Annotated in this window: 53 protein-coding genes and 1 rRNA gene (1 of these 54 only partly in view); 22 read left to right on the top strand and 32 right to left on the bottom strand. The window is 69.9% G+C overall.

Annotated features, from left to right (window positions below):
• Positions 1 to 509, bottom strand: the 5' end (the start) of a protein-coding gene (locus tag ACFOSH_RS37035; protein ID WP_378245154.1) for a PEP/pyruvate-binding domain-containing protein. 2,062 nt of this gene lie to the left of the window's left edge; 509 of the gene's 2,571 nt are visible here — the first part of the coding sequence; it begins with the start codon at positions 507 to 509; its stop codon lies off the left edge, out of view.
• 74 nt (positions 510 to 583) lie between these two features.
• Here ACFOSH_RS37035 and ACFOSH_RS37030 point away from each other — a divergent pair, with 74 nt between their 5' ends.
• The 3 genes from ACFOSH_RS37030 to ACFOSH_RS37020 all read left to right on the top strand — a co-directional run bounded on the left by ACFOSH_RS37030 (position 584) and on the right by ACFOSH_RS37020 (position 2,615).
• Positions 584 to 973: a MerR family transcriptional regulator gene (locus tag ACFOSH_RS37030; RefSeq protein ID WP_378245152.1), complete on the top strand. Its 390-nt coding sequence runs from the start codon at positions 584 to 586 to the stop codon at positions 971 to 973.
• A 35-nt stretch (positions 974 to 1,008) separates the two neighbouring features.
• Entirely contained in the window at positions 1,009 to 1,749 is a 741-nt protein-coding gene (locus ACFOSH_RS37025; RefSeq protein WP_378245150.1) for a metal-dependent transcriptional regulator, read from the top strand.
• Positions 1,750 to 1,883: 134 nt separating this feature from the next.
• Complete coding sequence (locus tag ACFOSH_RS37020; protein WP_378245148.1) at positions 1,884 to 2,615, top strand: FadR/GntR family transcriptional regulator; 732 nt, start codon at positions 1,884 to 1,886, stop codon at positions 2,613 to 2,615.
• A 13-nt stretch (positions 2,616 to 2,628) separates the two neighbouring features.
• Here ACFOSH_RS37020 and asnB read toward each other — a convergent pair whose 3' ends face one another.
• From asnB to ACFOSH_RS36995, 5 genes are read right to left on the bottom strand one after another with little or no spacing between them, the layout of a single operon-like run.
• Entirely contained in the window at positions 2,629 to 4,470 is a 1,842-nt protein-coding gene (gene asnB / locus ACFOSH_RS37015; protein ID WP_378245146.1) for an asparagine synthase (glutamine-hydrolyzing), read from the bottom strand.
• 23 nt (positions 4,471 to 4,493) lie between these two features.
• A complete protein-coding gene (locus tag ACFOSH_RS37010) occupies positions 4,494 to 5,105 on the bottom strand; it encodes a mycothiol-dependent nitroreductase Rv2466c family protein (RefSeq protein ID WP_378245144.1) in 612 nt (203 codons plus the stop codon).
• A 26-nt stretch (positions 5,106 to 5,131) separates the two neighbouring features.
• Positions 5,132 to 5,710: a hypothetical protein gene (locus ACFOSH_RS37005; RefSeq protein ID WP_378245142.1), complete on the bottom strand. Its 579-nt coding sequence runs from the start codon at positions 5,708 to 5,710 to the stop codon at positions 5,132 to 5,134.
• Entirely contained in the window at positions 5,667 to 6,260 is a 594-nt protein-coding gene (gene epsC / locus ACFOSH_RS37000) for a serine O-acetyltransferase EpsC (protein ID WP_378245140.1), read from the bottom strand. The genes ACFOSH_RS37005 and epsC overlap by 44 nt, the downstream gene beginning before the upstream one ends.
• 1 nt (position 6,261) lies before the next feature.
• Complete coding sequence (locus ACFOSH_RS36995) at positions 6,262 to 7,287, bottom strand: pyridoxal-phosphate dependent enzyme (protein ID WP_378245138.1); 1,026 nt, start codon at positions 7,285 to 7,287, stop codon at positions 6,262 to 6,264.
• Between the two features lie 282 nt (positions 7,288 to 7,569).
• Between ACFOSH_RS36995 and ACFOSH_RS36990 the strand changes: the two genes are divergently transcribed.
• The 3 genes from ACFOSH_RS36990 to ACFOSH_RS36980 are packed head-to-tail and all read left to right on the top strand — an operon-like array spanning position 7,570 to position 10,912.
• Positions 7,570 to 9,030 carry an amidase gene (locus ACFOSH_RS36990; RefSeq protein ID WP_378245136.1) on the top strand — a complete coding sequence of 487 codons (1,461 nt, stop codon included), beginning with the start codon at positions 7,570 to 7,572 and terminating at the stop codon, positions 9,028 to 9,030.
• Positions 9,027 to 9,233: a hypothetical protein gene (locus ACFOSH_RS36985; protein ID WP_378245135.1), complete on the top strand. Its 207-nt coding sequence runs from the start codon at positions 9,027 to 9,029 to the stop codon at positions 9,231 to 9,233. The genes ACFOSH_RS36990 and ACFOSH_RS36985 overlap by 4 nt, the downstream gene beginning before the upstream one ends.
• Positions 9,230 to 10,912, top strand: a complete 1,683-nt coding sequence (locus tag ACFOSH_RS36980) for an MFS transporter (protein WP_378245133.1) — start codon at positions 9,230 to 9,232, stop codon at positions 10,910 to 10,912. The genes ACFOSH_RS36985 and ACFOSH_RS36980 overlap by 4 nt, the downstream gene beginning before the upstream one ends.
• Positions 10,913 to 10,920: 8 nt before the next feature.
• Here the strand turns inward: ACFOSH_RS36980 and ACFOSH_RS36975 are convergent, their stop codons facing one another.
• Positions 10,921 to 11,916: an iron-siderophore ABC transporter substrate-binding protein gene (locus ACFOSH_RS36975; protein WP_378245131.1), complete on the bottom strand. Its 996-nt coding sequence runs from the start codon at positions 11,914 to 11,916 to the stop codon at positions 10,921 to 10,923.
• Positions 11,917 to 12,188: 272 nt separating this feature from the next.
• On the opposite strand from ACFOSH_RS36975, the gene ACFOSH_RS36970 reads away from it, so the two are divergent.
• Genes ACFOSH_RS36970 through ACFOSH_RS36930 form a run of 9 tightly spaced genes read left to right on the top strand, consistent with a single transcriptional unit; the run spans position 12,189 to position 21,127 of the window.
• Positions 12,189 to 13,460 carry a DegT/DnrJ/EryC1/StrS family aminotransferase gene (locus ACFOSH_RS36970; protein WP_378245129.1) on the top strand — a complete coding sequence of 424 codons (1,272 nt, stop codon included), beginning with the start codon at positions 12,189 to 12,191 and terminating at the stop codon, positions 13,458 to 13,460.
• 36 nt (positions 13,461 to 13,496) lie between these two features.
• Entirely contained in the window at positions 13,497 to 13,694 is a 198-nt protein-coding gene (locus ACFOSH_RS36965) for a tautomerase family protein (protein ID WP_378245127.1), read from the top strand.
• Between the two features lie 31 nt (positions 13,695 to 13,725).
• Positions 13,726 to 14,787 carry an LLM class flavin-dependent oxidoreductase gene (locus tag ACFOSH_RS36960; protein WP_378245125.1) on the top strand — a complete coding sequence of 354 codons (1,062 nt, stop codon included), beginning with the start codon at positions 13,726 to 13,728 and terminating at the stop codon, positions 14,785 to 14,787.
• On the top strand, positions 14,780 to 15,922 hold the full coding sequence (gene solA, locus ACFOSH_RS36955; protein ID WP_378245123.1) for an N-methyl-L-tryptophan oxidase: 1,143 nt from the start codon (positions 14,780 to 14,782) through the stop codon (positions 15,920 to 15,922). The genes ACFOSH_RS36960 and solA overlap by 8 nt, the downstream gene beginning before the upstream one ends.
• A gap of 25 nt (positions 15,923 to 15,947) precedes the next feature.
• Entirely contained in the window at positions 15,948 to 17,075 is a 1,128-nt protein-coding gene (locus ACFOSH_RS36950; RefSeq protein ID WP_378245121.1) for a beta-ketoacyl synthase N-terminal-like domain-containing protein, read from the top strand.
• Positions 17,072 to 18,034, top strand: coding sequence for a beta-ketoacyl synthase N-terminal-like domain-containing protein (locus tag ACFOSH_RS36945; RefSeq protein ID WP_378245119.1), 963 nt, complete (start codon positions 17,072 to 17,074; stop codon positions 18,032 to 18,034). Before ACFOSH_RS36950 ends, ACFOSH_RS36945 begins: the two co-directional genes overlap by 4 nt.
• Positions 18,031 to 18,288, top strand: a complete 258-nt coding sequence (locus ACFOSH_RS36940) for an acyl carrier protein (RefSeq protein ID WP_378245117.1) — start codon at positions 18,031 to 18,033, stop codon at positions 18,286 to 18,288. Before ACFOSH_RS36945 ends, ACFOSH_RS36940 begins: the two co-directional genes overlap by 4 nt.
• A 6-nt stretch (positions 18,289 to 18,294) precedes the next feature.
• Complete coding sequence (locus ACFOSH_RS36935) at positions 18,295 to 19,908, top strand: (2,3-dihydroxybenzoyl)adenylate synthase (protein WP_378245115.1); 1,614 nt, start codon at positions 18,295 to 18,297, stop codon at positions 19,906 to 19,908.
• A gap of 16 nt (positions 19,909 to 19,924) precedes the next feature.
• Positions 19,925 to 21,127: an acyltransferase domain-containing protein gene (locus ACFOSH_RS36930; RefSeq protein ID WP_378245113.1), complete on the top strand. Its 1,203-nt coding sequence runs from the start codon at positions 19,925 to 19,927 to the stop codon at positions 21,125 to 21,127.
• Here ACFOSH_RS36930 and ACFOSH_RS36925 read toward each other — a convergent pair.
• The 6 genes from ACFOSH_RS36925 to cmk all read right to left on the bottom strand — a co-directional run bounded on the left by ACFOSH_RS36925 (position 21,082) and on the right by cmk (position 30,610).
• On the bottom strand, positions 21,082 to 21,978 hold the full coding sequence (locus ACFOSH_RS36925) for a hypothetical protein (RefSeq protein WP_378245111.1): 897 nt from the start codon (positions 21,976 to 21,978) through the stop codon (positions 21,082 to 21,084). The genes ACFOSH_RS36930 and ACFOSH_RS36925 overlap by 46 nt on opposite strands.
• 164 nt (positions 21,979 to 22,142) lie before the next feature.
• Positions 22,143 to 23,555, bottom strand: coding sequence for a M1 family metallopeptidase (locus ACFOSH_RS36920; protein WP_378245109.1), 1,413 nt, complete (start codon positions 23,553 to 23,555; stop codon positions 22,143 to 22,145).
• A 20-nt stretch (positions 23,556 to 23,575) separates the two neighbouring features.
• Positions 23,576 to 27,478, bottom strand: a complete 3,903-nt coding sequence (locus ACFOSH_RS36915) for a Pls/PosA family non-ribosomal peptide synthetase (RefSeq protein WP_378245107.1) — start codon at positions 27,476 to 27,478, stop codon at positions 23,576 to 23,578.
• A 259-nt stretch (positions 27,479 to 27,737) separates the two neighbouring features.
• Complete coding sequence (der, locus tag ACFOSH_RS36910; protein WP_378245105.1) at positions 27,738 to 29,231, bottom strand: ribosome biogenesis GTPase Der; 1,494 nt, start codon at positions 29,229 to 29,231, stop codon at positions 27,738 to 27,740.
• A 3-nt stretch (positions 29,232 to 29,234) separates the two neighbouring features.
• Positions 29,235 to 29,909: a lysophospholipid acyltransferase family protein gene (locus ACFOSH_RS36905; RefSeq protein ID WP_378245103.1), complete on the bottom strand. Its 675-nt coding sequence runs from the start codon at positions 29,907 to 29,909 to the stop codon at positions 29,235 to 29,237.
• A complete protein-coding gene (cmk, locus tag ACFOSH_RS36900; RefSeq protein ID WP_378245341.1) occupies positions 29,906 to 30,610 on the bottom strand; it encodes a (d)CMP kinase in 705 nt (234 codons plus the stop codon). The genes ACFOSH_RS36905 and cmk overlap by 4 nt, the downstream gene beginning before the upstream one ends.
• Positions 30,611 to 30,818: 208 nt before the next feature.
• Here cmk and ACFOSH_RS36895 point away from each other — a divergent pair, with 208 nt between their 5' ends.
• From ACFOSH_RS36895 to ACFOSH_RS36885, 3 genes are read left to right on the top strand one after another with little or no spacing between them, the layout of a single operon-like run.
• Positions 30,819 to 31,211 (top strand): DUF4267 domain-containing protein, encoded by a 393-nt coding sequence (locus tag ACFOSH_RS36895; RefSeq protein WP_378245101.1) that lies wholly within the window; start codon positions 30,819 to 30,821, stop codon positions 31,209 to 31,211.
• Positions 31,212 to 31,226: 15 nt separating this feature from the next.
• On the top strand, positions 31,227 to 31,709 hold the full coding sequence (locus ACFOSH_RS36890) for a cation:proton antiporter regulatory subunit (protein ID WP_378245099.1): 483 nt from the start codon (positions 31,227 to 31,229) through the stop codon (positions 31,707 to 31,709).
• Positions 31,710 to 31,715: 6 nt separating this feature from the next.
• A complete protein-coding gene (locus ACFOSH_RS36885) occupies positions 31,716 to 32,912 on the top strand; it encodes a cation:proton antiporter (protein WP_378245097.1) in 1,197 nt (398 codons plus the stop codon).
• Between the two features lie 73 nt (positions 32,913 to 32,985).
• On the opposite strand, the gene ACFOSH_RS36880 is transcribed toward ACFOSH_RS36885, so the two are convergent.
• From ACFOSH_RS36880 to xerD, 7 genes are all read right to left on the bottom strand, one after another.
• Positions 32,986 to 34,854, bottom strand: coding sequence for a Xaa-Pro dipeptidyl-peptidase (locus ACFOSH_RS36880; RefSeq protein WP_378245339.1), 1,869 nt, complete (start codon positions 34,852 to 34,854; stop codon positions 32,986 to 32,988).
• Positions 34,855 to 34,948: 94 nt separating this feature from the next.
• The gene (locus ACFOSH_RS36875; RefSeq protein ID WP_378245095.1) at positions 34,949 to 35,701 is read right to left on the bottom strand and encodes a pseudouridine synthase; all 753 of its coding nucleotides are present in this window, start codon (positions 35,699 to 35,701) and stop codon (positions 34,949 to 34,951) included.
• On the bottom strand, positions 35,691 to 36,377 hold the full coding sequence (scpB, locus tag ACFOSH_RS36870) for an SMC-Scp complex subunit ScpB (protein WP_378245093.1): 687 nt from the start codon (positions 36,375 to 36,377) through the stop codon (positions 35,691 to 35,693). The genes ACFOSH_RS36875 and scpB overlap by 11 nt, the downstream gene beginning before the upstream one ends.
• Entirely contained in the window at positions 36,374 to 37,309 is a 936-nt protein-coding gene (locus tag ACFOSH_RS36865; protein WP_378245091.1) for a segregation and condensation protein A, read from the bottom strand. Before ACFOSH_RS36865 ends, scpB begins: the two co-directional genes overlap by 4 nt.
• Positions 37,309 to 37,728: a cobyrinic acid a,c-diamide synthase gene (locus ACFOSH_RS36860; RefSeq protein ID WP_378245089.1), complete on the bottom strand. Its 420-nt coding sequence runs from the start codon at positions 37,726 to 37,728 to the stop codon at positions 37,309 to 37,311. Before ACFOSH_RS36860 ends, ACFOSH_RS36865 begins: the two co-directional genes overlap by 1 nt.
• A complete protein-coding gene (locus ACFOSH_RS36855) occupies positions 37,725 to 38,741 on the bottom strand; it encodes a ParA family protein (protein ID WP_378245087.1) in 1,017 nt (338 codons plus the stop codon). The genes ACFOSH_RS36860 and ACFOSH_RS36855 overlap by 4 nt, the downstream gene beginning before the upstream one ends.
• Positions 38,742 to 38,833: 92 nt before the next feature.
• Positions 38,834 to 39,736 (bottom strand): site-specific tyrosine recombinase XerD, encoded by a 903-nt coding sequence (gene xerD, locus ACFOSH_RS36850; RefSeq protein WP_378245337.1) that lies wholly within the window; start codon positions 39,734 to 39,736, stop codon positions 38,834 to 38,836.
• Between the two features lie 118 nt (positions 39,737 to 39,854).
• Here xerD and ACFOSH_RS36845 point away from each other — a divergent pair, with 118 nt between their 5' ends.
• Entirely contained in the window at positions 39,855 to 40,340 is a 486-nt protein-coding gene (locus ACFOSH_RS36845; RefSeq protein ID WP_378245085.1) for a DUF1707 domain-containing protein, read from the top strand.
• Between the two features lie 274 nt (positions 40,341 to 40,614).
• Here the strand turns inward: ACFOSH_RS36845 and ACFOSH_RS36840 are convergent, their stop codons facing one another.
• Both ACFOSH_RS36840 and ACFOSH_RS36835 read right to left on the bottom strand, forming a co-directional pair.
• On the bottom strand, positions 40,615 to 41,241 hold the full coding sequence (locus ACFOSH_RS36840; RefSeq protein WP_378245083.1) for an NUDIX domain-containing protein: 627 nt from the start codon (positions 41,239 to 41,241) through the stop codon (positions 40,615 to 40,617).
• Positions 41,238 to 42,938, bottom strand: a complete 1,701-nt coding sequence (locus tag ACFOSH_RS36835; RefSeq protein ID WP_378245081.1) for a CTP synthase — start codon at positions 42,936 to 42,938, stop codon at positions 41,238 to 41,240. Before ACFOSH_RS36835 ends, ACFOSH_RS36840 begins: the two co-directional genes overlap by 4 nt.
• Positions 42,939 to 43,026: 88 nt before the next feature.
• On the opposite strand from ACFOSH_RS36835, the gene aroA reads away from it, so the two are divergent.
• Positions 43,027 to 44,313, top strand: a complete 1,287-nt coding sequence (gene aroA / locus ACFOSH_RS36830; protein ID WP_378245079.1) for a 3-phosphoshikimate 1-carboxyvinyltransferase — start codon at positions 43,027 to 43,029, stop codon at positions 44,311 to 44,313.
• 187 nt (positions 44,314 to 44,500) lie between these two features.
• Here the strand turns inward: aroA and ACFOSH_RS36825 are convergent, their stop codons facing one another.
• Positions 44,501 to 45,178 (bottom strand): GntR family transcriptional regulator, encoded by a 678-nt coding sequence (locus tag ACFOSH_RS36825; RefSeq protein ID WP_378245077.1) that lies wholly within the window; start codon positions 45,176 to 45,178, stop codon positions 44,501 to 44,503.
• A gap of 148 nt (positions 45,179 to 45,326) precedes the next feature.
• Here ACFOSH_RS36825 and ACFOSH_RS36820 point away from each other — a divergent pair, with 148 nt between their 5' ends.
• Positions 45,327 to 46,643 carry an NCS1 family nucleobase:cation symporter-1 gene (locus tag ACFOSH_RS36820; RefSeq protein WP_378245075.1) on the top strand — a complete coding sequence of 439 codons (1,317 nt, stop codon included), beginning with the start codon at positions 45,327 to 45,329 and terminating at the stop codon, positions 46,641 to 46,643.
• Positions 46,643 to 47,362 carry an aspartate/glutamate racemase family protein gene (locus tag ACFOSH_RS36815; protein WP_378245073.1) on the top strand — a complete coding sequence of 240 codons (720 nt, stop codon included), beginning with the start codon at positions 46,643 to 46,645 and terminating at the stop codon, positions 47,360 to 47,362. The genes ACFOSH_RS36820 and ACFOSH_RS36815 overlap by 1 nt, the downstream gene beginning before the upstream one ends.
• 52 nt (positions 47,363 to 47,414) lie before the next feature.
• Here ACFOSH_RS36815 and ACFOSH_RS36810 read toward each other — a convergent pair whose 3' ends face one another.
• The 9 genes from ACFOSH_RS36810 to rrf form a co-directional block, all read right to left on the bottom strand.
• Complete coding sequence (locus ACFOSH_RS36810; RefSeq protein WP_378245071.1) at positions 47,415 to 48,362, bottom strand: copper transporter; 948 nt, start codon at positions 48,360 to 48,362, stop codon at positions 47,415 to 47,417.
• Positions 48,359 to 49,543: a putative cytokinetic ring protein SteA gene (gene steA, locus ACFOSH_RS36805; RefSeq protein ID WP_378245069.1), complete on the bottom strand. Its 1,185-nt coding sequence runs from the start codon at positions 49,541 to 49,543 to the stop codon at positions 48,359 to 48,361. The genes ACFOSH_RS36810 and steA overlap by 4 nt, the downstream gene beginning before the upstream one ends.
• 83 nt (positions 49,544 to 49,626) lie before the next feature.
• On the bottom strand, positions 49,627 to 51,474 hold the full coding sequence (gene recN / locus ACFOSH_RS36800; protein ID WP_378245067.1) for a DNA repair protein RecN: 1,848 nt from the start codon (positions 51,472 to 51,474) through the stop codon (positions 49,627 to 49,629).
• A 53-nt stretch (positions 51,475 to 51,527) separates the two neighbouring features.
• On the bottom strand, positions 51,528 to 52,439 hold the full coding sequence (locus ACFOSH_RS36795; RefSeq protein ID WP_378245065.1) for an NAD kinase: 912 nt from the start codon (positions 52,437 to 52,439) through the stop codon (positions 51,528 to 51,530).
• On the bottom strand, positions 52,436 to 53,251 hold the full coding sequence (locus tag ACFOSH_RS36790) for a TlyA family RNA methyltransferase (RefSeq protein WP_378245063.1): 816 nt from the start codon (positions 53,249 to 53,251) through the stop codon (positions 52,436 to 52,438). The genes ACFOSH_RS36795 and ACFOSH_RS36790 overlap by 4 nt, the downstream gene beginning before the upstream one ends.
• 4 nt (positions 53,252 to 53,255) lie before the next feature.
• A complete protein-coding gene (locus tag ACFOSH_RS36785; RefSeq protein ID WP_378245335.1) occupies positions 53,256 to 53,444 on the bottom strand; it encodes a hypothetical protein in 189 nt (62 codons plus the stop codon).
• A gap of 76 nt (positions 53,445 to 53,520) precedes the next feature.
• Entirely contained in the window at positions 53,521 to 54,510 is a 990-nt protein-coding gene (locus ACFOSH_RS36780; protein WP_378245061.1) for an HAD-IIA family hydrolase, read from the bottom strand.
• On the bottom strand, positions 54,503 to 56,488 hold the full coding sequence (locus ACFOSH_RS36775; RefSeq protein ID WP_378245059.1) for a hypothetical protein: 1,986 nt from the start codon (positions 56,486 to 56,488) through the stop codon (positions 54,503 to 54,505). Before ACFOSH_RS36775 ends, ACFOSH_RS36780 begins: the two co-directional genes overlap by 8 nt.
• A 166-nt stretch (positions 56,489 to 56,654) precedes the next feature.
• Positions 56,655 to 56,754: ribosomal RNA gene (rrf, locus tag ACFOSH_RS36770) — 5S ribosomal RNA — on the bottom strand; the annotation flags it as partial.

Genomic DNA, 56,754 nt, shown 5'->3' with positions numbered 1-56,754 from the left:
CCATGGGCCGCCCGGTACCTGGTCGCCCGGTCCGACCACAGCGAAGCCCAGCATCGGCGCACCGCCGCGAGTACCTCCTCGGCGTCCCGGATGTCGAGGAAGGTGTCGTACTGCCCGGCGAAACTGGCGTCCGGCAGATCCTCGGCCGTCGACGACGACCGCACCGCGACAGCCACCGGCTCGCCCTGCGAAAGCCGTTCGTACGCCTCGACGATCCCGGTTTCGAGCCAGGCCGGGATCGGCACGCTCAGTGCGTGCGCCCACAATCGGCCCGCCTGCTTCACCAGCGATTCCGGGTCGCCGTCCGGGACCCTGATCAGCTCTTCGAGCAGCCCCGGTCCGTCTCCCTCGGACAGCACCTGCCGGTAGGCGGCGGTCGTCACGCAGAAACCTCCGGGGACGGGGAAGCCCGCCGAAGTCATCTCCGCGAGGTTCGCCGCCTTGCCACCGACGAGGTCGCGCGGGCAACCGCCCGCTTCGGCGAGCCCGAGAATGGCGTCGACTGTCACTTTCGTTACCTCCCAGAGAGTGTTTGCTTAGCCTAAGCTTGCATCCTCAACCTGGGTTGAGTTCAAATGATGTCATGGACTCCGCTTCGATCAGAGAGGTCGCCGACCGGTTCGACCTGCCGGTCTCGACCCTGCACTACTGGGAACGCCGCGGACTGATCAAGCCGCACCGGCGCTCCGGCCGGCGCTACTACGACACCGATCAGCTCTACCGGATCGCGCTGATCCGGCTGTGGCGGGACACCGGCCAGCTCAGCCTCGACGAGATCGCGACCGTGCTCGCCGGGCGCACCGCCACGCACGACTGGCGGGACACCGTTTCGACGCGGATCGAAGCACTGGAGTCCCAGCTCGAAAAGCTCGCCACCGCGCGGACCTATCTGCATCATCTGCTCAGCTGCCCCGAAAACTCGCTGGAACGCTGCCCGGAGTTCCGGTCCACAGTGGAGTTGCCGGGCGCTTGACCTCAAGCCGGGTTGAGCGGGCAAGGTTTCGTGGTATGACCGCGCAAGGCCTGATCGACACCACCGAGATGTACCTCAAAGCAGCCTACGAGCTGGAAGAGGACGGTGTCGTCCCGCTGCGCGCCCGGATCGCGGACCGGCTCGAGCAGAGCCCGCCGACGGTCAGCCAGACCGTGGCCCGCCTCCAGCGTGACGGTCTCCTGCTGGTCGGCGAAGACCGGCGGCTGGAGCTTTCGCCGGAGGGAAGGCGGATCGCGGTGCGGGTCATGGGCAAGCACCGGCTCGCGGAAACGCTGCTGTACCGGGTGATCGGGCTGGACTGGGCCCGGCTGCACGCCGAGGCCTGCCGCTGGGAGCACGTGATGTCCGACGAGGCCGCGCGCCGGATCTTCGACCTCTGCGGCGGGCCGAGGTTCAGCCCGTACGGCGGCCCGATCCCCGGCCTGGACTTCCTCGGCGTACCCGGCCTTTCCCCGGTGTCCGCGCCACCCGGCAGGCGACCGGCCACGCACCCCGGGCGGCGGGAGGTCCGGCTCCACCGGATCAGTGAGCGGATCCAGGACGACGCCGCCTTTCTCGGGACGTTGCTGGCCGCCGGCCTCACCCCCGGCGCACGGGTCACGCTCACGCCGGTGGAGGGGTGCCGGGTCGAAATGCGCACCCCGACGGCCGCGGTGGTCCTCGACCGGCGCCAGGCGTCGATGCTGATCGTGTGCGATCCCGTCGCCCCGGATTCCGCCGCGACGGCCCGTGCGCGATGCGTTGCCGCACCGTGACAGTTCGCCTTTAGACACCAAACAACTCTTTTCGTGCAAGCTCGCTCGTACCCTCCGAGCCAGGCAGTAAGATGTCATACAATCTGCCCATCTGATGTCCAGTCGTTCCTGGGGCCGAAGGAGGGAGAACCGCCATGCCACTCAGAGCGGCCAGCACCGCACGGCTCTCGTCCACTGTGGTCGAACAGTTCGAGGAACTCATCGAAACCGGCGAATGGCCGGTCGGCTCCCGTATCCCGCCGGAACAGGAGCTGGTCGAGCAGCTCGGCGTCGGGCGCAGCACGGTCCGCGAGGCCGTCCGCGCCCTCGAGCACGCCGGGCTGCTGGAGCCGCGCCGCGGCGACGGCACCTATGTCCGGGCGCGGCACGGTCTGTCCGCGGCGCTGCTGCGGCGAACCCGGGCCGCGAACGTTCTCGAAGTACTCGAAGTACGCAACAGCATCGAACGCCAGGCCGCCAGGACGGCGGCGGAACGGCGAAGCGACGAGGACGTCACCCGGATCACCGAGGCCCTCGCCGCCCAGCACAAGGCACGCGACGCCGGGGACGAGGAGGCTTTCCTCGCCGCGGACAACGAATTCCACGCCGCGATCATCGCCGCCACCCACAACGCGGTGCTGATCGAGCTGTGGGAAGGACTCAGCTACGCGCTGAGCTCCGGGGTGGCGACGGTGATGGCCGAGCTGCGCCGCGAGCACATCGACTTCCCGGATCACGACACCCTCGCCGAGGCCATCACCGACGGCGACGCCGTACGGGCCGAACGGGCCGTCGCGGTGATCATCGACGCCGCCGTCGCGGTGCTGACCAAGGCACAGAACAAATCCGGCTCCCGCAAAAGGAAAAGCACGCCGAAACGCCGGTGAGCCGCCGGGCCGGTCAGCCGAGGTGGATGGCCGGCCGGTAGAGGTCGAACCAGTGGTGGAGGTCCAGCACCCGGTCCAGACCGTGCCGGGTCTGGCCCGACAGCGTCGTCGCGTCGGACTGGACGGCGTCGTACACCCAATCCCGGTTCACCAGCTCGAAAACCGGCGAATCGATGTCCGCCAGCACCTGTTTCGCCTGTGACTGAAGCGCGACGGCGTACCCGATGTCCTGTGTGGACGGATAAGGGCTCTTCAGCCGCTCGGCGACAGAGGTGGGCAGAAGATGCTTCGTCGCCTGCCTCAGCAGGCTCTTCTCCCGGCCGTCGAAGTTCTTGAACGCCCACGGGGTGTTGTAGACGTACTCGACGAGCCGGTGATCACAGAACGGGACCCGGACCTCCAGCCCGACCGCCATCGACATCCGGTCCTTGCGGTCGAGCAGCACCCGGACCCAGCGGGTCAGGTTCTGGTGACAGATCACGCGCATGCGGCGTTCGAGGGCGTCGTCCCCCGGCAGCTGCTCGACCTCCGCGACAGCGGAGGCGTACTCGTCGGCGGCGTAGGCGGGCACGTCCAGCACCTCGCGGACGTCGCGGCGGAGCAGGTTCTCCCGGTCACTGGTGACGGCGTTGCGGAACACCAGCCAGGGGAACATGTCGGTGGTGCGGGACTCCTCTTCGAAGAACCAGCGATAGCCGCCGAACACCTCGTCCGCCGCCTCGCCCGACAGGGCCACTGTGGACTGACGGCGGATCGCCTTGAACAACAGATACAGCGAGAGGTCGACGTCGCCGAGCCCGGACGGCATGTCCCGCGCGGCGACGCAGGCCCGGCGCACGTCGGGATCGGTGAGCTCGGCCGGATCCAGCACGACGTTCTCGTGCACCGAACCGACGAGATCGACGACATCGCGGATGAACGGCGAATCCGGGGCGTCGCGCATCTCGTCCGGGCGGAAGTTCTCCTCCTGCCCGGCGTAGTCGACCGAAAACGTGCGCAGCGGCTCACCCGACGCCGCGAGACGCGACGCCGCGATCCCGGTGACCGCGCTCGAATCCAGCCCGCCCGAGAGCAGTACGCACCTGGGCACGTCGGAGACCAGCTGACGGTGCACGATGTCGGTCATCAGCTCGCCGACCCTGGCCACCGTCGTGTCACGATCGTCGGTGTGCGGAGTGGTCCGCAGCCGCCAGTAGGTGCGCGAGCGGATCCCGCGGTCGTCGACGGTGACGATCGTCCCCGGCTCGACCTCGTGCATGTCCTTCCACAGCGACCAGCCGGGTTTCTTGGTGAACGCGATCAGTTCGCGCAGGCCGTCCGCGTCGACGGCACGCGGCGCCCGCGGGTTCGCCAGGATCGCCTTCGGCTCGGAGCCGAACAGCACCCCGCCGGGAGTCGCTTGGTAGTAGAGAGGTTTCACGCCCATGCGATCCCGGATCAGCACCAGTTTCGCGGTGCGGGAGTCCCAGACGGCGAAGGCGTACATGCCGTTCAGCCGTTCCGCGACTCCCGCTTCCCATTCCAGGTAACCGCGCAGAACCACCTCGGTGTCGCTGTCGGTGAGGAACCGATGCCCCTTGTCCCGCAACTCTTTCCGGAGCTCGGTGTAGTTGTAGACCTCACCGCTGTAGACCAGCGCCACCTCGCCGGCCGGGGTGGCCGCCGACATCGGCTGCACACCGCCGGGCAGGTCGATCACCGCGAGCCTGCGGTGCCCGAGCGCGGCGTGGCGGTCCAGCCAGACACCTCCGGCGTCCGGACCGCGGCAGGACATCGTGGCCGTCATCGCGTCGAGGACCGGTCGCTGGTTCCGCAGGTCTTCCTCGAACGAGACCCAGCCGGTGATTCCGCACATTTCGCCTCCCAGTACCTGTGGTGTCAGCCGAAAACGGGTTCCGCGGTCCGGGTCCGCTTCAGCTCGAAGAAATACTCGAATCCGGTGAGCGCCCGGACGCCGTCGAAGATCCTGCCCGCGGCCTCACCGCGCGGGACCCTGGCGAGCACCGGGCCGAAACAGGCGCTGCCGTCGATCCGCACGACCGGCGTGCCGAGGTCCGGCCCGATCGCGGTCATCGCCTCGTCGTGGCTCGCGCGGATCGTCTCGTCGAGCGTCGTGTCCGTTCCGGCACCGGCCAGTTCGGACGGCAGCCCGGCCGCTTCGAGCGCTTGTCCCGTGACCTGGCGGTAGTCCTCGTTCCCGCCGGGATGGATGCGCAGGCCCATCTCGGTGTACAGGGGTTCGACGGTCTTCTCGCCGTGGTCACGGGCGGCGGCCGCGATGACCCGCGAGAGGTACCAGCCCTCGCGCATCATCACTTCGTGCTTCTCGGGCAGCTGATGGCCTTCGTTCAGCACGGCGAGGCTCATCAGATGGAAGCGCAGGTCGATCTCGCGTACTTCGGCCGCTTCGAGCAGCCAACGCGAGGTCTGCCACGCCCACGGGCAGATCGGGTCGAACCACAGGTCGGCGCGGACGGGGGTCTCGGTCATCGCTGTCCTCCTCGGACGGTCGCCGCTCAAGCGAAGGAAGCCGGGGTGTACGCGCCTTCGGCACGCGCGGCCTGGAGCACTTCCGGGTAGATGACCGATTTCGGGCGGTCCCCCGCCACGATGACGATCATCAGGCTCTCTTCCGTACCGGGATCGGCCGCCAGGTTGGTGAACCGGCGCTGCAGCCCGGCGGGCAGGGAGATCACGTCGAACGGGCCGAGGTCGACGTACAGGTCGTCCTCGTCGTTGCAGCGGAAACGCCAGGTGCCGCTCAACGGGATGAAGGTCTCGTTCGTGTCGTGGTTGTGCAGGATCGTGCCGTTTCCGGGCGTGGCCTTGACGTAGGCGAGGTTGAAGCCCTCGGCGATGTCGATCGGCGCGTTCCCGGAACTCTTCGCGCCGATCGGGGAGATCACCTGCTCGTCGTCGGCGCCGCCGCGCTCCGGCGGACGGAAGCCGATGACGTTGAACATCACCCGCGCGCAGCCCGCGAGCACCGTGTCCGGGGCGCCGCCGTCCGTGCCCGCCAGGTCGGTGAACTTGGCGACCCTGGTGCGGAGGTCATTCTCGCTGAACCGGATACTGGCCATGAGGTCGTTGGGCATTCCCGTCTCCGATCTTCGAACGTCGGTCGATCACTGGGGTTTTCCCGTTGCTTCCGGATTCGATGGTGGTGAGCACGAGGCTGTGTGCGGGAACCACGACGCCGTCCCCGATGGTCACGGGGCCGAGCACCGTCGCCTTGGCGCCGACGACCACACGGTCGCCGATACGCGGATGCCGGGCTTCACCTTCGGGTCTGGCGTTGTCCCGCCAGAACCCGACGGCGCCCAGCGTCACCTGCTGATAGAGGGTCACGTCGTCGCCGATGACGGCGGTCTCGCCGATCACGACGCCGTTGCCGTGGTCGATGAAGAATCGTCTGCCGATCCGGGCGCCGGGATGGATTTCCACCCCGGTCAGGGTTTTCGCCACGTTCGACAGCAGCCGGGCGAGGATCCGGTGGCCGCGACGGTGCAGCCGGTGCGCGATCCGGTGGATCCAGACCGCGGGCAGCGCGGGATGACAGAGCGCCTCCAGGAGGGAGGTCACCGACGGGTCTTTGTCCATTGTGGTCGCGAGGTCCTCACGCAACCGGAAGAGGGACCGCCGCACGTCATTCGGCCGTCTGCTCGGCCTTGGCCCAATCCTCGTCGGGGCCGGCGTCGGCGAACAGGGTCACGACGACCTGGTCGGGGCCGAAGCGTTCGGCGACCTTCTTCGCGCTGAGCCACGAAGCCGCGGCGGAGGCGCCGATCGAGGTGCCGGTGAGTTTCCGGTACGCCACCATTCCCCGCAGCGATTCGGCGTAGGCGACGTGCAGCTGCTCCGCGCCGGGAACCTGGGTGTCGACGAACGGCTGGCGCAGCCCGTTGCCGAAACCGCCGGCCCCGGCGAACCGGGGTTCGGAATGCGGTGCCCGCTCGGTGCCGTACGGCATCTCCGACGGCGTGACCCCGGCGACGGCGATGTCCGGCCAGCGCGTGCGCAGCGCTCGGTGGACTCCTGCCAGCGTGCCACCGGTACCGATCGCGCTGACCCAGGCGGCGGGCCGGTGCTCCCCGAGCTGGTCGAGGATCTCTTTGCCGGTACCGAATTCGTGGGCGGCGACGTTGGCCATGTTCCGGTGCTGCAGGAGCGGGGTGAGCCCGGGTTCGGCGGCGGCGATCTTCTCGCACACCTTGATCATCCCGAGCAGACCGCCCGCCGCGTCGGCGAGCTCGATCTCCGCGCCCGTCTTCTCCATGGCGTTCAGCAGGCTCGGCGGGATGACGGACGGGACCACGAGCCGGGTCGGGATCCCCGCCAGCTCGCCGAGCCCGGCCAGCGCGCGGGCCATGTTCCCGGCCGAGCAGTCGAGCAGCCGCAGCGGTTCCGGCCCGGTGTGGGCGGCGATCGCCCGGCAGAACAGCGCGAACGCGGTGCGGTCCTTGACCGAACCGAACGGATTGGCGAATTCGTACTTCGCCAGCACTTTCGCCCCGCCCGGCGGGCCGGGGACTTCGACGAGCGGGGTGTCGCCGAGCCTTCCGGCGAATTCCCGCAACCCGGGATGCCGGGCCAGCGCGACCGCCTGATCCGGTGCCTCGGCGAGCGGTTCCTCCACAGAGAGAGCGATCTCTGGCTGAGCGGTGTCGGTCATGTGAGTCCTTCCCCAGGCGCCACTCGAGCAGCGCGGTGATCAGCGCGGCGTGGTGTTCGGGTGTGGATCCCCCTCGGCGGATCCGGATTCTCCGGTGGCGGAAAACGCTCGTACCGGCGGTCCGCGGGACAGGGCCGCCGGTTTGACGGCCGCGCGCGGATCCGGATTCAGGCTAGCAAGTAAACACCTGCTCTGTCGAACATCTGATGTTCAGTCATCCGCTTGCCCGACACACACGGACGAGTGGTCCGGTTCGCCCGAGTTGACCTCAACCCGGGTTGAGTGTGCAAGGTTAGGCTAACCACACCTGATCGATCGGAGACGGACATCAGCACCACGTCCCTGCGCCCGCTCACCCTCACCGCCACCGCGGCGGCCCTGCGGGACGGCACGGTCACGAGCGTCGGCCTGACCGAGGCGGCGATGGCCGCCGCGGATCGCGGCGACGCGGTCTACGGCGCCTATCTGACCCGCCTCGACGAGACCGCTTTCGCCGCGGCGAGACGGGCGGACGTCGAACTCGCCGCCGGGCTGGACCGCGGACCGCTGCACGGGATCCCGATCGGCGTCAAGGACATCATCGCCACCGCCGAAGCCGCGACGACGGCGCAAAGCCTCGTGCACGACCGCGGCTGGCTGGCCGGAACGGACGCGACGGTCGCCACCCGGCTCAAGGCGGCGGGCGCGGTGCTCACCGGCAAGACGACCACCATGGAGTTCGCCTGCGGGATGCCGGAACAGGAGCATCCCTTCCCGATCCCCCGCAATCCGTGGCGGACCGGACGCTGGGCGGGCGGTTCGAGTTCGGGCGCCGGGATCGGCGTCGCGACCGGGATGTTCCTCGCCGGGATCGGCTCGGACACCGCCGGCAGCATCCGGGTCCCCGCGGCGTTCTGCGGGGTCACCGGCCTGATGCCCGGCTACGGCCGCGTGCCGCGGACCGGCTGCGTGCCGCTGGGCTACAGCCTCGACCGGATCGGCCCGCTGGCCCGCACGGTGCGGGATTGCGCGGCCGTATTGGCAGTACTCGCCGGACCGGATCCGGCCGATCCCGACTCGGACGCCGAGCCCCTGCCGCGGCCCGAGTACCGCCGCGACCTCACCGGGCTGCGGATCGGCGTCGTCCGGGACCGGCACTTCCCGCCCGGCCGGGATCCCGCGCTGGACGGCGTCTTCGCCGAGGCGCTCGCGGTCCTCGCCGGGCTCGGCGCGCGGCTGAGCGGGATCACGCTGCCGCACCCGGCGGAACTCGTGACCGCCGTCCAGGTGACCGTCGCCAGCGAGGCGCTCGCCCAGCACCGCGCCGAACTGTGCCACCGGTGGCTCGACTTCAGCCGCGGGACCCGCGGGCTGCTGGCCACCGGCGCGCTGGTGACCGGCGCCGACTACGTCCAGGCCCAGCGCGTGCGGCGGGTCGCGCAGCGGGCGATCGACGCCCTCTTCACCGAGGTGGACCTCGTCGTCTGCCCGACGGCGTCCGTCGGCGCGCCCCGGTTCGAGTCGCTGCTCTCCCCCGCCGGGCTACCGGAGAACGACGAGCTCTTCGGCGTGATCAACACCCCGTACTGGAACGGGCTCGCCAATCCGGTGCTGGCGCTGCCCATGGGGTTCACCGCCGACGGGCTGCCGCTGTCCCTGCAGCTGGCCGGGCCGGTGCGCGGCGAAACGGCGCTGCTGGAAGCGGGCGACGCGTTCCAGGCGGCCACCGGCTGGCATCTGCTGACCCCGCCGGAGCCGGTATGAGCGAGCCGGAGATCCGCGTACTGCTCGCGGCCGCGACCCTGCCCGCCACCGAACCCGAGATCGCCGGGCTGGCCGCGCGCTATTCCTGGCAGCGGGCGGCGATCGACGCGCTGTACGACGTCCCCGCGGCCCGTCACGCGCTGCCCGTCCTCGGCTTCCGGACGGGCGATGAACACGCAGCAGGAACAGGAAAGGTTTCATGAACACCTCTTCTCCCGCCCGCCGCCGCGACCATCTGGTGCTCGCGCTGGCCTGCCTCGGATCGTTCGTGGTGGTACTGGACGCCACGATCGTCTCGGTCGCCCTGCCCCGGATCCGCGCCGACCTCGGTTTCGCGGCCGCGACGCTGCCTTGGGTGGTCAACGCGTACACGCTCGCGTTCGCGGGCGGTCTGCTGCTCGGCGGCCGGTGCGCGGACGTCTTCGGGCGGCGCCGGATACTGCTGGCCGGGATGGGCCTGTTCGCGGGAGCGAGCCTCCTCGCCGGGCTGGCCGGTGATCCGGCGCTCCTGCTGGCCGCGCGGGCCGGGCAGGGGGTCGGCGGCGCGCTGCTGATGCCCGCGACGTTGTCCCTGCTGACAGATACCTTCCCGGCCGGGCCGAGGCGGGCCCGCGCGTTGAGCACGTGGAGCGCGATCGGTGCCGTCGGCGCCGCCTCCGGTCCGGTCACCGGCGGTCTGCTGACCCAGTTCGCGGGCTGGCGCTGGGTGTTTTTCGTCAACGTGCCCCTGGGCCTGATCGCCGTCGCCGGCACCCTGGCCTTGCTGCCCGGCCGGTCCCGGTCCGGACCGGCGCATCGGCTGGACGTCGTCGGCGCCGTCCTGGCGACGGCCGGGCTGACCGGTGTGGTGTACGCCGTGATGGAGTCGGAGCTGGTGGGCTGGAGCGCGCCGGAGGTGTCCGGCCCGCTGATCGCGGGAATCCTGCTGTGCGGGCTGTTCCTGCTGCACCAGGCGCGCTGGGCGGCGGCTCCGCTGGTACCGCTGAGCCTGTTCCGGCACCGCGCGGTCCGCGGCGCGAATCTGGTGATGTTCCTGCTGGGACTGGGTTTCTTCGGGGCTCCGGTGCTGATCTCGTTCGCGCTGCAGTACGTGCACGACGCGGGTCCGCTCGCCGCCGGGCTCGGCTTCCTGCCCGCGGGGCTGGCGATGTTCGCCGGCGCCAAGGCCGCCGGACCACTCACCATCCGCCTCGGTGCCCGGCGCGCGGCGGCACTGGGCTGCACCCTCGGGGCGGCGGGCCTCGCCGGGGTCGCCCTTTCCCTCGGCACCGCCGGTTCGTCCGTGGCGATGATCGTGCTGCCGAGCGTGGTGTTCGGGTTCGGTACCGCGTCGGCGTTCACCCCGTTGACGGTGTCGGCGACCAGCGGCGTGCCCACCACCTCGGGTGGTGTGGCCGCCGCCGTGCTCAACACGGTGCGGCAGACCAGCGGCGCGATCGGGCTGGCCGTGCTGAGCACGATCGCGGCGGTCGCGGCGGCGGGCCGGTCTTCGGTCCAGGAAGGACTCGCGCACGGGTACTCCGTCGCGTTCGCCGTCTCGGCGGGCTGTGTCGCCGCCGCGGCCGTCGTCGCCCTGATCGTCCTGCCACCGCGAACCGCGGAACGGCTCGCGGCCGCCACCGGTCGGGTCCGCGGGCTGGACGGCGACCCGGTGCCCGGCGCGGTGGTGCTGCTGGTGAACCCGGAGGGCGGCCGCGTCGTCCGCACGGTCACCGACGAGACAGGCTGGTACCACGCGGCTCCCACGGCGCCGGGTCCCCATCTGGTCATCTGCACCGCGCCCGGCCATCAGCCGTCGGTCGGGCGGATCGTGGCCGACGACACGCCCGTGCGACACGATGTCGTGGTCGGGCCGGTCACCGGTGTTTCGGTGGGCCCGTGAGCCGCCTGTCACCGTGCCGTCGCGGCGAGCCTCGGCACGATCCGCTCGGCGGTGTAGCCGATCGCGAGCGCCGAGGGGAAGGCGAGTGCCTGCGCCTCGGGCCTGTCGAGCGCGAGGTAGGAACCCCGTCGTACGGCCGGGATCCGGGCGAACAGCGGCTCGGACTCGAAGGCCTGCCGTTGCTGAACCGATTCGTAAGTGATCAGCACGATGTCCGCGTCGAGCAGATCGAGCCGCTCCGGGCCGACCGCCGCGATGCCCTTGGTGGCCGTGGACGGAAGCCCGGTGACCTTCTCCGACAAGCGCAAACCGAACTGTGCCAAGGAGACCGCGAGGACGTCGGCGGCGGAGTTCTTGGTGTAGACCTGGCCGGCGCCGCCCACCGAACTGAACGTGAACGTCTTCCCCTCCAGCGCGGCGGCGTCCCTCGCCGAGGCGATCTTCGCCATCGTGTCGTCGATCAGCCGCTCCGCTTGGGCGTCCTTGCCCAGTGCCCGGCCGATCCGCCGCGTGCTCTCCTGCCACGGATCGAGGTTCGGCCCGGTGACGTAGGCGAGCACGGGCGCGATCTCCGCGAGCTGCCGATGACCGGTTTCCAGGTAGTAGTCGCCGACCGCGAGGATGAGGTCCGGCCGCAGCGCCGCGAGCCGCTCCAGCGGGCGGTCCGGCCCCGCTCGGATCGGTTCAGGAGGCCCGGCTCCGAGCAACGGCCCGACCCACGGCTGGATCCCGTCCGCCGTCGAAGTGCCCAGCTGCGTCGCGACCGGGATGACGCCGAGCGCGACAGCGGCGTCGATGTCCTGTCCGAAGCCGAGCGTGATCACCCTGCGCGGCAACCGATCCAGCACCGTGGGACCGAACTTCCCTTCCAGCGTCACCGAAAAACCGCCCGATGACGCAGGATCGTCCGCCCTTCCGGGCGCACAGCCGGCGAGCACGAAACCGGCCGCACCGGCCAGGAAGACACGGCGGCTCGACCGGCCGGGTAGGTCCATCAGCTGCATCTGCGCACTCCACGAAGTCGGACACGGAACGGAGGTTTCCCAGGCCACCCCAGGGCGACACCGAGGTGCCGGGCAGGCGCTACCTACTTAGGTAAGGCTGCCAAAACATCGGCTGTTGCGCTAGTCATACGTCTGCTGTTAGGTTGAATCCTGCCCGCAATCGGGCGTGCTTCCCTTGCGAAAGGCTCGGTGTTCGAGCCGGTGCAGCGACGGTCGGGTTCTGGGCTTCGGCGGCTGCATGTTTTCGACGTTCGTCATCCACGCACTTGGGGGTGCTAGTGAACGAGGCCGCCGAAACTGTCAAGCCCCGATATCAGATTCCTTCCGCACGGCGGGGATCCGTTGTCGACGAAGAAGAATTCACAGTACTCAGAACGGTTCTGCAGAACGATCTCGCGTTGACGGCGGGGCCGTGGCGGGACCGGTTCGAAACCCAGTTCGCCGCCTACACCGGCTCCCGGTACGCGTTGTCCGTGACCAGCGGCACGGTCGCACTGGAGATCGCCATCCGGTTGCTCGATCTCCAGCCCGGCGACGAGGTGATCGCGACCACCCAGACGTTCCAGGCGTCGATCCAGCCACTGCTGGATTCCCCGGCGCTGGTCCGCTTCTGCGACATAGATCCCGAAACGCTCAATCTCGACGCGCGGAAGTTCGAGGCGCTGATCACTTCGCGGACCCGGGCGGTCATCCTGGTGCACTACGGCGGGAATCCGGCCGACATGGCGGAAATCTGCGCCGTCGCGGCCCGGCACGACGTACTGGTGATCGAAGACTGCGCCCACGCGCTCGGTTCGGGTTATCGCGGGCGGCGCCCCGGCTCCCTCGGCGACATCGGCACGTTCAGTTTCCACTCCTCGAAGAACATCACCACCCTCGGCGAAGGCGGCATGATCACCTTCGACCGCGACGACTGGGCCGTCCGGGTCGACCGGATCCGGTCGAACGAGGTCGACATGGTCTCCGGCCCGGTCAGCGGGATCCTCGGTTCACCACCGGAAACCCTGCCGTGGATGAAGTTCTCCGAAGCGGTCTACCGGGAATCGTTCACCGGGATCCACGGCGCCGGAACGAACGCGACCCTGTCCGAGGTCGCCTGCGCCGTCGGCACCGTGCAGATGCGCAAACTGCCGGCCCTGGTCCGGAGACGGCGCGAGATCGCGGCCAAACTCGACGAAGTGCTCGGCGGTTACCCGCAGATCCGGCTGCCGCTCGTCGAGCCGGGCAACGAACACTCTTACCACCTCTACACTTTCTTCGTCACCGAAGGCGATGACGCCCGGCACGCGCTCGTACGGGCACTCGATCACCGCGGCGTCGAGATCCAGTTGAGGTATTTCCCCTTGCATCTCACCCCGGAATGGCAGTCCCGAGGGCACGGTCCCGGCGAATGCCCGACCGCGGAACGGATCTGGTTCTCCGAACACATGAACCTCCCGTGTCACCCCAATCTGACCGACACTCAGGTCGCGCTCCTGTGCTCCGCGCTCCGAAGCAGCCTCAACGAGGTCTTCGGCAGGCGAGCCGTGCTGAGCCACAGCTGAGCTGATCCCGCTCGAAAGATCGGAGCGTGTTCCGTCATGCCCTACATCCATGTCCAGATCCTGGAAAACCGGATCACCGAAGAGACCGAGCCGAAACTGATCGCCGCGATCACCGACGCGGTGGTCGGCACCTACGGCGAAGACATCCGCGAACACGTGTGGGTGGTACTGGACCCGGTACCCGCGCACCGCTGGGGCCTCGGCGGAAAACCCGTCGCGCCACGGCCTTCCTGACCGGCGCCCTTCCGAACAGCTGGGAGTACTGGTGAAATTCGGCTTGAACTTCTTCCCCGTCTTCTCCCCCGACCGCAAAACGGCGGGTGACTACTACCGCGAGGTCATCGATCTGGCCGAACGGGCCGATCGCGCGGGACTCGAACACGTCCAGACCGTCGAGCACTACGGATCCCCTTACGGTGGCTACAGTCCGGACCCGGTGACCCTGCTCGCCGCGATCGCGGCGAGGACCGAACGGATCCGAATCACGACCGGCGCGGTGATCCCCGCCTTCACCCATCCGCTCAAGCTGGCCGGGAAACTCGCCATGCTGGACAACCTTTCCGGCGGGCGGCTCGACGCAGGTTTCGGCCGTGGCTTCCTGCCGGACGAGTTCGACTGGTTCGGCGTCCCGATGGACGAAAGCCGCCGCCGCTTCGACGAAGGCGTCGACGCCTGCCGCCGTCTTCTGTCCGAAGTGGACGTCAAGTTCGACGGCGAGTTCCACAGCTTCGGCCCGGTGACGCTGTTACCCCGGCCGGTGCAGCAGCCGTACCCGCCGTTCTTCGTCGCCTCCGCCTCGAATCCGGAGTCGTGCGCCGCCGCGGGCACCGCCGGGCACCACCTCCAGGTGGTCCCGTCGATCGTCAGCCAGGAGACGCTGACCGAGATGATCACGGGCTACCGCACGGCGTGGGCGAAAGCGGGACGGCGGCCCGAAGACGGCCGCATCCAGATCAAGTACACCTGCTATCTCGCCGAGGACCGGGCGACCGCGCTGGCCTGGGGTGAGAAGTTCGAGAACAACTACATCGAGCAGATGAGCGGCGCGATCGCCTCGTGGGCGTCGACGACGTCGAGCGCGTACCAAGGCTACGAGAAGATCATCGAGAAGGTCCGCGCCTACGACTTCGGGAAGTCCTTGACGCAGAACAAGGTTCTCGCCGGGACCCCGGACGACGTCGCCGCGCAGCTCGCCTGGGTCGCCGCGAATTTCGGCAGCGACCTCTCCGTCAGCGTGCAGCTGAACCCCGGATATCTCGAACACGAGCACGCCGTCCGCGCACTCGACCTGTTCACCACCGGCGTGGTGCCCCGCTTCGATGCCTGAGCCCGACATCGACGTCCTCGTGGTCGGGCTCGGCGCCTGGGGCTCGATGGCCCTGTGGTCGCTCGCGAGCCGGGGCGTCCGGGCGATCGGCGTCGAACGCCACGGCCGCGGCCACTCGCTCGGCGCGTCGCACGGCGGCAGCCGGATGTTCCGCATCACCTGCCTCGAACATCCGGGGCTGGTACCGCTGGCGCGACGGTCCGCCGAGCTGTGGGACCTGCTCGGGCGTCAGGCCGGGAAACCGTTGCTGCACCGGTACGGCGGCCTCCTGATCGGCGCCCCGGACTCGGCGGTGGCCGGCGGGACGCTGGCCGCGGCGAACGAGCACGGCATCGAGGTCGAACCGCTCAGCCGCACACAACTCGCCGGACGGTTCCCCCAGCACACCGCGCTGGCTCCGGACGACATCGGCGTCTGGGAACCGTCCGCCGGGCTGCTGCGGCCGGAGGCGTCGATCCGGGCGGCGCTCGGCGCGGCGGAAACCGCGGGGGCGCGGATCTTCACCGGCACCGAGGTCACCGGGATCGAATCGATCGACGACGGCGTCCTCGTCCACAGCCCTGGCCGGACCTGGCGGGCGCGGCGCGTGGTGGTGGCGACCGGATCGTGGCTGCCGTTCATGACGCCGTTGCCGGAGCTTCGGGTGGTGCGGATGCCGGTCACCTGGTTCGAACCCGACGGCGACGCCGAGCGCTTCCGGCTGGCGGACTTCCCGGTGTTCATGCGGGAACTCGACGGCGGCACCGTGCTGTGGGGCTGCGGCGCGGATCCGCCGTACGACGTCAAACTCGGCCTGGAACAGTTCGGCGCCACCGCGGTCCCGTTCGATCCGCTGGACACCGACCGTTCGGTGACCCCGGCCGACTGGACGGCGTTGCGTGCGGCGCTCACCGGTCACCTACCCGGTCTGCGTCCGGAGCCCTCGCGGGTGGCGGTGTGCATGCTGACGCTCACCCCGGACGGGCAGTTCGTGCTGGGCTCCCTGCCCGACGCGCCGAACGTGATCGTCGCGGGCGGCGACAACGCGCACGGATTCAAACACGCCACCGGGATCGGCGAACTGCTCGCGGATCTGGCCACCGATCACGAACCACGGATCGACTTCTCGTTCATGGACGTCAAGCGATTCAGTTGACACACGCGCATTCTGGAGGGAAACCGTGGAGCTCGACATCTGCGGACTCGGTGCCGTCTCGAGTATCGGAGGCGATCCCGAAACGATCCACGACGCACTGTGCGCCGGGAGAAGCGGCCTGGGGCCACTGAGGGTCTACGACACGACGAAGTTCCGCTCGGGGACGGCCTACGAGATCGACGACCGGGCGGCTCCCGGCAAGGACGAGCCCGGCAGATCGACGAAGTGGCTCATCGACGCGATCGCGCAGGCGCTGTCCGACGCCGGGCTGAGCGAGCTGCCGGAGAACTGCCCGGTACTCGTCGGCACGACGCATCGGGAGCAGCGCACGACGGAACTGTGGTGGCGCGGCGAAGCGGACACGGACTTCACCGACCTGCATTTCGGCACGGCGATCCGGGACCGGTTCGGCACGGTCGAAACCCATACTTTCGCGAACGCCTGCGCCGCTTCCCTGACCGTCCTCGGGCTGGCGGCGGACCTGATCACGGACGGCGAATGCGACACCGTCGTGGTGGCGGGGACCGACGGCCTGACCGAAGCCACTTTCGGCATCTTCGACCGGGTCCAGAGCGGCGTACCCGGCGAAGTGCGGCCCTTCGCCAAGGAACGGCACGGGATGATGATGGGCGAGGGCGCGTCGGCGGTGGTGCTCCGCCGTCCGGGACACGGTGGCCCGGTCGCGGCCCGGCTCCGGTCGGTCGCGCTCAACTGCGACGCCGACCACCCGACGGTGCCCGAACCGGGCAGCGTCGCCCGGGTGGTGCGCCAAGCACACGACCGCGCGGGGATCGGCCCCGACCAGGTCGACCTGGTCCTGTTGCACGGCACCGGAACCGTCCGCAACGACCTCGTCGAGACCGGGATGCTGCACGACGTGTTCGCCGGGACGAAGCCGGCGCTCACCGCGATCAAGTCCTCGACCGGCCACACGCTCGGCGGCTCCGGCCTGCTGAGCCTGATCGTCGCCGCGATCTCGCTGCGGAAACGGCTGGTGCCACCGATCCTCGGCCTGACCGAGCCGATGGACGAGGCCGAGGGACTGGACCTCGTCCGGGACGAACCGCGGGGCGGCCGGTTCCGGATCGCCCAGGTCGACGCCTTCGGGCTCAGCGGGATCAACGCCGTGGCGATCGTGGAGGCGGCGTCGTGACCGCGGTCGTCGTCACCGGGGCGGGTCTCGCCGTCGACGGCCTGCGCGGACCGGCCGACCTGCTCGAACCGTACCGGCGCCACGAAGACGGCTTCGATCCGGAGACCGGGTTGCGCGGAAGGCAGCTGCGGCACCGTGACCGGGCTTCGCGGCTGGCGTGCCGCGCGGCCGCCGCGGCGCTGGCAGACGCGGGCCTGCTCGGCGAGGACGGCGCCTACACCGGGGACTCGCACCGGACGGCGACCGTGGTCAGCACGAACACCGGGAACCTGGACAGCATCTGCTCGTTCCTGGACACGATCGCCGACGAGTCCGCGAGCCTGCTGCCCGCGACCGGGCTGCCCAACACCTCGAGCAACGTGACCGCGGGCTGGGTCGCCATCGACCACGGCCTCCGCGCGCCGAACCTCACCCTGTCGAACGGGCCGACGAGCGGGCTCGACGCGCTGCACTGGGCGCGGCGGCTCATCCGGCACGGCCGGGCGGACGCCGTCGTCGTCACCGGGGTCGAACCCGACAACCGTTACGTGCGAAGACTTCTCGACGACAACGGCGAGAAGCCGTGGCCCGACGCGGCAGCGGCGGTGATAGTCGAATCGGCAGCGTCGGCCGAACGGCGAGGTGCCCGCACCAGGCTCGTCCTCGGTGGGTACAGACGTGCCGCGAACGTCGAGAGCGCGGCCTCCGCGGTCCTCTCGGGCGAAGCCGTGACGACGCTGGCCGAACCCGGCGCCGGACCGGGTGAAGTACTCGACCTCTCGGCCTGGGCCGGACGCCAGTCGGGAGCGCTCGGCGTCCTGCAATGCGCCGCCGCGAGCGCGCGCATCGACGGCGGCGAGGGCACGGTGCTCGCCGTCGCGGGCGGAGCGCCCGGCACGGCGGCGGCCGCGATGGCGTTCGCCGAGCCGGGAGTGAGTAACGGAAATCGTGGAATGGCAACGGAAAAGGGGCGTTCATGACCGGGAACAAGCTGATCGAGCCGGGGTTGGAAGACCTGCGGACACTGGTGGCGCACGTACTGGAGGTCGATGCCGCGGAGGTGACCGACGAGGCGAACCTCGTCGAAGATCTCGGCGTCGATTCGCTGCTCCTGCTCGAAGTCGCGGCGCGGATCCAGCAGCGCTACGGCATCCGGGTGGGCGACGCGGCGATCACCGAGATCGAGACGCTGGACGAGCTCCTTCAGCTGGTCTTCACCCGGCAGAAGGGCTGACCGGGGATGGAACAGCGGGACTGGCCAGGCTGGCCCGACGAAACCGCCCGGCGGTACCGGGCCGTCGGCCATTGGCAGGGAACGACCTTCGGCGAGCAGCTGTCGGGCTGGGCGGTCCGCCACGCCGACCGCGTCGCGCTGGTGGACGGCGACCGCCGGTGGACCTACGCGGCGCTCGACACCGCCGTCCGGCGCCTGTCGAGCGGGCTCGCCGGGCTCGGGCTGCGCCGCGGTGACAAGGTGATCGTGCAGCTGCCGAACCGCGCCGAATTCGTGCTCCTGTGGTTCGCGCTGACCAGGCTCGGGGTGGTGCCGGTGCACGCCATGCCGGCGCACCGCCGCAACGAGATCACACATCTGGCCGCGGTGGCCGAGGCCGTCGCGTACGTGATCCCGGACCGGCACGCCCGGTTCGACTACCGCGAACTCGCCGCCCGGGTCCGCGGTGACGCCGGGATCCGGCACGTGATCGTCGCCGGCGACACCGGTGGGCACGAGGGCTTCCTCGCGCTGGCCGACCTGTTCGACGACGAACCCGGCCCCGACCCGGTCGATCCGCCGCGGCCGGACGACCTCGCGCTGCTGCTGCTTTCCGGTGGCACGACGGGGATGCCGAAGCTGGTGCCGCGGACGCACGACGACTTCGCCTACAACTCCCGGCGCGCCGCGGAACTCTGCGAGCTGACCGAGGATTCGGTGTACCTCGCCGTGCTGCCCATCGCCTTCAACTACACGATGAGCTGCCCCGGCATGCTCGGTGTCCTGCAGGCGGGCGGACGGGTCGTGCTCGCCCCCTCGGCGGGGGCACGGACGGCTTTCGAGCTGATCGCCCGGGAGCGGGTGACGATCGCCGCGATCAACCCGCCGCTCGTGCCGCACTGGATCGCGGAGCACGAACACGGCGACACGGATCTGTCGAGCCTTCGCATCCTGCAGGTCGGCAGCGCTCGGCTCGCCGACGATCTGGCGGCCGCGGTCACCAAGACCTTCGACTGCCGCCTGCAGCAGGTGTTCGGCATGGCCGAGGGCTTGCTGTGCCTGACCAGGCTCGACGATCCGGACGAGCTCGTGCACACCACCCAGGGCAGGCCTATCTCCGCCGACGACGAGGTCCGGGTGGTCGATCCGGACGACGTCGAGGTCGCGCCCGGCGAGACGGGTGAACTGCTCACCCGCGGGCCGTACACCCTGCCCGGCTACTTCCGCGCGGCCGAGCACAACGCCCGGGCCTTCACCGCCGACGGCTTCTACCGCACCGGCGACCTGGTCCAGCAGTTGCCGACAGGCCACCTCAACGTCGTCGGCAGGGCGAAGGACCAGATCAACCGCGGCGGCCAGAAGATCGACGCGACCGAGGTCGAAGGCCATCTGCTCGCCTGCCCGGGAGTGATCGCCGCGGCCCTGCTGCCCGAGCCGGACGCCGTCCTAGGCGAACGCTCGGTGGCGTTCCTGGTCTGCTCGGGCGAAGCGCCGTCGATGGCCGAATTCCAGGCCTTCTTCCGCGACCGGGGCGTGGCCGCGTACAAGGCTCCGGACCGGTTCGCGGTCGTGGACGAACTGCCGTCGACAGCGGTCGGCAAGATCGACAAGAAGGCGCTCGCCCGCCGCTACCTCGGCTGATCCGGTGGAGGAAACGATGTTCTTCCCGCTCTCGGCCGATTCGCGAGCGCTGCTGGCGGCCGAGGCCGCCGCGCTCGCGGACCGGACCGATCCGCTGCCCGCGCTCGCCAAGGAACTCGCCGACCGACGGCACGGCCCGTGGCGCGCCGTCGTCGTCGGCCAGGACCGGGACTCGGTGACCGGCCGTCTCCGCGCGGTCGCCGCCGGGGAACCCTCCAGCGGGGCCGCCACCGGTGAGGTGGTCACCACCGGGAACGCGGTCTGGGTGTTCTCCGGCCACGGCTCGCAGTGGACGGGGATGGGCCGGGCGCTGCTCGACGGGGAACCGGCGTTCGCCGCCGAGATCGGCAGGCTCGCCCCGCTGATCGCCGCCGAAGCCGGTTTCTCCCTGCACGACGCGCTTTCCGGCACAGCGGAAGGGATCGAACAGGTGCAGCCGTCCCTGTTCGCCATGCAACTGGGCCTCGCGGCGGCCTGGCGCGCCCACGGTGCCGAACCGGCCGCCGTGATCGGCCACTCCATGGGCGAGACGGCCGCCGCGGTGGTCGCCGGCGCACTGTCCACAGCGGACGGTGTGGCGGTGATCTGCCGCCGCTCCCGGCTGATGCGGCGCGTCGCCGGCACCGGCGCGATGGCGATGGTCGCCCTCCCCTGGGACACCGTGGACGCGGAACTCGCCGACGTCCCCGAAGTGACCGTCGCCGCACACTCGGGTCCGACGTCGACGGTGGTCGCCGGCGGGCGGGACCGCGTGCGGACCCTGGTGGAGCGCTGGGCCGCCCGGGACCTGATGGCCAAACTGGTCCCGGTCGAGGTGGCCTCGCATTCCCCGCTGGTGGAACCGATCCTGGCCGATCTGGGCACCGAGTTGTCCGGTCTGCGGCCCGCACCCGCCCGGGTTCCCGTGTACTCGACCGTCCTCCCCGATCCGAAGTCCCCGGCCGCTTTCGACGCGGCCTACTGGACAGCCAACCTCCGCCGCCCGGTCCGGTTCAGTGCGGCGGTCCAGGCGGCACTCGACGACGGGCACCGCGCTTTCGTCGAGATCTCACCGCATCCGCTGCTCGCGCACGCGCTGCGGGAGAACGCGGGCGACAGGGAGGCCGCGGTGCTGTCCAGCATCCGCCGGGGAGGCGACGCGCTGCTGCGTTTCCGGACGCAGGTCGGGGCACTTCACTGCGCGGGCGCGCCGGTCAGCTTCCGGCCCCCGGCGGCCTGATACGACGCACGAAGTTCTTTGGCGACCTCCTCCGGCTCTGTTCGAAGACGACTCGGCAGGATTTGCAGCACGGCGATCCCAGCCGCGGCGTACCTGGCGTTCCTCTCCAGGGTCCTCGCGTAGTCCTGCTTCGTGAAATGGAAGTCGTAGGAGTCGATCTCCCAGGCCAGAGCGACTTCTGCGAAGTAGCCGTCGGGAGTCGCGACGTATTCGCCGTTTTCATCTCGGAGTGGGCGGTTCCAGCTCGGTTCGGGCAGACCGGAGAGCCGCCATACGCTCATCGCGTCGATCTCGGCGACCGACCGCGCACCGGCGACGATGTGGTGAAGCGCCGCTGGGCTCAGCCCGCCCGACTGCACCGCCTCGGCGAGCAAAGCGGAAACCGCCGAGGGGGAACTGAGCCTTCGGCACAGGTCGAGAACGGCTCGGACGAACGGGGCCACGGGAACACCCTCCTCGATGAGCGGTCGTGGCATCCGTGTCGTGCGCTCGACGATCACGAAGCCGGAACTGCTGATCTTGTGCTCATGCGGGACCAGGAGATGCACTCGCGCTGCCCCGGCGGGCACCGCACGCAGACCTCGGCGACGGCAGGCCGCCGCGCCCGTCACCACCGCATCCCGGCCGGCGTACTGCAACGCCGCCTCGATCAACTGCCGATAACTGGGCTCGCCTGTGGCGAGCAGCAGCACTCCCGGCAGCAACCGCCGCCAGGGACGCCCCGGCTGACAGCGCCGGTAGCAGGTTCTGGCGGGAACTCCGAGTTCCACGAGCCGAGCGACCGTGATCACGCCGCCACGGCTGTGCTGATAGAGCCGCTCTGGATCGTCGGCCCACTCTCCGGTTTTCACCTCATGATCGTCAGCGACCGGGCGTACACCACGCCAGGGCCTTCCAGCGATCTGTGGACAACTCGCCACACCAGCATCACTGTGGATAACTCGCCGGTGTCTTGAAGGCCACCTTGAGGACGTTGAGCGTCTTGAAGGTGGCCTTCAAGGCACCGGACAAAGCGTCAGGGAGCCGGAAGCGGAGGCAGCGCCGGAGCGTCCAGCCAAGCGTCGAAGAAAGCCGCGAGCGAGCGCCCAGCGAAGCGTTCCGCGAGCGCGACGAAACCAGCGGTGGTCACCAGACCGTGCCGGTTCTCCACCGCCCAAGCCTTCACCAGCGGGAAGAAGACCTCATCGCCGACAAAGGAACGCAAGGCGTGCAATAGAAGGCCGCCGCGTTTGTACACCCGCTCGTCGAACATCCGCGACACCCCGGGGTCGGCGAGACGCAGATCCGCGGGCTTCGCCTTCATCCGCGCGTGCCACGTCTTCGCCCACGCGTGCGCGCTCTGCCCGCCGGATTCCTCGGACCAGAGCCATTCCGCGTACGTCGCGAAGCCCTCGTTCAGCCAGATGTGCCGCCAGTCGGCGACGGTCAGGCTGTTGCCGAACCACTGGTGCGCCAGTTCGTGCACGACGAGCCGTTCGTGGGTGCGCCGTCCGTCGACGTGGTTGGCGCCGAAGATCGACATGCCCTGCGCTTCGATCGGGTCGTCGAGGTCGTCGTCGGTGACCACGATGACGTACTCGCCGAAGGGATACGGCCCGAACAGTCGCTGCAGCGAATCCATGATCCGGCCCTGCCGCCCGAAATCGCGCGAAAAGGCCCGGCGCAGGCGCGGCGGCACGGCGGCCCGTTGCGGGACCGACGAAACCACGGAGTCACCGTCGAGGCTGATCCGGTAGGCCGAGACCGAGGGCGGCGAGAACCAACCGGGCTGGGGACCGGAGACCAGTTCGACGTCGTCGTACCGTCCGATTTGGACGCTCATCAGATACGTCGGCGTCGGCTCCGGGCGCTCGAAGACCCACCGAGTGGTGCTCGCGCGTGAAAGCCGCGACACCAGGTTCCCCGTGACGGCCACGAGATACGGCGAAGACGTCGTCAGTGCGACGCGGTAGGTCGCCTTGTCCGCCGGATGGTCGTTGCACGGGAACCACGACGGCGCCCCGACCGGCTGGCTCGCCACCAGGGAACCGTCGGTCAGTTCGTCCCAGCCGATGTCGCCCCACAGCCCGGGAAGCGGACGCGGGTTGCCGACGTAGTAGACCTCGACCAGGAACTCGCTACCGGGCGCCAGCGACTTCGCGGGCTTCACCTGGAGCTTGTGCGCACGCCGCGTGTACTTGGCCGGTTTCCCGTTGACCAGGACCCGGTTGATCCGGAACTCGCCGAAGTCGAGCGTGAACCGCGACAGCGCCTGCGTCGCCTCCGCGGTGATGGCCGCGGAGGCCGACAGCCGGTTGGGACCGATCTTGTAGTCCAGCTCCAGATCGTAGTGCCGGACCCGGTAACCGCCGTTACCGTGATGAGGCAGATAGGAGTCGCCGGAGGTGTCCGCGCCGGGCGAGGGCTGCGCGGAGGCCTTCGAAATCACCCGCGAAAGACCCCGCTTCCCTACTTCGTCCAGGCCGAGATGGGATTGCCCAGCCAGCGCGAGTCGGCGGGAACCGCGTCGCCCCGGGTCACCAGAGACCCCGGTCCGACGGTCGTCCGCGCGCCGATGCTCGCGCCAGGCAGCACGATACCGTGCGGCCCGAGCGTCGCTCCCTCGTCCAGGGTCACCGGCGACATCGTCATGATCCGGTCGTGGAAAAGGTGCGTCTGGACGACGCAGCCGCGGTTGATCGTCGCGCCGTCGCCGAGGCTCACGAGGTCTGACTCGGGCAGCCAGTACGTCTCCAGCCACACCCCGCGCCCGATCTTGACGCCCATGGTCCGCAGCCACGCCGGCAGCAGCGGCGTGCCGCCGAGCGAACCGATCAGCCACGGCACCGCGAGCGCCTCGACGAAGGTGTCGGCGAGTTCGTTACGCCAGACGAACGAACTCCACAGCGGGTGGTCGACAGCGCGGAACCGGCCGACCAGCAGCCACTTCATCGCGGTGGCGGTCAGCGCGGCGAAAGCGCCGGCGGCGAGCAGCAGCGGCCCGCCGAGCAGCACCGCGACCAAGAACCCGAAGGACGACGCGAGCGCGAAGATCCCGGCGGCGACCAGCACGGTCAGCGCGACGCCGCACATCACCGGCACGATCCGGCACAGTTCGACGAGCGCGCGGGCCGCCTTCAGCCGCAGCGGCGGCGTGAAGGTGCGGCTCGTGTCGGACTCGCCGACCGACCGGCGGACCGGCAGCGGCGGCATCCCGAGGTACGACGAGCCCTTCTTCGCCTTCAGCGGGGCCGACGACAGCACGCCGACCAGGCCACGCTTGGGCACCGAGCGACCGGGCGCGGCCATCCCCGAGTTGCCGAGGAACGCCTGCTTGCCGATGCGCGCGGGAGCGACGTGCAGCCAGCCGTGGCCGAGTTCGTAGGTGGCGACCATGGTGTCGTCCGCGAGGAACGCGCCACTGTCGACCTGGGTCATCTTCGGCAGCGCGAGGACGGTGGACGCCTCGACGTTGCGGCCGACCTTCGCCCCGAGCATCCGGAGCCACACCGGGGTGAACAGGCTGGCGTACAAGGGGAACAGCCCCTCACGAGCCATGCCCATCAGCCGTTCGGTCGCCCAGACCTGCCACGCGACGCGGCCGTGCACGGGGTGGTAACCCTCGACCATGCCGATGCTCAGCGAACGGACGCCGACGAGCACGAGCAGAGCGTAGGTCAGGAAGTACGCGACGGTGGCGAGCGGTGTGAACAGCAGCGCCTGGCCGAGCGCGGCGCCCAGCGAAGGCACACCGGCGATCGCGTAGCCCAGCACCGCGATGGCGGGCAGAGCGGCGACGGCGGGCAGCAGCCCCAGCGCGACCGAGGTGGCGCCGTAGACCACGGCCCAGAACCGCGAACGCGGCGGGCGGCTCGACGGCCACTTCGGCGCGTCCTTGCTGGCACGGGCGGCGGGGGCACCGGCCCAGCGCTGCCCGGCCGGCACATTGCCGCGGACTGTCGACCCGGCCGCGATCTCCGCGCCCTTGCCGATCCGCGCGCCGGGGAAGAGCGTGCTGCGCGCGCCGATCCGCGCGTCGGCGCCGATCCGGATCTTGCCGATGTGCACGAGATCGCCGTCCACCCAGTGCCCGGTCAGGTCGACCTCGGGTTCGATGGCGGCACCGCGGCCGAGTTTCAGCATGCCGGTGACCGGCGGCGGCGAGTGCAGGTCGACGTCCTTGGCGATCCGCGCGCCGAGTGCCTTGGCGTACGTCGTCATCCAGGAAGCGCCCGCGACACTGTCCGCGCCGCTGAACTCGGCGAGCTTCTCGGCCGTCCACAGTCGCAAGTGGACACTCCCGCCACGCGGGTAGCTGCCGGGACGGACACCGCGCAGCAGCAGCCGCGCGCCGGTCGCCGAGATCGCGATCCGGCCCGCCGGGCTGAACAGCGCGACCCACGCGACGGCGATCCACACCCAGTTCAGCGTCGGAGCCCAGGCGAAACCGGCCAGCGACAGCAAGTTCGACAGCGTCGCGGCGATCGTCGTCCAGCGCAGGCCGACGAGGCCCATCAGCGGGACCATCAGCAGCGACTGGATGATCCCGGCCTTGCGCGGGGTCGGCGCGATGTCGCGGCGTTCGGTCTTCTGGCCGCTCAGCGCGTCCAGCATCGACGCGAGCGCGCCGAGCTTCGGGTTGGCGTAGATGTCGTTCACCGACACCTGCGGGTGCCGGGTGCGGATCCGCGCGATCAGCTGGGCGGCCGTCAGGCTGCCGCCGCCGTTGGTGAAGAAGTCGGCCTTCGGGTTGCCGACCGAGACGCCCAGGATCTCCGCCCAGCCTTCGGCGAGCCAGCTCTCCGTCGGCGACAGACCGGACTTCGCGGCGTCCACAGTGGACAGCGGCCAGGGCAGGGCGTTGCGGTCGACCTTGCCCGAGGTACGCGTCGGCAGGTCTTCGACCAGCGCCAGCAGCGGGACGAGCGCGGCAGGCAGCTGCTCGCGCAGCCGGGTCGCGGCCTCGTCGTGGTCGAACTTCACGCCTTCGGCGGGCACGACGTACCCGACGAGGACCTGGTTGCCCGCCTTGGTGCGGCGGATCGCGGCGGCCGCGCCCTGCACACCGGGCAGCGACTGGAGCGCGGCGTCGACCTCGCCGAGTTCGATACGGCGGCCGCCGAGCTTGACCTGCTCGTCGAGACGTCCGAGGAACAGCAGGCCCTCGGCCTCCGCGCGGACCATGTCACCGCTGCGATACGCGCGGCGCCAGCCCAGTGAAGGCAGCGGCGCGAACTTCTCGGCGTCCTTCTCCGGGTCCAGGTAGCGGGCCAGGCCGACGCCGCCGATGACCAGCTCGCCGGTCTCGCCCATCGCGACCGGCTCGCCCGCCTCGTTGACGACGGCGAGCTGCCAGCCCGCCAGCGGCAGCCCGATCCGGACGGGTCCTTCGCCGGTCATCTGCGCGGCGCAGGCGACGACGGTGGCCTCGGTCGGGCCGTAGGTGTTCCAGACTTCGCGGCCTTCGACGGCGACGCGCTCGGCCAGCTCCGGCGGGCAGGCTTCGCCGCCGAAGATCAGCAGGCGGACGTCTTCGAGCGCGTCGGCGGGCCACAGCGCGGCCAGCGTCGGGACGGTCGAGACGACGGTGATGCCCTGCGCGACGAGCCAGGGGCCGAGGTCGACGCCGGTGCGGACCAGCGAACGCGGCGCCGGGACCAGGCAGGCGCCGTGGCGCCAGGCGAGCCACATCTCTTCGCAGGACGCGTCGAACGCGACGGACAGGCCGGCGAGCACACGGTCACCGGGGCCGATCGGCTCCTCGGTGAGGAACAGCTGGGCCTCGGCGTCGACGAAAGCGGCGGCCGAGGCGTGCGAGACCGCGACGCCCTTCGGCTTGCCTGTCGAACCGGAGGTGAAGATGATCCAGGCGTCGTCGGCCGGAGCGGGCGAGCCCTCGATACCGCCGGGCGAACCGAGGACGGCGATCGCGCCGCCATCGGAAACGACGGCGGCGACGTCGGCTTCGCCGAAGACCAGTTCGGCCCGCTCGTCCGGGTCGTCCGCGTCGACAGGCACGTAGGCGGCGCCGACGGACAGGATGGCGAGGATCGCGACGTAGAGCTCAGCGGTGCCGGAGGAGATCCGGACGCCGACCCGGTCGCCGACGCCGACGCCGTTGGCTGTCAGCTTGCGGCCGTAGGCGTCGATCTCCTCGACGAGCTTGCGGTAGGACAGCGTGGTCTCGCCGTCGTCGATCGCGCCGGCGTTGGGGTGGCGGGCGGCGGTCTCGGCGACGATGTCGATCAGGGTGCGCTCACCCGCGCCGAGACCGGACCAGAAGAGGGCGCGGTCGCCGGCGGGAGCCGGGGACGGGGCGACGGTGATGTCGGCGGCACAGGCGATCGGCCGGGAATCGGCGGTGAGTGTCATCGGGCCATCACCACGGGCAAGACAGAATCGGGCAGTACAAACCCCTGGGCGCGCAAGCCCATCACACCTTTCGCGAAGTGCGTCATTCGGGCTCGCTCTCCGAATGAGGCGCCCGCTAGCAGACCAATCACTTTACCGCAGGTCAACGGCATATCTCGGCAGGGTTTCGACAGAGTGTCGAAACTCACCGGTGGACACGCCGAAACCCGAGGTCATCGACGTGTCCACTCAGTGAACCATTCACCTACATCGTGAGAAATCAGCGCGTTTTTGGTTTTCCGGCTGTTTTACCCGCTGACTTGCCCGCCGCTTTTCCGCCGACCTTGGGCCGTTGCTTCTTTTCCCGCACTCGGACATTCACCCGGACGGGGCTGCCTTCGAAGCCGAATCGCTCACGGAACTTGCGTTCGATGAACCGCCGATAGCCCGCTTCGAGGAATCCGGTGGTGAAAAGGACCAGCGTCGGCGGCCGAATGCCCGCCTGGGTCGCGAAGAGCACCTTCGGCTGCTTGCCGCCGCGCACCGGCGGCGGGGTCGCGGCGATGAGGTCGGCCAGCCAGCCGTTCAGCTGGCCGGTGGGAACCCGCTGGTCCCACGACTTCAGCGCGGTCCGCAGCGCGGGCGCGAGCTTGCGCACGGACCGGCCGGTGAGCGCCGAGATGTTGACCTTGTCCGCCCACGGCACCCGCACCAGGCCGCGGTCCAGCTCACGGACCATGGCGTGGCGGCGGTCCTCGTCGACGAGGTCCCACTTGTTGAAGGCGAGCACGCAGGCGCGGCCCGCCTCGACGACCATCGTCAGCACCCGCAGGTCCTGCTCCGAAAGCGGCTCCGCGGCGTCCAGCAGCACGATCGCGACCTCCGCCGCGTCGATCGCGGTCTTGGTCCGCAGCGACGCGTAGTACTCCGCGCCATTGGCCGAGTTGACGCGCTTGCGCAGCCCCGCGGTGTCGACGAACCGCCAGACGTCGCCGTCCAGCTCGACCAGCGAGTCGACCGGGTCGACGGTGGTACCGGCGACCGAGTCCACCACGGACCGCTCTTCGCCGGAGATCTTGTTCAGCAGGCTGGACTTGCCCACGTTCGGCTTGCCGACCAGCGCGACCCGGCGCGGGCCGGCGGTGGCGCGGTCGCCGTCGCGCGGCATCGACGGCAGCGCCTTGACAATGGCGTCGAGCAGGTCGCCCGAGCTACGCCCGTGCAGCGCGCTGACCGGGTGCGGTTCCCCGAGGCCGAGCGACCACAGCGACGCGGTGTCGGCGAGCAGGCGGTCGTCGTCGACCTTGTTGGCGACGAGCAGCACCGGCTTCTTCGAACGGCGCAGCACCTTCGAGGCGGCCTCGTCCGTCGCGGTCGCGCCGACGCTGGCGTCGATGACCAGCAGCACCGCGTCGGCGGTGGCCATCGCGATCTCGGCCTGCGCGGCGACGGAGGCCTGCAGCCCGGTGGCGTCCGGCTCCCAGCCGCCCGTGTCGACCAGGGTGAACCGGCGGCCCGCCCAGAAGGCGTCGTAGGCGACGCGGTCCCTGGTCACGCCGGGGACGTCCTGCACGACCGCCTCACGGCGGCCGAGAATACGGTTGACCAGGGTTGACTTGCCCACGTTCGGCCTGCCGACGACGGCGAGGACGGGCTGCGCGAGCTGCGCCTCCTCTTCGGCCTCGCCCGCGGCGATCTGCGCGTCCAGCGCGGTGAATTCGGACTCGTCGGACCAGGAGCCGTCGATCTCGCCGACTCCGTCAAACTCACTCATCAGTTACTTCACATTCTGTCGCGTGTCTTGGAGCCCGTGCTCCAAGCGCCATTCGTCCAGTGCCTTCACGAGGTCCGCGAGCGCGACACGAAGCCGCTCGGTTCCCTCCTCCAGCCCTGTCCTTCCCTTCCCGATTTCGGGAGTGAAAGGTTCGCCGACCATGATGTCGACGTGTGGCCGCCAGCGCCTCTTGGCGCCGGCGGGTTTGTACGTCCCCCGAGTGGCGACCGGAACCACGGTCGCCTTCCCGGCGCGGACCAGGAAGGCCGCGCCGCGCTCGAAGCTTTCGGCGTCACCGAGACCGCGGGTGCCTTCGGGGAAGATCCCGACCGCACCGCCGTCTTCGAGCACCTTGACCGCCGCCATCAGCGGCTTGCGGTCCACCGCGCCCCGTTTCACCGGGATCTGGCCCAGTTTCGGGAAGAACCAGCCGACGAAGCCCCGGAAGAGCTCCGCCTTGACCAGGAACGCGGTGCGCCGCGAGAACATTCCGAACAGCAGCGCCGGTTCGGCCATCGAGCTGTGGTTGGCCATGAACACCACCGGACCGGTCGACGGTACCCGCTCGGCGCCGTGGACCCTGACCCGGAAGGCGGGCCGGACGAGGAACCGGGAGATCCCCCTGCCGAAGGTGTGGAACGGGTCGCTCGCGCCCTCGGGCAGTCCTTTCGCGTTCACCGCGCGGCCTCGGCGGGGCAGCCTTCGAGAAGGCCGCGGTGCAGGGCCAGTTCCGCCAGGGCGACGATCACCTGGTCGATGTCGAGCGCGGAGGTGTCCACCTCGACGGCGTCTTCGGCGGCTCGCAGCGGGGACGCCGCCCGCGTGGAGTCCAGGCGATCGCGCCGTTCCACCGCGGCCTTCGCGACGGCGTGCGTGGATTCACGACCGGCGGCGGAGTCCTGCGCGCTGCGGCGCGCGGCGCGGACCTCGGCCGAGGCGGTGAGGAAGATCTTGAGCGGGGCCTCCGGCGAGACGACGGTACCGATGTCGCGGCCTTCGACCACGATGCCGCCCACCCGGCCGAGCACCTCGGCGATGATCTCGCGCTGCCGGTCGACCAGCAGTTCGCGGACCGCGGGGACGGCCGAAACCGGCGACACCGCGGTGGTGACGTCCCCGCCGCGGATCTCGGCGGCGACGTCCTCGCCCGCGAGGGTGACGGCCGCTTCGTCAGGGCTGGTCCCGATGCCGAGTTCGGCCTTGCGGGCGACATCGGCGACGGCGTCCGCGTCGGCCAGGTCGACCCCGGCGCGCAGGACGGCGAGGGTGGCCATGCGGTACATCGCGCCCGTGTCGAGATAGCCGGCACCGAGCTTCGTCGCGAGCTTCCGCGAAACCGTGGACTTCCCGGTCCCGGACGGGCCGTCCATCGCGACCACACCACGCAGGGCTCCCGCCACCGAAACTCTCCTCAGCTCATCCGTCGCTCATCTGATCGACGTCCATTCTGCCTGGTCGCGAACGACAGGCCTCGACCGCCCACGGCGAAGCGGCCGAATCAAGTTCCTAGCAGTGCTAGACAAACTATCGATACTATTGCTAGCGTCCACATTGTTCCTAGCACTGCTAGCTTCGGAGTCGGAGACCATGACCAGAATCAAGATCGCTTATGCCCTGTCCCTCGCCCTCGCGCTCTTCGTCCTCTACTTCGGCACCGGTTACGTGTTCTTCCCGGAGACCCAGACGGGCGGCTTCGGCCTGCCCGTCATGCCGATGAAGGGCGATCCGATCCTCGCGGTGAAGGGTGTCCGCGACATCGGCGCCGGACTCGTGGTCCTCGCGCTGCTCCTGTTCCGGAACGCCCGAGCACTGGGCTGGGCGCTCCTCGCGATGGCGTTCATCCCGTTCGGCGACATGCTGATCGTGCTGACCCACGACGGTTCCCCCGGCGCCGCGTTCGGGATTCACGGCGCGACGGCCACATTGATGGTGCTGGTCTCGGCGTTGCTCCTGATCCGTCCCGCGCAAAACGGACAGTGAGTTATCGTTGTTCACGTGAACGTCGAAGTGACCCCGCTCCCCGGAATAGGCGTCCGCAAGGACTTCGCCACCCGCAACGGCCGCCGTGTCGGCGTCGTGACCCATCGCGACGGTCACGTCGAGCTGATTCTGTCCAAAACGGACGATCCGGACGCCTGTTTGGCCTCACTTCCGCTCACCACCGACGAAGCGGGCGCGCTGGCGAACCTGCTCGGCGCGCCCCAGCTGGTCGCCCAGCTCACCGAGGAGCACCGGGACCTGCCCGGCATCAACACCAAGCAGCTGCCGATCAAGTCGTCGTCGCCGTTCGACGGGCGGACGCTGGGCGACACCGCCATGCGGACGCGCACGAGCGTCTCGGTCGTCGCGGTGATGCGGGCCGGTCAGGTCCACCCCTCCCCCACGCCGGACTTCAACCTCACCGCGGGCGACCTGCTCGTCGCGGTCGGCACGTCCGAAGGTCTCGAGGCCGCCGTCAAGATCCTGAAGTACGGCTGATCGCGGATGGATCACACCGCACTGTCCTTGATCGAACTCGGGGCGGTCTTCTTCGGGCTGGGCGCTTTAGGGCGCCTCGCCGGGAAGATCGGGATGTCCCCGATCCCGCTGTACCTGATCGGCGGCCTGTGCTTCGGGCAGGGCGGGCTCATCCCGCTCGGCGACATCGGCGACTTCACCCACCTCGCCAGCGAGATCGGTGTCGTCCTGCTGCTGCTCCTGCTGGGCCTGGAGTACTCCGCCGCCGAACTGTTCACCGGGCTGAAACGCTCGTGGATGGCGGGGGTCGTGGACATCGTGCTCAACGCCGCGCCGGGCGCGATCGTCGCGCTCATCCTCGGCTGGGGGCCGATCGGCGCGATCGTCATGGCGGGCGTCACCTACATCTCGTCGTCCGGGATCATCGCGAAGGTCCTCGGCGACCTGGGGCGGCTCGGTAACCGGGAAACGCCGGTGGTGCTGTCGATCCTGGTGTTCGAAGACCTGGTGATGGCGCTGTACCTGCCGATCCTCACCGCGGTGCTCGGCGGTGTCAGCTTCCTCGGCGGTTTGAAGGCCGTCGGGATCTCGCTGATGGTCATCACGGTGGTCCTGGTGATCGCGCTGAAGTTCGGCCGGTACGTCTCCGCCGCGGTGGACAGCCCGGACCGTGAAGTGTTCCTCCTCAAGGTCCTCGGCGCGGCCCTGCTGGTCGCCGGAATCGCTTCGGCGATGCAGGTGTCGGCCGCGGTCGGCGCGTTCCTGCTCGGTATCGCGATCTCGGGTTCGACGGCGGAGAACGCGACGCACATACTCGAACCGCTGCGGGACCTCTTCGCGGCCGTGTTCTTCGTCGTGTTCGGGCTCAACACCAACCCCGCGTCGATCCCGCCCGTGCTCGGCTGGGCGGTCGTCCTGGCGGTGGCGACCACGCTCACGAAGGTCGGCACCGGCTGGTGGGCCGCACGAAGACAAGGCATCGGGAAGATGGGCCGGGCTCGTGCCGGAGCGGCCTTGGTCGCCCGAGGCGAGTTCTCGATCGTCATCGCCGGGCTGGCGGTGGCTGCGGGCGCCGTGACCGGCGAACTCGCGGCACTCGCGACGGCGTACGTGCTCCTGATGGCGATCCTCGGCCCGACAGCCGCGCGGATCGTCGAGCCGGTGGCCCGCGCTTTGCAGCGCCGCCCCTTCGGTTCGAAGAGCCCCGCCTCGCAGACCGGCTGACCCCTCCCCCGCGCGCTATGAAAGGTCCTTTCCTTGCAAATTTTGCAAGGAAAGGACCTTTCATAGCATTGGCCTACCCGCGCTCAAGCCCCGAAACGGTGGCCGGAGCGATCCCCACCGGAGCCACCGGAAGCGCCGCTGGAACCCCCGACGGTCCAGAGCCCACCACAGGCAGCGCCAGCGAGGTCTTGCCGAGGTCCACCGTGATCTTCGGGTACTGCGACGGACCCGAGATGAACGAACCGTCCGTCCCGCCGATGATCAGCGCGAGCTGATGTCCTTGCGGGACAACATGATCCGTACTCGCCAGCCGGAATGTCACGGTGTACGGCTGCCCCGGCGTCAGCGGCGACTCCTGGCTCAGGGAACGGTAGTTGGCCAGATCCGCCCACCCGCGGCTGATGATGTTCAGCCCCACCGAGACCGCGTCGGTGCTCGTGTTCAGGTAGCAGGCGTCATTGCCGGAAGCGCTCGAACCCCAGCACGACTGCGTCATCTCGTTCTTGATGCCTTCCTTGGGCCCGGTGTAGTTCCGGATGGTCGCCGGGCCGTAGTCCACCAGGATCGCCGAGAGCCGCGCTGTGGACGTCGACGGCGTCGCGGTCACAGTCACCTTCGCCGTCCCGGACACCTGAAGGTCCTTCGCGAGCGCGCCGGTGCTGAACAGCACGCGTCCGCTCGCTGTCTCCGTCGGCCTCGCGGCCCAGCCGTTCGACGTCTGCCCCGAGGAGTCCGTGAACGACGCCGTGCCCGTTCCCGCGATCGTGCCGAGCGTGCCGACACCCGGCGTGCCGCCGGACGCGGGCCGCAGGGTGACAGCGTTCCCCGCGGGCCATGCGGCCTGGTCCACCCAGACATCGGGCTCGCGTTCCACACTCGCGCCAGGGGTCTTCTCGATGCCGTTGTCGACGCCGAGCAGGTAGTGGTCGAACCACTTGTGCAGGGTGTCGACCCAGGCCGAGCGCCGGTAGTCGAACGGGTCGACGTGGCCGGCCTGCGTGAGCCAGATCTTGCGCTCGACGTTCAGCGCTTCCCACCACTGCCCGAAGTTGATCGTCTTGACGTTCAGGTCGCCCAGGCCGTGCGAAGCGAGCACGCTGGCCTTCACCTTCGAGGCGCTCTGGACATAGTCCCTGTCGAGCCAGAACGCGTTGTAGTCGCCGTTCGAGGTCGCGCCCGCGGTGAGTTTCTGGTTCGCCGCGCCGCAGTTCTGCCCGCCGTTGCGCTGGGACACCGTCTGCGCCAGCCCCGCCGGGCTGCCCTGGCGCAGGCTCGCGCCGTCGGAGCGGTAGTAGTCGTACCAGGAGCTGATGGCACCGATCGGCACGATGGTCTTGAGCCCGTCGACACCGGTCGCGGCGACGCCGTTGGCCACCGTGCCGTCGTAGGACTTCCCGATCATGCCGACCGCGCCCGTCGACCAGGACGCGTTCGTCTTGGTCGAGCCCGTCGCGGTCGTGAAGCCGTTCGCCCGGCCGTTCAGCCAGTCGACGACCTTGCGCGCCGAGTTGACGTCCGAGGGCCCGCCGATGTCGGTGCAACCGCGCGACTTGTTGGTACCGGCCAGATCCACCAGGACCACGGCGTACCCGCGGGGCACGAAGAAGTTGTCGTAGTAGAGCGGGAACCCGACCGGCCTGCCCGCCGAGTCGTAGGTTTTGAGCTCGCTCTCGTTGCCGCGCCCGCAGCACGAGTAGTACGGGCTCGCGTCCATGATGACCGGGACCTTCTTGCCCTGCGCCGCCGGTTCCTTCGGGCGGATGATGTCGGCGGCGACCCGGTCCGAGCGGCCGTCGCCGTCCCCGTCGAGGCCGATGTCCACCCAAGCCGTCTCGCGGACGGCCTGGGCGAAGTCGTAGACCGGTTCGCTGCCCCGCGGTTTCGCCGCGGACTGCGGCGCCGCGACCACGGCCGCGGCGACCGCCAAAATCCCTGCCAGCACAACTGTTTTCACGGTTGAGCCCTTCCCCGTCGGCTGAAAGCCCGTCAGGAAGAGCTAAACGCGATGAACCACCAGTGCAGTAGAGCGGAAAGTCTTACAGATCGACAGCGCGGTAGAGCGAGCCGACCTCGCCGCGGTTCAGCCGCCGGATCGAGCCCGACCGCTGGGCGCCGAGCTGGACGTCGCCGAGCGCGGTCCGGACCAGTTTGCGCACCGGGTGCCCGGTGGCCGCCATCAGCCGCCGCACGACGTGCTTGCGCCCCTCGTGGATGACCAGCTCGATCTGGGTCCGCCCGGCCAGCATGTCCTTGACCCGGAACTGGTCGACCTTCACGATGCCGTCCGGCAGCTCGAAGCCCGCCCGCAGTTCCTTGCCAAGGCCGCGCGGGACGATGCCCTCTACCTCGGCGAAGTAGGTCTTCAGCACCTGGAACGACGGGTGCATCAGCCGGTGGCCGAGGTCTCCGTCGTTGGTGAGCAGAAGGAGACCTTCGGTGTTCTCGTCGAGCCTGCCGACGTGCACGATGCCGGGCGTCTCCTCGTACCGGCCGCGCAGGTAGTCGCCGACGCACGGGCGGCCGCGGTCGTCGCTCATCGTGCTGTGCACGCCCTTGGGCTTGTTCAGCACGAGGTACACGAGGTCCTCGCGGACCTGGACGCGGGTGCCGTCCACGTGGATCACGGAGTTGTCCGGATCGACCCGGCGGCCGAGTTCGGTGACCACCTTGCCGTCCACGCTCACGCGACCGCGCACGATCAGGTCCTCGGCCGCGCGCCGCGAGGCGACGCCGGCCTGCGAAAGGACCTTCTGCAGCCGAATGCCGTCGGGATGGGCGTCAGATGTCATCGATGGTGTCCACTTCGGGTAGCAAGGGAGCGATCGGGGGAAGGTCGGCCAGGGACGACAGTCCCAGTCGCTCCAGGAACAGCTCGGTCGTCACGTACAGCGTGCCAGTGGTTTCGGGGTCGGCCCCCATCTCCTCGATCAGGCCGCGCGCCAGCAGCGTCCTGACCACCCCGTCCACGTTCACACCTCGGACGGCGGCGACCCTGGCCCTGGTCACCGGCTGCCGATAGGCGATCACGGCGAGGCTCTCCAGCGCGGCTCGCGTCAGCTTGGAACGCTGGCCGTCGAGCAGAAGCTTCTCCACGAACGGGGCATAGACGTCCCTAGTGTAGAACCGCCACCCTTCGCCGACTCGGCGCAGGTCGATTCCGCTGGTCCGGTCGGTGAACTTCTGCGCCATCGTGCGCAGCGCGACGGTCACCCGCGACACGGGCTGGCCGACGGTTTCGGCGAGCGATTCCTCGTTGATCGGCGAGTCGACGACCAGGAGCAACGCCTCGAGCGCCGCTTCGAGCGCCTCGTCGGAGGTGACGTCGGGATAGTCGCCGTCCCCTGCCGCCACGAGCCCTTCGTCGGAAGACGGCTCGGCAACGGGCGCGTCGGGCTCCGAAGTCTCTTCGGGCGCCACTGGGGTGTCTTCGGTCTTCTCGGTCTCTTCGGTGTTCTCCGGGCTCACCCGTACTCCTCGTCTTCAACGGCGGCGCGGTCGTGTTCTGCCGCCACCGACGCCTCCGCCACGGACCCGCCGGTCCAGCGCACGTGCAGTTCGGCGAGCGCCTCCAGCTGCTCGAACTGGACCGTCGCCTCGCGGTACAGCTCCAGCAGCGCGAGGAACCGCGCCACGATCTCGACGGTGTGCTCGCAGTCCTCGACGAGCTCGGTGAAGGTCGCTTCGCCCCGTTCCGCGAGCTTGAGCCGCAGCAACGCGGCGTGCTCGCGCACCGAGACCCGGCCCATGTGGATGTGCGCGATCGACACCGTCGGCGGCGGCTTCGGCTTGAAGACCGCGACAGCGATCTCCGCGAACTTCGCCGGGTCGACACCGAGCATCACCTCGGGCAGCAGCCCCATGAACCGGTCTTCGAGCGCCACCGATCGCGGATACCGCCGCAGCGCGCCGGCCTCCAGCTCACCGAACAGCGCCGCGACCTGCTTGTACGCCCGGTACTGCAGCACTCGCGCGAACAGCAGGTCCCGAGCTTCGAGCAGGGCGAGATCGTCTTCGCTCTCCACTTCGGCGGCGGGCAGCAGCCGTGCCGCCTTGAGGTCGAGCAGGGTCGCCGCGATGACCAGGAACTCGGTCGTCTCGTCGAGGTTCCATTCCGTGCCGAGCGCGCGGGTGTAGGCGATGAAATCGTCCGTGACCCGGTGCAGCGCGACCTCGGTGACGTCGAGCTGGTGCTGCGAGATCAGCTGGAGCAGCAGGTCGAAGGGGCCCTGGAAGTTCGCCAGGTTCACCTTGAACTTGGACGTGCTCAGCTCTTCGCTGGCCAGTCCTTCGGGAACCATCCCGCCGTGCACGGTCTCGTGCACGGCGGGGGTCTCGTCTGCTTCTGTCCGCTCGACCGGCTCCGGGCCGCTGGGAGCAGCCGCGGCCGGGTCGTCCATCAGCTCTCGGTCTCTTTCCCGTCCTCGCTGCCCGCCCGCAATCGCTGGACGAGTACCGACTCTTCGCCCGCCGCGTCGAAGTCGGCCAGCAGGACGGCCACCGCCTCGCGGACCAGCCTGCCGCGATCGAGCACGAGCCCGTGCTTCGCCCGGAGGTTCAGCCTGGCCTGCTCCATCGCCAGCAGTTCGTCGCCGGAGACGTAGACGGTGATCTTCGCGTCGTGCTTGGTCCGCCCCGAACCGCTGCGCGCGGCACGGGTCAGCTGGTCCTTGTGCGCTGTCTCGTCCCCGGAACCGTTCCCGTTGCCGTTCCCCGTCGAGGGGGCGGGCTGCGCGGGCGCGGGCGGGAGATCGAGGGCCGGGCTGGAGGTGATCCTGAAAAGTTCGGACGCTCCGGGCAGGGAAGCTCGCCTGCTCACCGAGCGATCACCTCGCGTGCCAACGCGCGATAGGCCGCCGCGCCGGCTGATTTGGGAGCCCAGGTCGTGATCGGCTCGCCCGCGACCGTCGTCTCGGGGAACCGCACGGTGCGGTTGATCACCGTGTCGAACACGGTGTCGCCGAATGCCTCCACCACTCTCGCCATGACCTCCTTCGAGTGCAGGGTTCTCGGGTCGTACATGGTGGCGAGAATCCCGGTGATGTCCAGTTTGGGGTTGAGGCGTTCCTGCACCTTCTCGATGGTGTCGATCAGGAGCGCTACGCCTCGCAGACTGAAGAACTCGCACTCCAGCGGGATGATCACACCGTCCGCGGCGGTCAGTGCGTTCACCGTCAGCAGGCCTAGCGAGGGCTGGCAGTCGACAAGAACATAGTCGTAGTCGTTCATGACCGGACGAAGCACCCGTAACAAAGTGTGTTCGCGCCCTACCTCTGCGACCAACTGGACCTCGGCCGCGGACAGGTCGATGTTGCTCGGCAGCAGGTCGACGCCGTCCACCCGGGTCTTCCGGATGACGTCGGTGATGCTGACCGAGCGCTCCATGATGACGTTGTAGACCGTCTGGTCCAGTTCGTGCGGCTGAATGCCGAGACCGACCGAGAGCGCGCCCTGGGGATCGAAGTCGACCAGCAGCACCCGGCGGTCGCATTCGGCCAGCGCCGCGCCGAGGTTGATGGTCGAGGTGGTCTTGCCGACCCCGCCCTTCTGGTTGCACATGGCCATCACCAGTGCGGGACCGTGCCGCTCCAGCGGCCGCGGTTCGGGGATCTCGCGCAGCGGGCGGCCGGTCGGGCCGATGCCTTCCCTTTCGCGTTCCTGCTGCTTGGTTTCTTTGGCGCGCTTGGCCTTGCGGCCGCGGGAAGAGATCGTGTCCTCCGACGGTTCGTCGCCGTCGTGTTCGGCGGGGGTTGCGATGGTCACCTGATGGAGGCTCGCCGCGGCCGAACCAGCGGACGCGGACGGCTTCGCCGGCTCGTTCGGTGTCGACATGGCGCGAAATCTCCTCCTCGGCAGGGTCGTCGGCAGCCTATGCGCGATTCGCGAGTCGAGACAAAGAGGCTCGCCGGGACCGACAGGGTCGATTAGCCGAGCGCGCGGGGATGTGCTGTCGCGTAGACCTCGCGGAGCGTGGTGACCGTGACCAGCGTGTACACCTGGGTGGTGGTCACCGAGGCGTGACCGAGCAGTTCCTGTACGACGCGGACGTCCGCGCCGCCTTCGAGAAGATGCGTGGCGAAGGAATGGCGCAACGTATGCGGGGAAACTCCCGCCGTGATGCCCGCGGATTCCGCGGTGTCCTTGAGTACCTGCCACGCGCTCTGCCGGGAGAGCCGGGAGCCGCGGGCGTTCAGGAACATCGCCGGTGTCCCCCGGCCGTTCAGGGCGAGCGCCGGCCGCGCGCGGACGAGGTACGCGTGCACCGCTTCGAGCGCGGGACGGCCGATCGGCACGATCCGCTGTTTGCCGCCCTTCCCGTCGAGCAGCACGGTCCGTTCGGTGTCGTCGATGTCGTCGACGTCGAGCCCGACGGCCTCGGAGATCCGCGCGCCGGTGGAGTAGAGCAGTTCCAGCAGCGCCCGGTCCCGCAGCGGCCGTTCGCCCTCGGGAGGCGGGGCTTCCAGCAGTCTCAGCACGTCGTCGACCGGCAGCGCCTTGGGCAGCCGCTTGGCCGCGGCGGGCGGGCGGACCTCACGGGCCGGGTCGTTCTCGGTGATGCCGTCGGCGTGCGCGAACTTGTGCAGCCCCCGCACCGCGACCAGCGCGCGGGCCGCCGAGGACGCGGCCAGCGGCTGATGTTCTTCGTCGCCTTCACGCAGCGCGGCGCCGAACGAGGTGATGTGCGCCGAGGTGACGTCGGTGAAACGCTCGACGTCGGCGTCGCCGAGGTACGCGGTGTAGCGGCGCAGGTCGCGGGAGTAGCTGTCGAGGGTGTTCCTCGCTGTTCCGCGCTCGACCACCAGATGGTCGAGGTAAGCGCCGACCACCTGGGCGACTCCAGCACCGCCGGCCCGTGACACACGGACACTCTAGGACCACCGGGACCCATTCGGGTGTTCGCCGCGCATACCGCGTCGCGGGTGTGAAACGGGCTACCTTGGGAGCATGTCCGAGCAACCGGGTCCGGAGGAAATGCGCGTCGGCACCGCCGAACGCGAAGAGGCGGCGCGCCTGCTCGCCGATCACTACAGCCAGGGCAGGATCACGCCCGACGAGTACGAGGGCCGGGTCCTCGCCGCGTACGAGGCCGCGACGCTCGGCGAAATCCGGCCGTTGTTCCAGGACCTGCCCGCGCCGCATCCGACTTTCCTGGCACCGCGGTTCGAGCCGCCGCCCTTCGTCCCCGTCTACCAGCAGCCTGTCGCGATCCTGCCGTACTCGCCGAAGTCGAAGGTCGCCGCCGGGGTGCTGCAGATCGTGCTGCCGTTCGGGATCGGGCGCTTCTACACCGGCCATGTCGGGATCGCGCTCGCCCAGCTGGCGGTCGTGGTGTTCACTTGCGGCATCGGGGTGGTCTGGCCGATCGTCGACGGGATCGTTCTGCTGGCGAACGGCGGCACCGACGCGCAAGGCCACCGTCTCCGCGACTGAGCCCCTCGGTCAACCACCGTCTCCCGGACACCTACTGCCGGCCGGTTCCGTGTGTCGCCCGTCTGATCACGCGTGTTCGCCATCCAAACACGCGAGTCACGTGCCTGATCACGCGTGTTCGCCTTTCAAGCACGCGAGTCCCGCCAGGGAACGGCGGCACCGACGCGCAGGGCCACCGTCCGCGCGACTGAGCTCCCCGGCTCCCGAATGCCATGAAAGGTCCTTTCCTTGCAAATTTCGCAAGGAAAGGACCTTTCATAGCGCGCGAAGGGGGCTAGAGACCGCGTGAAGCGAACTTCGTCGGCCGGGTCTCCCAAGGCGCGTCCGCGGGCCGCGTCGAAGCCGCCCCCGAAAGCACCGTGTGCGCGGCCAGCACGCCACCGACGGTCGCCCCGTTCACCAGCTCACCGGCCAGCGCCATCCGGACCGCCTCGGCGAGCGGGAACTTCCGCATGACCAGGTCGGCCTCCTCCTCGCCGAGGACCTCCCTGTCCACTTCGGACAGTTCGCGGGCGAGGTAGACGCGGACGACCTCGTCGGTGAAGCCGGGCGACGCCGCGACGTCGACCAGGGTCTCCCAGCGCTCGGCGCTGAGCCCGACCTCCTCGACCAACTCGCGTTTCGCCGCGCCGACGGGGTTCTCCCCCGCTTTGTCGATCAGCCCGGCCGGCAGTTCCCACAGCCGCCGCCCGACCGGGTGGCGGTACTGGTGGATCAGCGTGACCGCGCCGTCGGCGTCGAGTGCGACGACGGCGACGGCGCCGAGGTGCTCGACGACCTCACGGCGGGCGGTGCCGCCGCCGGGCATCACGACCTCGTCGACCCGCAGCCCCACGACACGTCCGATGTGGACGTCCCTTGTGGACGCGACGGTGAACTCGTGCTTACCGGGCTCGGTCACCGCGCTCCCGTCTGAGCGGCTTCGGGCAGCTCGACCGGCAGCCGCTCGGCGACCTTGCGGTCCACGACGGCCTTCACGAACGCGCTGAACAGCGGGTGCGGACGGGTCGGGCGGCTCTTGAGCTCCGGGTGCGCCTGGGTGCCGACGAAGAACGGGTGCTTGTCGGCGGGCAGCTCCACGAACTCGACCAGGTGGTCGTCGGGCGAGGTACCCGAGAACACCAGACCGGCCTCGGAAAGGCGCTTGCGGTAGGCGTTGTTGACCTCGTAGCGGTGACGGTGCCGCTCGGAGACCTCGGTGCTGCCGTACGCCTTCGCGACCTGCGAGCCCGGCTTGAGTTTGGCGGTGTAGGCGCCGAGCCGCATCGTGCCGCCCATGTCGCGCTCGCCCGCGACGACGTCGCGCTGGTCGGCCATCGTGGAGATGACCGGGTTCGGGCCGTCCTCGAACTCGGCCGAGTTCGCGTCGGAGATCCCGGCCAGGTTCCGCGCCGCGTCGATCACCATGCACTGCAGGCCGAGGCAGAGGCCCAGCAGCGGCAGCCCGTGCGTCCGGGCGTAGGCGATGGCGCCGACCTTGCCCTCGATGCCGCGCACGCCGAACCCGCCGGGCACCAGCACACCGTCCACATCGGACAGCGCCGCGGCCGCACCGGCCGGGGTCTCGCAGGAGTCCGAGGGGACCCACGAGATCTGGACCTTGGCGCGGTGGGCGAACCCGCCCGCGCGCAGCGCCTCGGTCACCGACAGATACGCGTCCGGCAGGTCGATGTACTTGCCGACGAGCGCGACCCGCACCGTCTCCGACGGGTTGTGCACCCGGTCGAGCAGGTCGCCCCACACGGTCCAGTCGACGTCGCGGAACGGCAGCCCGAGGCGGCGCACCACGTAGGCGTCGAGCGCCTCACGGTGCAGCACCTTCGGGATGTCGTAGATCGACGGCGCGTCGGGACAGGCGATGACGGCCTCGGTGTCGACGTCGCACATCAGGCCGATCTTGCGCTTGAGGTCCTCCGGCAGCTCACGGTCGGCGCGGCAGACGAGCGCGTCCGGCTGGATGCCGATGTTGCGCAGCGCCGCGACCGAGTGCTGGGTCGGCTTGGTCTTCAGCTCGCCCGACGGGGCGAGGTACGGGACCAGCGAGACGTGGAGGAAGAAGCACTGGTCGCGGCCGACGTCGTGGCGGACCTGACGGCAGGCCTCCAGGAACGGCAGCGACTCGATGTCGCCGACGGTGCCGCCGACCTCGGTGATCACGACGTCCGGGCTGTTCCCGTCCTCGTCCGCGCCCGCCGCGGCGGTGATCCTGGCCTTGATCTCGTCGGTGATGTGCGGGATGACCTGCACGGTGTCGCCGAGGTACTCACCGCGACGCTCCTTGGCGATGACCTCGGAGTACACCTGCCCGGTGGTGACGTTGGCCTTGCCGTCGAGAGCCCGGTCGAGAAAACGCTCGTAGTGCCCGATGTCCAGATCGGTTTCGGCGCCGTCGTCGGTGACGAACACCTCACCGTGCTGGAACGGGTTCATGGTGCCTGGATCGACATTGAGGTACGGATCCAGCTTCTGCATCGTGACCCGGAGCCCACGTGCGGTAAGGAGCTGACCCAGGCTGGAAGCCGTGAGTCCCTTACCCAGAGAGGAGGCAACGCCTCCGGTGACAAAGACATACTTGGTAGCCCGCGACTGAAGTCCCACGGGCTTCCACCTTATCGCACGCCCGCCGAAGCGCTCACCGGCCACGCCGCAAGCGTCCGATGGAGTGGAAAACCGCTACCCTCGCGGCGTGACAGACGCGCACGACACCTGGACCGCACCGGTCGCGGAAGGCCCGCTGGACGCGGACATCCGCGTCCCCGGTTCGAAGTCGATCACCAACCGGGCCTACGTCCTCGCCGCGCTCGCCAGCGCGCCGACGCGGGTGCGGACCCCGCTCGACTCCCGGGACGCGCGGCTGATGCTCGGCGCGATCTACGCCCTCGGCGCGCACTCGCAGGGCAGCATCGGCGGCTACCTCGTGCATCCGCTCGGCCCCGGCCGCGTCCATCCCGAAGAGACCGTCCGGGTGGAGCTCGGCAACGCGGGCACGGTCGCCCGGTTCACCCCCGCGCTCGCGGCGCTGGGCACCGGCCCGGCGCTGTTCGACGGCGACGAGGCCATCCGGCGCCGTCCGATCGGGCCGCTGCTGAAGGCGCTGCGCGGCCTCGGCGCCCGCATCGACGACGATCGACGCGAGGCACCGCCGTTCACCGTCCACGGCGAAGGCGGCCTGCGGGGCGGCAAGGTCGACCTGGACTCCTCGGCGTCGAGCCAGTTCCTGTCCGCCCTGCTGCTCGCGGGCCCGTCGTTCCAGCAGGGTGTCACCGTGCGCCTGGTCGGCGGCGCGGTACCGAGCGAACCGCATATCGCCATGACCTCCGAAATGCTCCGCCGCTTCGGGGCCACTGTGGACCGCGAGGGTGCCGAGTTCCACGTCGCCCCGACAAGGCTTTCCTGCCCCGAGTACGTCGTCGAGCCGGATCTCTCGACGGCGGCGCCGTTCGTCGCCGCGGCGGTCGCGACCGGCGGCACGGTGCGGATAGCGGGCTGGCCGCAGCGGACGACCCAGCCCGGCGACTGGCTCCGCAGCCTGCTGCCCGTCCTCGGCGCGACGGCCGAACTCGACGCGGGCGGCCTGACCGTCAGCGGCAGCGGCACGATCCCCGGCGTCGAACTGGATCTGCACGACGTCGGCGAACTGACGCCGGTCATCGCGGCGCTGCTGTGCCTCGCCGAGGGACCGTCGATCATCTCCGGGGTGGCGCATCTGCGCGGCCACGAGACCGACCGGCTGACCGCGCTGGCCACCGAGCTGTCGTCGCTCGGAGCCGACGTCCGCGAGACCGAGGACGGGCTGCGGATCACGCCGGCCCCGCTGCACGGCGGGAAGTTCCACACCTACGACGACCACCGGCTGGTGATGGCGGCGGCCGTGCTGGGGCTGCGCGTCGAAGGCGTCGAGGTGGAGAACCCGGAGACGGTCGGGAAGACCTTCCCCGGATTCGCCGAAGCCTGGACTTCGATGCTCGGCTAGCCTCCGGCGAACGGCGAGCCGCGCCACAGGTCGATCATCGGCTTCAGGCCTTCCATCAGCATCGACAGCTCGGGCGTCATCGACAGGCAGGCGACCACCTGAAGCAGGCTGAGGGACGGGTCGGGGTGGTCGTGAGTGTTTTGGGTCGTTCTAACGACACTTATCACTCACGAGCCCGCCGGCCGGTTCAGCCCGCGGAGCGTTCTCCGTCATCCTCGGGGAACAAGGTCCGCAACGTGACCGCGCGATTCACCCGCACATGCTCGACGGCGTGGGCCCGTGCGCGGTCCGCGTCGCCCGACGCGATCGCGTCATAGAGACGGCGGTGCTCGTCGAGCAGTTCACCCCAGTGCTCGTTCTGGCTGGTGAGCCAGCGCAGCCTGCCCTCGAGCGGGCGGAGGATCTCGTTCAGCAGCCCGTTGCCCGCCAGCGCGACGATCTCGTCGTGGAAGCGGGTGTTGAGCAGGGTGATGCGGGCCGGGTCGCCGCTTTCGGTGGCGCGCGCGGCCTCGGTGAGCAGGCGGTCGAGCGAGCGGAGTTCCGGTTTGCCCGCCCGCTCGGCGGCCAGCCCGGCGGCGAGCCCTTCGAGCGCCTCACGGACGTCGAACAGCTCTTCGACGTCCGCTTTGGCCAGCTGACGCACGACGATGCGCCGGGGTGACTGGACGGCGAGGAAGCCTTCGGCCTCCAGGCTGCGGATGGCCTCGCGCACCGGGACCCGCGAGACCCCGAGGTCCTCGGCGAGTTCCCGTTCGACCAGCCGGTCCCCCGGCTTCAACCGTCCGTCGAGGATCCGTTCGCGCAGCTCGTCCCGGACCCGCTGCCGGGTCGCGGCCAGCGGCTGCCGCGGTCCTTCCTCGGTCACCGGACCTCCCCTTCAACACTGCTGTAACAGCCCGTAACCCGAGTTTATCGGCAGAAACCTTGACGACGGGCCACCGCGGGGTGATATTTGGGATGCCAAATTTTGGGATACCAAATCGACCGGAGTTCCCCGTCGATCGGAGGCCCGCATGACCGCCGCCCCAGCCACCGGTACCGAAGCCCACGCAGCGGATCAGCCCGATCCGAGGCTCTGGAACGAGGATCTCGCGCCGGCGAAGGAACGCCGCTGGAAGGTCTACGACATCTTCGCGCTGTGGATGTCGGACGTGCACAACCTCGGCAACTACACGTTCGCGGCGGGCCTGTTCGTGCTCGGGCTCTCGGCGTGGCAGGTGTTCACCGCGCTGCTGACCGGCTTCGTGCTCATCTACTTCGGCATGAACCTGATGGGCAGGATCGGGCAGCAGACCGGCGTCCCCTTCCCCGTCGTCGCCCGCATCAGTTTCGGCACCTTCGGCGCGAACCTGCCGGCGCTGATCCGCGCGATCATCGCGATCTTCTGGTACGGCATCCAGACCTACCTTGCCTCCGTGGCCATCACGCTGCTCGTGCTCGCGATCGATCCGGGGCTGAAACCGTTGACAGAGGTGGGTTTCCTCGGTCTGCACGCGCTCGGCTGGATCTGTTTCGTCGCACTGTGGCTCGCGCAGGCACTGGTGCTCACCCGCGGCATGGAGGCCGTGCGCAAGTTCCAGGACTGGTGCGGTCCGGGCATCTGGATCGTGATGATCGCGCTCGCGGTGTGGGTACTGGCCGCGGCGGACTGGAACATCTCCTTGACCGGCAACCCGAAGGCACTGTCCACAGGGGAGCAAGTACGGCAGTGGTTCGGCGCGGTGGGCCTGATCCTGTCGATCTACGGCACCCTGATGCTCAACTTCTGCGACTTCTCCCGATTCGCCCCGAGCCAGAAAACGGTGCGGCGCGGCAACTTCTGGGGTCTGCCGATCCACTCGACGGCGTTCGCGCTGCTGTCGGTGCTCGTCACTGCGGGCAGCCTGCAGGTGTTCGGCGAGGCCATCACCGACCCGGCCGAACTGCTGGCCCGCATCGACAACACGCCGGTGCTGATCATCGGCGCGCTGACTTTCGCGATCGCCACCATGGGCGTGAACATCGTCGCGAACTTCGTCTCCCCCGCCTACGACCTGGCCAACATCTGGCCGAAACGGATCACCTTCACCATCGGCGGGATGATCAGCGCGGTCGCGGCGCTGTGCGTGCTGCCGTGGAAGCTGTTCGTGGCGGGATCCGATTCGCCGTACCACTACAAACACGGGTTCAACCCGCGGGCGATGGTCACCTTCCTGCCCACCGCGGCACTGTCCGCGGTCATCGCGCTGGTGCCGTTCTTCGCCCCCGCAGCGCCGTACTCGTGGTTCCTCGGCACCGCTTCGGCGGCCGCGCTGTACTTCGCCGTGTCCCGGAAACAGCGAGTCGCGTGATGCGGATCCTGGTCACCAACTGCAACACGACCGAGGCGATGACCAAGGAGATCGAGGCGGGCGCCCGCGCCGCGGCGAGTCCCGGCACCGAGATCCTGGCCAGAACGCCGTTGTGGGGCCCGGAATCCGCCGAGGGATGGCTGGACAGCTTCCTGAGCGCCGCGGCCGTCCTCGACCTCCTGAACGGGCTGGACGAACCGTTCGACGCGCTCGTGATGGCCGGTTTCGGCGAGCACGGGCGGGAAGGCGCCAGGGAACTGCTCGACGTCCCGGTCGTCGACATCACCGAGGCGGCCGCGCATCTGGCTTGCCTGCTGGGAAGACGCTACGGCGTCGTGACCACATTGGACCGCACGTGCGGGCTCATCGAGGATGGCCTGCACGCCTCCGGCGTCGCGCAGAACTGTGTCGGCGTCCTCGGTGCCGGGCTGGGCGTCCTCGAACTGACCGACGAACGCCGGACGGAATCGGCGCTCTTGACCGCCGGGCGCCGGGCCCGGGACGCGGGCGCGGAGGTCCTCGTCCTCGGCTGTGCCGGGATGACCGGGTTGGACCGGCGGATCTCCGCGATGCTCGGCATCCCGGTGATCGACGGCGTCGCCGCGGCGGTCCGCCTGGCCGAGTCTCTTGTCGCCCTGGACCTCAAGACCAGCCGGGCCGGCTCCTATGCCCGCCCGCTCCCCAAGACCCGCGTCTGGCCCACGCAATTCGGCACCTAGTTGCGATGCTTGCACGCGCACGTATCGCAACCAGGTGCCGAAATGCGAGAGGTCAGTTGCCTTCGGCGGCGATCCCCGGAGCGGGCGCCTGGGCGTTGCCCGCGATGCCGTAGCGCCCCGCGCCGCCTTCAAGCTGCTCGCGCAGCGCCATGATCGTGGTGACCCGGCCCGCCGCGGTCTCCGCGTTGTCCACAGTGGACAGGATGGACGTCGACGAGGTGTCGGCGCGGATGACGCCGAGCGCGCCGGTGCCGTCGGCGGATCCCGCGTCACCGGCCAGGACGGTGCCCGCCCCGGAGCGGTCGAGCTGCGCGGCGAAGCGCGCGACGGTCGAGGCGCGGTCACCGGCGCCGTCGCCGGTGTACTTCGAACCGGTGAGCACGATCGCGAGCTGCGCGGGCTTCACGTCCCCGCCGGTCTTGAGGAAACCGCCGTCGGTGAGCCCGCCGAGCGCGGCCGCCAGCTCCACCGGCGTGGACTGCGGCTGCGCGTTGTCCTTGTTCAGCAGTGCCACCGAGCCCAGCAGAGCGCCGGCGAGGGTGCCGGGGTCGCCCGCGGTCGGGAACTGGACGCCGGCGGGCTGCAGCCGCGTCACGACGTCACGCAGCTGATCGGACCGCATCGGGTCGGAGAACGCCTCGGTCAGCTGGATCTCACCGGTGACGGCGGCCCCTGCCTGCCCGACGAGCTTCTTGAGTGCGTCGCGGTCCGCGGGCTTCGCGTCCTCCGTGGTCACCAGCACCACCGAACGCTTGTCCAGCTGCCCGGCGACGACCTTCGGCCCCATCGCACCGGCGAACGCGTCCGCGTCACCGAGCCTGGCGTTGAGCGAATTGCGCTGCGTCTCCAGATCCGCGACCTGGGAACCCAGGTCCTCCTTCTGGCCGGCGAGGCCCGAAAGCAGCGAACCGTTCAGCGCCGTGGACCCGAGCACCACCCCGAGCGCGAGCGCCAGGAAGCAGGCGGCGATGGAAACGATGTGGTACCGCAGTGAAATCACGTGAAAAGTCCCTTGCCCCAAGCGATGAACGAATTCCAGGTCTCGCGGATCCAGTCGAGGTAGACCGAACCCACGTCGGAGACCAGCAGTGCGGCCGCGACGGCCACCAGGGTCGCCACGACCAGCAGGACGATGGCGCCGATGGACACCCGGCTGCGGTGCAGGGTCGCGACAGCCTTGCCGTCGACCAGTTTCGTGCCGAGCTTGAGCCTGGTGAGGAACGTCGAGGGGTTCGACCCGGACCGGCCGTGGTCGAGGAACTCCCGCAGCGTCGCCTGGAAACCGACGGTGACCACCAGGCTCGCCTCGTGCGCGTCGGCCAGCAGCAGCGCCAGATCTTCGGCGTTGCCCGTCGCGGGGAAGGTGACCGCGCCGATCCCGAGGTCCTGGATGCGCTCGACCCCCGGCGCGTGCCCGTCCGGCTGCGCCGGGACCACGACCTCGCCGCCACTGCGCAGTGTCTCGGCGCCGATCCCGTGCGGGTCGCCGACGATGACGTCCGGCTGGTACCCCTGCGCGCGCAGGGTGTCGGCCCCGGCGTCGACACCGATCAGCACCGGGCGGTGCTCGGAGATGTACTTCTTCAGCTTCTTGAGGTCTTCGGCGTGCCCGTTGCCGCCGGCGACCACGAGGGCGTGCCGGTCCCGTAGCGGAACCCGGATCTCCGGAACACCGACGCCGTCGAGAATAAGACTGCGTTCCCGGCGCAGGAATTCGATCGTGTTCGCGGAGAACGCCTCCAGCTGGGTGGACATCCCGGCCTTGGCCTCGATCATCTGGTCCGCGACGCTTTCGCGCGTCTGCTGGATCCCCGACCCGATCTGGCGCTCACCGATGTAGACGACGCCCTCGTGCAGGCGGAGTTTCGTGCCGTCCTTCACCTTGCGCAGCAGTTCGCCGCCGACCGAATCGACCAGCGGGATCCCCGCTTCGAGCAGGATCTCCGGGCCCAGGTTGGGGAACCGGCCGGAAATCGACGGCGAAGCGTTCACCACCGCCGCGACTTCGGCCTCCACCAAGGCATCGGCCGTCGAACGGTCGAGATCGAGCTGGTCGAGGACGACGATGTCGCCCGGGCTCAACCGGCGGAGCAGCTCGCGCGTGCGCCTGTCGACCCTGGCGACGCCAATGATCCCGGGGAGGGTCTCTTGGTTACGCGTGAGCAAGCCGGTGAGCTTCATGCGACCGATAGTGACAAATCCCCGCGGCCTTCTGCGTCCGCCACGCCGATGGAAACACGCCGATTAACCCACACCGGGTCGCGTTACTTGGCCTTCTTGCGCTTTCCGCCGCGACGGGCTTTGGGCTTGTCCGGCGCGCTCTTGTCGGCCTCGGCGACGGCGAGCAATTCCTCCGCGTGCGCCCGTCCGGTCTCGGTGCTTTCCATTCCGGCGAGCATCCTGGCGAGTTCGACGACCCGCTCCGATTGCTTGAGCACGCGCACGCCACTGCGGGTCACCCCGCCGCTCGTGCCCTTGTCCACCACCAGGTGCTGATCGGCGAACGCGGCCACCTGCGGCAGGTGCGTGACCACCAGGACCTGGTGACTGCGCGCCAGCCGCGCCAGGCGCCTGCCGATCTCGACCGCCGCGCGGCCGCCGACCCCGGCGTCGACCTCGTCGAACACCAGCGTCTGCACGGTGTCCGCGTGCGCGAGGACGACCTCGATCGCCAGCATCACACGGGAGAGCTCACCGCCGGAAGCGGCCTTGTGCACCGGGAGCGGCGGTGCGCCGTCGTGCGCCCGCAGCAGCAGTTCGACGTCGTCGACCCCGTCGGAGCCGGCGTGCACGAGCCTGCCTTCGACCTTCACCGCGTGCGAGTCGCTCTCGTCCACGGTGCGCCGCTCGACGGTGATCTCGATCTCCGCCTGGCCCATGGCGAGCCCGGACATCTCGGCGGTGATCGCCTCGGCCAGTTCGGCGGCGGCCTCGACACGCGCCTCCGACAGGCGCAGGGCGTGCTCGGCGAGGGTCACCGCCAGTTCGTCACGGCGCTTGGCCAGCTCGGCCAGCGCTTCCTCGGAGGTGTCCATCGTGGACATCCGGCGGCGGGCGTCGTCGGCCCAGGCGAGCACACCGTCCACATCGGCCGCGTACTTGCGCGTGAGCCGCTTCAGATCGGCCTGCCGCGCGAGCACCTTCTCCAGCAGAGCCGGGTCCGCGTCGAGGGTTTCGAGGTAACTGCCCAGCTCGGCGCCCACTTCGGACAGCAGCACCGAGGCTTCGTCCAGCCGGGGCCCGAGTTCACGCAGCACGGCGTCCTCGGAACCGGTCAGGTGCCGTGTCGCCTCGCCGATCAGCCCCAGCGCGCCGGGCACGTCCGGATCCCCGTCCGGCGAACCGGCGACGGCGGCGTGCGCGGCGCTGGACGCCCCGCGCAGCTCGTCGACCGCGGCGAGCCGCTTGATCTGCTCGGTGAGCTCGGTGTCCTCGCCGGGTTCGGGCGCGACGGCGTCGATCTCGGTGAGCCCGTGCCGCAGCAGGTCAGCCTGCTGGGCCATCTCACGGGAGCGGGTGGACCGCTCGGTCAGTTCGGCGACGACGGCGAGCCACTCGTCCCGGACCGCGCGGTACAGCTCGAGCGGCTCGGCGACGGCCTCACCGGCGAACCTGTCGATCACCGCGCGCTGCTCGGCGGGCCGCAGCAGCCGCAGCTGATCGTTCTGCCCGTGGACAGCGATCAGCTGCTCGGACAGGTCGGCCAGCACGCCGACCGGCACCGAACGGCCACCGAGGTGGGCGCGGGACCGGCCGTCTACCGAGACCGCGCGCAGCGCGATGACGCTGCCGTCCTCGTCGACCTCCGCCCCGGCGTCGGTGACGATCCGGGTGGCGCCCTCGGCACCGCCCAGCTCGAATCGGCCTTCCACGAAGGCCTTCAGCATTCCCGTTCGCACCTTGGACACTTCGGCTCGGCCGCCGGAGAGCAGGTGCAACCCGCTGACGACCATCGTCTTGCCCGCACCCGTCTCACCGGTGACCACGGTGAAGCCCGCGTGCAGTTCCAGCAGGGCGTCCTCGATGACTCCGAGGCCCTGGATGCGCATCTCGGCCAGCACGACGCCCACCGTAGCGGCCCACCCCGACCATTCCCGCACCCGCCACGTCATGAAAGGGTCGTTCAAGACGTTTTTCGTCCTGAACGACCCTTTCATGACATCTGTCAGCGGGCGTGTCGCTCCCGCCAGCCCTTGATCGGCAACGAGAACTTGTGCACCAGCCGATCGGTGAACGGGCCTTCCCACAACCGGATCAGGCGCACCGGCACCTGACCGCAGGTGACCCGCACGGCCGCGCCGGCGGGAAGTTCGAAGGTCCGCGATCCGTCGCAGGTCAGGACGGCGGGCGAGCCGTCCGGATCGATGGCGACGGTGATCTCCGAGTCGCGGGAGACGACCAGCGGCCGGGAGAACATCGCGTGCGCGTTGCTCGGGACCACCAGCAGTGCCTGGACGTCCGGCCAGATGATCGGCCCGCCCGCCGAGAACGCGTACGCCGTCGAGCCGGTCGGAGTGGCACACAGGACGCCGTCGCAGCCGAAGGACGACACAGGCCTTCCGTCGACCTCGATGAGCGCGTCCAGCACCCGCTCACGCGAGCTCTTCTCGACACTGGCCTCGTTGAGCGCCCACGTGTGGACGGTCTCCTCGCCGTCGACGCTGACCACGACATCGACGGTCATCCGCTCTTCGACCTGGTAGTCGCCGTCGACAGCGCGCTGGACGGTGTCGGCGAGCTTGTCCGAATCGGCCTCCGCGAGGAACCCGACCCGGCCCAGGTTCACGCCGAGGACCGGGACGCCGTTCGGCCTGGCCAGTTCCGCGGCCCGCAGCAGCGTGCCGTCGCCGCCGAGCACGAACACCAGCTCGGTCCCGGCGGCCGGATCCTGCTCAGGCGCCATGACCGTGCAGGGCGCCCCGATCCCGCCGTCCGCCTCCAGCATCTCCCGGACGTCCTCGTCGAGCACCCTCAGCCGCACACCGGCCTTGGCGAAACGGGCCGAAACCTCGCGTGCCGCGTCCCGGGTCGCGTCCCGGTCCGGGTGCACGACGAGCAGCACCTCGCGATCGCTCATTGGGGTCCCTCCAGGACTGCGGTCCGGACGAGCCGCTCGGCGTCGGTGCCGAGGGTCTCTCCCGCCCCGCGGGTAAGCCAGACGAAGTATTCGACGTTCCCGGACGGCCCGGGAAGCGGGCTCGCCACCACGCCACGCAGGCGCAGGTCCAGCTTCTCGGCCTCGGCGAGCACGCCCAGCACCGATTCGGCCCGCAGCTCCGGGTCACGGACGACGCCGCCGCTGCCGAGCCGGTCCTTGCCGACCTCGAACTGCGGTTTCACCATCGGCACCAGATCGGCGCCGTCCCGGGCGCAGGCGGCCAGCGCGGGCAGCACGAGCTTGAGCGAGATGAACGAGAGGTCCCCGACCACGAGGTCGACCTGGCCGCCGAGGTCTTCCGGGGTCAGGTTGCGGACGTTCGTCTTGTCGAGGACGACCACCCGGTCATCGGTGCGCAGGCGCCAGTCCAGCAGGCCGCGGCCGACGTCGGCGGCGATCACCGTGGCGGCGCCGTTGCGCAGCAGCACATCGGTGAAGCCACCGGTCGAGGCGCCCGCGTCGAGGCAGCGCTTTCCCTCGGTCGAAAGACCTTGCGGGGTGAAGGCTTCGAGCGCGCCGAGCAGTTTGTGCGCGCCGCGCGAGGCCCAGCCGGGATCGTCGCTGTCTCGCACCACGATCGGCGCGTCGGTCTCGACCCCGGTCGCGGGTTTGGTGGCCACCATCCCGCGCACGGTGACCTTGCCCTCGGCGATCAGCGCGGACGCCTGTTCCCGGGAGCGGGCGAGCCTCCGCCTGACGAGCTCCGCGTCCAGGCGGGCGCGTTTGGGCACGCGGTCAGACCTTGTCGATGGTGGACAACGCCACCGTCAGCTCGGTGTGCACGGCTTCGAAACGGTCGACGTGTTCCGAGAGCGGAAGCGCGGCGAGGTCGTCGAGACCCGCCACGGCTTCGTCGACCCCGGCACGCGGATCGGTGTCCTGCTGTGCGAACTGCTCTTGCTGAACCGGCGGCGGTCCCGGCACCGGCGGCGGGCCGGGAACCGGGGGTCGCGGAACGGGAGGGAAGTGGTCTTGCACCCCACCAAGTTAGCAGCGCTGGTCAGGCGAGGCGTAGCTCGCCGAGCGCGGCACGGGCGGTGTCGCCCACACCACGGACCTCGGTGATCCCCGACTCCCAGGCCACCGCGCACAACGCGCGCAACAGGTCCAGGGGGTCACCTTCGCCCTCGGCCTCGAGCACGTCACCCTGTGCGGTGACGCGCCAGCCGTCCTTGGGCCCGACTTCGAGCAGGTCCGCCCGGCTGCTCAGCCCGGACAGGTCCCACGCGAGGTAGCGCGGACGCTCCTCGGGCCTCGCCTTGATCAAGGACGCGGCGTCGGCGACACCGGTCAGGACACAGAGCGCGTCGATCCCGGCCGCGACCGCACCTTCGATGTCGGTGTCCAGCCTGTCGCCCACGACGAGCGAACGCTCAGCGCCCGCGTCGCGTGCCGCCGTGGTGAACAGCAGCGGCGCCGGCTTGCCCGCCACCAGCGGTTCGACATCGGTGGCGGTGCGCAGGGCGGCGACCATCGACCCGTTGCCCGGCAGCAGACCGCGTTCGGTCGGCAGGGTCGCGTCGACGTTGGTCGCCACCCACAGCGCACCCGCGCGGATGGCGAGACACGCCTCCGCGAGGGCGGCCCAGGTGTTCTCCGGGGAATGCCCCTGCACCACGGCAGCCACGTCCGGCCCGGCTTCCCGGACCGTGCGCAGCCCCGCCGACTCGATCTGGGCGACCAGCGACTCCGTGCCCACGACGAGCACCACGGCGCCCTGAGGCAGCCGCTCACCCAGCAGGGCCGCGGCGGCCTGAGAGCTCGTGTGGACCTCGTCGGGGGTCGCGGTGAGCCCGAGTGCCTCCAGATGCGCGGAGACCTCAGCGGGCGCCTTGGAGGCGTTGTTCGTCACCCACCGGACGGCGGTGCCGTGGTCCCGGAGTGCCCGGAGTGCTTCCGGCGCGCCCGGGACCACCTTGCTGCCGTGATAGACCGTGCCGTCGAGGTCGAACAGGACCGCGTCGTACCCGGCCGACAGAGCGTCAGCCATTCGTGAGCTCCGCGGCGCGCTCGGCGGCGTCGGTCTCGTCCTCCTCGTCGGCCTCTGCCGCGTTCAGGAACCAGCGGATCGCGTCGTCCTTGCGGTCGGCGGCGGCGAGGTTGTCGGCGTAGGCGTAGAACAGCCGGGCGCTCCACGGGTCGCGCTTCTCCGCCTTGAGGTCGTCGCTCTGGAGCGAGACCACGGCGGCGTCGAGCTGGCCGAGGTCGCGCCGCGCGCCGGCCGCGACGATCGCGAGTTCGATCTGGGTCGCCTTGGACAGGCGCTCCTTGTCGACCTCCTTCGCGAGGTCGAGAGCCCGCTCCGGGCGGCCGATGGCCCGCTCGGCGTCGGCGATGATCGCGATGTGGTCGTCGGCCCGGGTCATCCGGCGGACTGCCCGCAGCTCGGACAGGGCGTCGGACCAGTTGCCCGCGTGGTAGGCGACCAGGCCGAGCGCCTCACGGACGATCGGGACACGGGAAGCCTTGGCCTTCGCGTACTTGGCGTGCGCCATCGCGGCTTCGGGGTCTTCGTCGACGAGGCCGCCGGCCGCGACGAGGTGCTTGCCGACGGTTTCCGCGAGCGCCTTGGGCAGCGTGCGGAGTTCCCGGCGGACCTCCTCGTCCAGATCGGAGAACTCGATGCCCTCGGGCAGTTCCGGCGCCTCGAGCAACTCGCGCGCCATGGTCTCGTCGTCGACCGGCCTGTCGTCGGTACGCGGCGACGACCGGAAGTCCTTGCGGCCCTCGGAACGGTCACGCTGGGGACGGTCGTCACGCTTGCGCTCGAACCGGCCTTCACCGCCACGGGAGTCTCCGCGCTTGTCGTCGTACCGCTTCTCCGGACGGTCACCGGAAGGCCTGCGGTCGGGGCGGTCGCCGGAGGGACGGTAGCCGCCACCGCGGTTGTCACTGCCCCGGCTGTCACTTCCACGACTGTCGCCACCACGGTTGTCGCGGTCGCCGTAGGACTTGCGCTCGTAGCCGCCACTGCTGGGACGGCGGTCGCTCGAGGAGGGGCCACGGCGGTCGTCGCGACGCTCGCTGTTGTAGCCGCCGGAGCGGGAACCACCGCGATCGTCACGATCGCGGTAGGACGGGCGACGGTCGTCGCCGCGGCTGTCGCTGCCCCGGTCGCCGCGGCTGTCACGGTCGCTGTAGGACTTGCCCTGGGGGCGTCCTTCGTAGCGGTTGCCGGACGGGCGGTCGTCGGACCGGCCGCGGTTGTCCGAGCCGTAGCCGGAACGGGCCGGCCGGCTGTCGGAGCGCTTCTCGTAGCGGCCCTCGGAACGGTTGTCCGAGCGGCTGTCGGACCGGCTGTCCGAACGGTTGTCGTAGCGACGCTCGGGACGGCTGTCCGAGGAGCGGTAACCACCGCGGTCGCCACCCCGGCTGTCACGGCTGTCACGGTTGTCACGGTTGTCGGACCGGTAACCACCGCGGTCGCCGCCGCGGTTCTCGCGGTTGTCCGAGCGGTAGCCACCGCGGTCGCCGCCGCTGCGGTTGTCGCCGCCACGGCTGTCACGACGGTCGTCCGAGCGGTAACCGCCCCTGCTGTCACGACTGTCACGGCTGTCGGACCGGTAACCACCGCGGTTGTCACGGCTGTCGCGGCCACCGGACCGGTCGTCACGACGGTCGCCGGCGCCGGGGCTCCGGCGGTCGTCGTTGTTGTAGCGCGGACGGTTCTCGTCGCGTCCCTGTCCGGCGAAGCGGCTGCCACCGCCACCGGAGCGCTGGTCGCGGGGACCGTCGCCGGCGCGGGCGGGCTTGCCGGAATAGCTGCTCGTGCCGCGGGCACCGCGGTCGTCACGGCGCGGGCGGCCCTGGTAGCCGCCGTCGCGGCCGCCCCGGTCCTGCCTGCCGCCGGCGGAACCACGCCGGTCACCTCGCTGCGCGTCAGACCGGCCTCCGCGGGGACTCTCGTCCCGGCGGCCCGACCGGCCGGACGCGCCATCATCTGAGTCACGTCGACCGAACTCGGACACCTGGCCTCCTGCCACTATTGAAAAAGTTTTCGACTCTTACGCTCGCCCGTAGGGTGGGCCAGCGGACCATTCTAGTCCGTCCACGGACATGAAAAGAGACAGGGCCCTGACCGGGGAGAACCTGTTAGGGGTTCTCGACCCTGGTCAGGACCCTGTCCTGAAGTTAGTCCGGCGGTGTCCTACTCTCCCACAACCCTTCGGTTGCAGTACCATCGGCGCTGTCAGGCTTAGCTTCCGGGTTCGGAATGGGACCGGGCGTTTCCCTG

Origin of the sequence: Amycolatopsis speibonae, from assembly GCF_042647925.1 — a bacterium.
Taxonomy (GTDB): domain Bacteria; phylum Actinomycetota; class Actinomycetes; order Mycobacteriales; family Pseudonocardiaceae; genus Amycolatopsis; species Amycolatopsis speibonae.
Note: the sequence above shows the minus strand (reverse complement) of the source record. Positions and strands in the feature narration are given on the sequence as shown.

What these genes read in the sequence shown, in the direction of transcription:
- ACFOSH_RS37030 (WP_378245152.1), top strand. Translation starts at nt 584, where the DNA reads ATGGACTCCGCTTCGATCAGAGAGGTCGCCGACCGGTTCGACCTGCCG.
- ACFOSH_RS37025 (WP_378245150.1), top strand. Translation starts at nt 1,009, where the DNA reads ATGACCGCGCAAGGCCTGATCGACACCACCGAGATGTACCTCAAAGCA.
- ACFOSH_RS37020 (WP_378245148.1), top strand. Translation starts at nt 1,884, where the DNA reads ATGCCACTCAGAGCGGCCAGCACCGCACGGCTCTCGTCCACTGTGGTC.
- asnB (WP_378245146.1), bottom strand. Translation starts at nt 4,470, where the DNA reads ATGTGCGGAATCACCGGCTGGGTCTCGTTCGAGGAAGACCTGCGGAAC.
- ACFOSH_RS37010 (WP_378245144.1), bottom strand. Translation starts at nt 5,105, where the DNA reads ATGACCGAGACCCCCGTCCGCGCCGACCTGTGGTTCGACCCGATCTGC.
- ACFOSH_RS37005 (WP_378245142.1), bottom strand. Translation starts at nt 5,710, where the DNA reads ATGCCCAACGACCTCATGGCCAGTATCCGGTTCAGCGAGAATGACCTC.
- ACFOSH_RS36995 (WP_378245138.1), bottom strand. Translation starts at nt 7,287, where the DNA reads ATGACCGACACCGCTCAGCCAGAGATCGCTCTCTCTGTGGAGGAACCG.
- ACFOSH_RS36985 (WP_378245135.1), top strand. Translation starts at nt 9,027, where the DNA reads ATGAGCGAGCCGGAGATCCGCGTACTGCTCGCGGCCGCGACCCTGCCC.
- ACFOSH_RS36980 (WP_378245133.1), top strand. Translation starts at nt 9,230, where the DNA reads ATGAACACCTCTTCTCCCGCCCGCCGCCGCGACCATCTGGTGCTCGCG.
- ACFOSH_RS36975 (WP_378245131.1), bottom strand. Translation starts at nt 11,916, where the DNA reads ATGCAGCTGATGGACCTACCCGGCCGGTCGAGCCGCCGTGTCTTCCTG.
- ACFOSH_RS36965 (WP_378245127.1), top strand. Translation starts at nt 13,497, where the DNA reads ATGCCCTACATCCATGTCCAGATCCTGGAAAACCGGATCACCGAAGAG.
- solA (WP_378245123.1), top strand. Translation starts at nt 14,780, where the DNA reads ATGCCTGAGCCCGACATCGACGTCCTCGTGGTCGGGCTCGGCGCCTGG.
- ACFOSH_RS36940 (WP_378245117.1), top strand. Translation starts at nt 18,031, where the DNA reads ATGACCGGGAACAAGCTGATCGAGCCGGGGTTGGAAGACCTGCGGACA.
- ACFOSH_RS36935 (WP_378245115.1), top strand. Translation starts at nt 18,295, where the DNA reads ATGGAACAGCGGGACTGGCCAGGCTGGCCCGACGAAACCGCCCGGCGG.
- ACFOSH_RS36930 (WP_378245113.1), top strand. Translation starts at nt 19,925, where the DNA reads ATGTTCTTCCCGCTCTCGGCCGATTCGCGAGCGCTGCTGGCGGCCGAG.
- ACFOSH_RS36915 (WP_378245107.1), bottom strand. Translation starts at nt 27,478, where the DNA reads ATGACACTCACCGCCGATTCCCGGCCGATCGCCTGTGCCGCCGACATC.
- der (WP_378245105.1), bottom strand. Translation starts at nt 29,231, where the DNA reads ATGAGTGAGTTTGACGGAGTCGGCGAGATCGACGGCTCCTGGTCCGAC.
- ACFOSH_RS36895 (WP_378245101.1), top strand. Translation starts at nt 30,819, where the DNA reads ATGACCAGAATCAAGATCGCTTATGCCCTGTCCCTCGCCCTCGCGCTC.
- ACFOSH_RS36885 (WP_378245097.1), top strand. Translation starts at nt 31,716, where the DNA reads ATGGATCACACCGCACTGTCCTTGATCGAACTCGGGGCGGTCTTCTTC.
- ACFOSH_RS36875 (WP_378245095.1), bottom strand. Translation starts at nt 35,701, where the DNA reads ATGACATCTGACGCCCATCCCGACGGCATTCGGCTGCAGAAGGTCCTT.
- ACFOSH_RS36865 (WP_378245091.1), bottom strand. Translation starts at nt 37,309, where the DNA reads ATGGACGACCCGGCCGCGGCTGCTCCCAGCGGCCCGGAGCCGGTCGAG.
- ACFOSH_RS36855 (WP_378245087.1), bottom strand. Translation starts at nt 38,741, where the DNA reads ATGTCGACACCGAACGAGCCGGCGAAGCCGTCCGCGTCCGCTGGTTCG.
- ACFOSH_RS36845 (WP_378245085.1), top strand. Translation starts at nt 39,855, where the DNA reads ATGTCCGAGCAACCGGGTCCGGAGGAAATGCGCGTCGGCACCGCCGAA.
- ACFOSH_RS36820 (WP_378245075.1), top strand. Translation starts at nt 45,327, where the DNA reads ATGACCGCCGCCCCAGCCACCGGTACCGAAGCCCACGCAGCGGATCAG.
- ACFOSH_RS36815 (WP_378245073.1), top strand. Translation starts at nt 46,643, where the DNA reads ATGCGGATCCTGGTCACCAACTGCAACACGACCGAGGCGATGACCAAG.
- steA (WP_378245069.1), bottom strand. Translation starts at nt 49,543, where the DNA reads ATGAAGCTCACCGGCTTGCTCACGCGTAACCAAGAGACCCTCCCCGGG.
- recN (WP_378245067.1), bottom strand. Translation starts at nt 51,474, where the DNA reads ATGACGTGGCGGGTGCGGGAATGGTCGGGGTGGGCCGCTACGGTGGGC.
- ACFOSH_RS36795 (WP_378245065.1), bottom strand. Translation starts at nt 52,439, where the DNA reads ATGAGCGATCGCGAGGTGCTGCTCGTCGTGCACCCGGACCGGGACGCG.
- ACFOSH_RS36780 (WP_378245061.1), bottom strand. Translation starts at nt 54,510, where the DNA reads ATGGCTGACGCTCTGTCGGCCGGGTACGACGCGGTCCTGTTCGACCTC.